Below are 40,387 nucleotides of genomic sequence, written 5' to 3'. Positions count from 1 at the left end.
ATCATCAAGACTCCGAACCAACCGATGTAAATGCGGTTGTCGGTGCTTGTGACCCACTCACAAAAGCGTTCCCAGACGTTGGCGCTTTCGCGCTGCTGTAAGGTTGTTGTCATGGTTTTATGATTGCTTTATTTGGTTTTCAATGTTCGTGACGGCTTTGTGTTCCGCCATGTAAATAAACATAAAGCTTTTATTTCTGTTTGTAAAGGCCTTCTAAGCACAGTTTTTCTTATAGGTGTCATGAATTATGCTTGTTAAAGGCTATAATACTTGCTATATAAGGATTTGAAAAGCAGAATGCGGAATTGGTGGACGATCGCCCACCAATGAAGAATACTCATAATCTACCTGGGCAAGGAGATTCCGGACTGGCGTCAGTGTTAAGATAGATGAAGGGTTGCGATCGTCAACCGCAAAACTCGCAATGCACAGATATATGTTGTTGCGTAAGTCCGATCGATAAAAGTCCCAAGGAATGTCCCGCAACGTCACCTACAGCCCTGCTTATACTCTGGTTCCCACTTACGAGTGTTATAACCGCTGCACCTATTGCAATTTTCGGGCCGAACCCCTGCAAAGTCCTTGGCTGTCACTACCAGAAGCCGAAAAACAGCTTTTGCTGCTGCAAACTCAAGGTGTAATTGAAATTCTCATCCTCAGTGGCGAGGTACACCCTCACAGTCAACGGCGAAAAGCTTGGTTGCAGCGGATTTACGATTTGTGCGAACTGGCACTAGATCTGGGATTTTTGCCACATACTAATGTGGGGCCGCTCAGCTTTGAGGAGATGGCACAGTTAAAACAGGTGAATGTGTCGATGGGGCTGATGTTAGAACAGCTTGCCCCACATTTGTTACAAACGGTTCACAGACACGCACCGAGTAAAGTGCCGGCGCTGCGGCTGCAACAGTTAGAATGGGCTGGGGAATTGAAGATCCCTTTTACAACTGGTTTGCTGCTGGGAATTGGGGAAAGTGAGGCCGATTGGGTGGAGACATTAGAGGCGATCGCCCGCATTCATTCGCGTTACAATCACATTCAAGAAGTTATCCTCCAGCCACACAGTCCGGGAAATCAGCAAAGTTGGGAGGGTGAAGTTTTTGATGCTACAAAAATGCCCCAAGTAATTGCGATCGCCCGCAGCATTTTACCATCCCCAATCAGGCTACAAATTCCCCCCAATTTAGTTGCACAGCCAGACATATTACTTGCTTGTTTAGAAGCAGGTGCTAGAGATTTAGGAGGAATTGGACCACGGGATGAAGTTAATCCCGATTATCCTCACCTGCAACACCAAACTTTAACAGAAATTTTAGCAGCATCGGGATGGCAACTCGTGCAGCGTTTGCCTGTTTATCCTCAGTACGATAACTGGCTGCCGCAGACATTGCAAACGGCTGTAAAAAACTGGAGAGTTATATCAATTCCGGTAGCATCGGAATTGTAAAATCCCGTCAACAGTCAACAATCACAGATGGTGCAACCGAAGTCTATCTAATTCATCTGCGTTAATCGGTGTTAATCTGCCTGTATCTGGGGTCAAAAAAAGAGAACTTCTTCACCGCAGATGACAAGGGATTGACACTGATTCACGCAGAGGTCTAGAATAGAGATAGGAATAATGCCGATGCTAACAGATTGGCGATTAGTCATGAGACACTATCAGGAGAAGGCAGTGACGTGTTCAGAGTTGCTATCATTCCGGTGCAACGGTAATTGATATAATATATTGAGATTTTAAATCAAAGAACCGCCCCCATCAATCCAGACTTCAGTACCTGTGATGAAGCTGGAGGAATGTGATACAAGAAATAACACTAATTGGGCGACTTCTTCGCTAGAACCCGCCGTATTATCCGTCAAAGGAATCATGTCTTGAATGGAATCAGGGGCGACTGGAATGCGATCGAGATGGCGCTTAACAGTGCTTTCCTCAATGGCAGTCAGCACCCCGCCCGGACAGATCACATTGACTCTGATTTGGCAGGCTGCGAGTTCTAGCGCCAGCATTTTTGCAAAGGCTACTTGGGCAGCTTTTGAACAAGCGTAGGCCGTGGCACCAACTTTCCTGAAACTTCTGGTGCCATTAATCGATGATGTAATTACAATTGAACCTCCTTGTTTTTTCAGATGAGGAACAGCATACTTAACAGCCAAAAATGTTCCTCTGAGGTTGGTGTTAATTGTCCGATCCCACTCATCGGGTTCTATCTCTTCTATCGGCGACCATACACCGTTAATACCCGCATTTGCAAACAAAATATCAATTCTTTGATATTCGTCAAAAATTGTTTGAAACGCTTTTTGCATTTGCTGAGAATCTCCAACATCTGCGGCAATAGCCAGCCCGCAGCCTCCTTCATTGACCAACTGGCGGACGGTTTCTTGCCCCGTTTCCAAAATGTGATCGATAATAGCAACTTTTGCGCCTTCCTTGGCCATTAAAATTGCTGCTGCATGACCAATTCCCGACCCACCGCCGGTAATAACTGCAACTTTTTCTGAAAGTTTCATATTTTTTTAGATAAATATTTTTTTGGGCGATCGCATAGCATAAAAATAATACTATAGAGAGGACTAAAGTCCTCACTACAAACAAGTTTTCATCATCAAAATCCTGAAAGTTAAAAGTGGTTTAAGGTACTAACTATAGCGGTAAGGTGTGCAGTGCACACCCTACTTTAGGCAGAGGAGTACGTCAATTTTAACGCAGTTCTTACTGCTGCGGCACCCATACCGAAACTGAACCGGCGTTACACCTAAAATCACCCCAACCATCGTCATTTGTTGTGATTGGTTCTTGAATGTGTTCGGTGATATCAATATAAGTTCGATTTGGCTGTCCAACTTCCATAAACTTGGTGCCATCGCCTCCGTTGCTGAGTACCACAGCCATCCCGCCCGGATGTTCTTCATTTCCGAGTCGCGTCCAGCCAATGGTATTGGCGTGGTCGAAGTAATCGTACTGATTGCCGTAGGAATAAGTTTGGCGCGCTAACAAGAATTTATCTAAAATAAACTGATGTTTGTCTAACCAAATCTCGTATTCATTGCCATCATTTGCTTTATCCTTATAGTTAGCGCCGTAATAATCCGGGTAAAAAATGCACGGATATCCTTCGCGCCGCAGCAGAATTAAAGCGTAGGCAAGGGGTTTAAACCAAGCCTCGACAACTGATTCTAGGGATTGTAAGGGTTGGGAATCATGGTTGTCAACCAAGGTAACGGCGAGGGCGGGTTGCTGTTGGACGAGGGTGTTATCAAAAATTGTTCGTAAGTCGTAGCTATTGCCGGCTTTGCTAGCAGCGTGGAAGTTGTAGTGGAGGGGCGCGTCAAATAAGGAGACTTTACCGTCCGTTGCTTGGATGAAAGAATGCAAAGCTTCCACTTCATAAGACCAATATTCGCCGACGGCAAATAGGTCGCGTTGGGCATAGTGGCGGACGTGTTCCAACCATTCTTGGAAAAATTCTGCTGATACGTGTTTGACGGCATCGAAGCGAAAGCCGTCAACGTTTGTTGTATCGACATACCACTCACCCCAGTATTTTAATTCCCCGGTGACTTCTGGGTTGTCCATATCTAAATCGCAGCCCATCAGGTAGTCAAAGTTGCCTTTTTCTAAGTCTACTCCTCGATCGAATTCTTTACCTTTGAGCAGGTAAATGGCATGGGTTTCTGTGTTGTAAACGTTATAATCAATGGCGTCAAAATGCCACCAATGCCACTCCATGCTGGAATATTTTTGGTCGCGTCCGGGGAAGGTAAAATGCGTCCAAGCTTTGATTTTTTGATATTCGCCTACTGTGGCATTGCGGTCATCGGGATGAAAGGGTGTGGCTTCGGCTTCTTCTTCTGCATCTGCACCTAATTTGTGGTTGAAGACTACATCGGCATAAATCCGAATTCCTGCATCTTGGGCAGCTTTTATCGCGGCCAAATACTCATCTTTTGTTCCGTATTTCGTGCGTACCGACCCTTTTTGGTCGAACTCGCCTAAATCGAATAAGTCGTAGACGCCATAACCTACATCCATGCCGCCGCCAGTTCCTTTATAGGCGGGTGGCAACCAAAGGGATGTAACGCCTATTTTGGCTAAATCTTTTGCAGATTTCGCTAGCTGATTCCACAGGCTGCCGTCGTCGGGGCTGTACCAGTGGAAATACTGCATCATGACACCATTGAGTTCAGACATATATTTAGTTTTTCCTATTTTGTAATATTGCCAGATAGATTTTTGTTCGTAGCTTGCTAGTTTACGTAGGTCTGCCATCTATCGTTAATAAATATCATAATAGATGGGGCTGCTAAAAAGAATCTATCTGTTGATGTATTGACAACAAAATGTAAATTTGATAGTAATTATTTTAGGTCTACTAAAAAATATTAAGTTAGTGGCGAGTTTGCAGCAACTCGCTCAACTCTGGTGTTCCAAGTACCGTCGATCGCCAATTCAAGCAATCTAAATCCCGGGGGGATTTCGTCAAGGATAATCGGATAACTTTTCGGTAAAAGTTGGATGCAGGTGCTGGGTGTCCCCAAGTAGGTAACTGAGCCCCGCTGTTGTTGAAATTCTTGGTGAATATGGCCACAAAGAACGATTTTGATTTGAGGATATCGATCGACAATTGCTAAAAATTCATCGGCATTGTGCAGCATCATTCCATCCATTATTTCAGAGTCGATCGGCAAAGGATGATGGTGCAAGGCAATGATAACAGGTCGATCGCCCGTTTGTTGCAGTTGAGAGTCGAGCCAATGCAAGCTTTCTGGGGAAAGTCGCCCGCCGTCGCATCCGGCTTCCACACTCGAAAGTAATAGAAATTGCCAGTTTCCTAACATCCATGATTTTTCTAGGGAAAGAGGCGACTGATTTAAGATTTCTGCCATGACTGGGATGTTGTCGTGGTTCCCAGGTATCCAGTAGGCGGGAATTCCTAGGGGGGCGATGAGGGAGACTAGGCGCTGGTAGGATTCAGGTGTTTTGTCTTGGGACAAGTCGCCTGTGAGTAGGAGTAAGTCGGGCGGTGGCTGTATGTGTTGCAGGCGATCGAGAACTGCTTCGAGGGTGCGGGTTGTTGAGAGGCCTTTCCATTCTCGATCGAGCTCTGCAAACAAGTGAGTGTCGGTGATTTGGGCGACGAGTAGGGGAGAAACTGGTGTCATGGCTGGTGTTGCGGGTCGTTGCTATAGTTCTAGAGTACCTTCCCACAAGGGTTTTGGGGATATGGGAAAAAAAGGCGATTCCCTACCCTTGGGGAACCCACGCGCGATCGGGATAGCTGCGCTTTACGAAATTTTTGACAGGTATGTTAAAATTTTCGAGATTTGGTGTACTATAATAAAACGTCAAATTTCAGACGTGACGGCGGCATAGCCAAGTGGTAAGGCAGAGGTCTGCAAAACCTCCACCCCCAGTTCAAATCTGGGTGCCGCCTTAATTTTTAGTATTTTTAATAAGTCTTAAATGCTTGTGTGACAAGGTTTTTGGGTTTATTATAGACTGTAAATTGTATTTAAATGTGCATAATTGATTGCGGAAAGTAATGCAAATTTAATGCAATGCAAAAAGTGCTGACCATTAAGACCAGAGTGGGCAGAATAGTGGGAGCTAGCGGACATTAAGAGACCACCTGTTACGGGTGAATGCCATGCTGATCTTGGCGATCGCGTTTGTAAGTTTTTGCCCGATCGCCCTTCGACTTTTGCGCTTACGATTTGCGCCACGCTTGGGCAATTCGGGCGATGAGTTTTGGACTAGATGCAACGCTGGCCGCTAAGCAGATGGGGCATAGCCTCGCGACTCACACGCAGACTTATCATTTGGCTCTTAACGAGCGAGAGCAGCAAGCAGCTTACGATGTGTTATTAGCTCATTACATACAAACCTGAAAGTTAAGTGTTGTGAGTAACCCAAATCTAGTGTTCTATTTATTCTTGATTAAACAAGCGTACTTCCCTTTGATTGCTAGTCCTAATAATTTTGCCAGTTTCTCTGATTGAGGATGTATCAATTCCCCTATTAAAGAAATAGGGAATTCATTCAACTTTGCTTTCGCCTTTTTGTAGTCAGACAATGGAATTTTCATGTTTTCTGAGGATGGATAATGATTCCAACAACCGCTTGCGTGTTTACACGCAATCATTAAGTCCCCTCTATCTTTCAAGGAAGTACCACTGTCAACTCCTTTGTAAACAATTAAGGATTCTCCAGCATAAATAATATTTTTGTACCCAAAAGCCATCCCTAGTCCTATTGTTGTTTCTCCCAGCGAGTGCAACGATCTGTCTTCTGCGTAAAAAACGTGTTCAAACTCGGCTATCGCAGATTCATCAAGAGATTTTCTCAACGTGTCTAAAACGTGTGAGAATCCGCTACTTAAGACTAGAAGCCAAGGACAAAGTTGCGAGTTTGCAATATTTGCTGCGCCTAAAATAAGTGTTGAAACTGTCCAGCTATTGTCCCAGAAATGTATAGCCTCAGTCTTCTTGGCCGTACTTGCTACCTGAGCAAAAATAGCTATACCTAACAAGGGTATAAGTAGCCATTGAGACTCCTTTAAAGCGTCTAACAATCTTTGATTGTGAATTTTTGATCCACATTGCCTGTATAATTCGACTGCTTCAACGCCAGACATATCGTAATTAGTTATTAGTCGATTTGTTGCTCGAACCACTTCATGGTCGGTTAAAAAATAGGTCAAATCTTTTTGTATCTTAAGCGCCCCCATCTTTATGCTGTCTAAGCGTTTTTGTGAGTCCTGGAAAACCTGACCAAAACTTGAATCTCGTTGTTCTCTACGTTTTGCTTCGCCCATAATTACTCCTTGCGTGAAATATGCAGAATCAAAGTGTCCACAGTTTTAGACACTTTTTGTTTACTGCTATTTTAGTCTGTTTTTACCTGTTAACTCTTTATTCTCACGGTAAAACTTAGCTCTCGAACGTCATAAATTTCAGACAGTCTTAGCTATGCTCATTTTTGCGTTTCCTCTTCCCGGTTAAAACTTCAAAGCTTTGTGGGGCTTTGGCATTGAGTTTTAGGCTTTAACTTCTTTGAAACTCTTAAAAAGTAAAATTTAATAAGTAAAACTTATGCTCTAAAACCCCCCGCAAAAAATTTTAAACCTATAAATTTCCCTTATCTATTTTGCGCCTGGATTCGGCTCCTTCGCCGACGGGCTGAGACTAGGCGATGCTCCAGTAAGTAAATATTGGGGTGAGGTTTCCACCAGTTTTGGTGCAAGAATAGCAAGCCATCCTCGCCAAAGCCTTTCGGGGTGAACTGGTTCCCCAAGACCCCAACGACGAGCCTGCCTCCGTATTATTAGAACGGATTCGCGCCGAAAGGGAAAACAGAGAAAACGTTGCCAAAACTGCTAAAAAGCCTGCGGCCAACAAAAAACCACGCAGCAAGAAAGCGCAACCGCAATTAGAACCAACACCGCAATTAGAACCAATTCAGCTAGAATTGCCACTGTTTGACTAGACCTCTCTAGAAAAGCAAGTCTGGAACAGGCATCCTGCGTGTTCCACAATAATTATTGTAGATGTCTATTGACTACGATCGCAAATCGTCGATCAGTTTTTCTATAGCCCTACTTTTTGTGGTTTCATCCGGTAGAAGATTAAACACTTTCTGTAAAAGTTCTGGAGACGCATTTTTAATCAACCAGTCTTCACCCGGATTATCCCCAAGATTTAAAAAATACTTTAAACGTTCCTCTATAGCTTCCTTATCTGCTTTATCCAGTTGTCCAACTCGCTTAAGCCAATCCCCTTGCGAATCTTTAAAACAGTTAGCATCAACAGTACATATTTGATGCACTAGAGCGAAGGAATTATTAGAAAGACCATTTGTGCTTGTAGAATTAATCGGATATACAGTTGGCAAACCTTTATAGGTTTCTTGTGAAGTCAACGGAATCAGCGTCAAAGTTTGGATGTATTTAGATTCATCTTGAAATTGGTCACTTGTCCAAACGATATAAGGATGCTCTCCCCGAAAAACCCGGCTCGAATTAATCACCTGAGTGCAATAAATTGTTTTGCACTCAATCTCCCCTGGTTCATTTATCTCATAAATATGATGATGACCGAGTTTACAACGAAGAGATACTCTATAGGGATTGATAAAATAAATCCAACCTTGACGCGGTTTTTGTCCAGCCACTCGCTCACCCCAATTCACTCATTAACTTTTCTCTTTCTTTGTACAGATTAAGTCTCACCTGTTCCTCTGGTGCGTGGCTATATTTAACCTCAAGCATGGGAGCAGTGCTATAGACATATTCTAGTAACTGATTCAGTTTATCCTCTCCTGCACCCGCCCATTCTCTCCTGATGTTGTCAAGCATGAGCTTCAGACCTAAAGGTAACTTTAAATCATCCACATTACCAGCTCCCTCACCAAGTCTGATGAATATACTCTCTCCCTGAGATTCTTGAACAATCTCTTTGCCATTCATTTGATTTAAAACAGCCTCTATGCCTTCATTCCAAGGCCCATAGTAATAATAACGCCAATCTAAATCAGTAAGCTGCTTGTCTGTCCATTTGACCGCATAAAGATCAGCTAAATACAAAAACTTGATTAACTGCGTTTTTGTAATATAGCCTTTTGTTGCGTAGACAAAGTATTTGATCAGGTTTTCTAGCATGGCTTTCCTTCTTTTGATTTCAAAAAGCTCCCTAATTAATCTTATAATTTGTTCGCTAAGTTTAACTTTAGTATATTATATCATCCAAAGGAAAGCTTGGCTCTTAAACCACTAAAAAAAATCACAATTTAATTGCTAATTACTAATCGCCCTCAAGCAATTAGCAATTAGCAATCTTACCCAAATCCTCACATTTTGCTGATAATTCTTTGCAGGATTTCCACCCCTGATACCGCTTGCCAGCCAAACAGCCCCAAGAGCACAACATTTAGAAAGATGTGAGTGTTTCTAGCCCAATCATTGCCTTTTTGCATCAAAGGAGTCAGCGAGGCTGCGATCGCAATTATGGCCATCATTCCCAACCCTGCTAGCAAGTGAGGCCCGACAAATAGCTTGCCATTGTTGATGTAGGTGACGGCCATCCCGATGATTGCCACCGTTACCATCAAGGCTAACAGCAAAGAACCCATCTGGTGGTGCTTGACGTTGAATTTGCCCTTAATTAACTCTTTTTTGAGTTCGCCTTCGGCACTTCTGGTACGTCGGATTTGAATGCCGAGATACAAAGCATACAATGAGATGGCCAGCAGTACCCACATTAAAATTGGGTGGATGAATTGGCTCCAAACTTTCACTGACTGAGGAATTTCGAGATTCATAGTGTTCTGAGGATTAGCAAACATACTTCATAAAACTTAGCATACCAGTCAGTCCGTCTCGTGCGACGGTACAAATATACGGTATGAGAGACTATTATGCCTGCCACTAAACAAGACGCTGTATTGATTCAAGCCGCCAAGACTGGCAACATTATTCACGTCCAAGCTTTACTCGCTAAGAATGTTAACGCTAACGCCAAAGACTCTGAGGGGACGACGGCTTTGATGTTTGCTGCCCAAAAGGGCTATACAGAAATCGTGCGTACTTTACTAAATAATGACGCTCATGTCAACCAGGTGAGCAGGCGTTTTGGCTTGACGGCTTTGATGCTGGCGGCGGCTCACAAGCAGGCTGACTCTGTGCGGCTGTTGCTGGCTGCAGGTGCTGATGTTAATGCTAAAAATGATGATGGAAGTACGGCTTTGATGGCGGCTTCTCTGAAGGGCGATATCAATGTTGTGCGGATGTTACTTGAGGCTAATGCTGATGTAAATGTGCGAGATAAAGATGGAGATTCGGCTTTGAAAATAGGTGCTTTATCGGGTCATCTAGCTGTTGTCAAAGCTTTAGTGGATGCGGGTGCTGTTGCTGACAATTCTATGCTGTTTTTAGCTGTCCGCCAAGGAAGCGCTGAAATTGTCAAAATTTTGCTCACTTGTGGGACGGATGCTAATGTTAAAAATCTAGAAAGCAAAACTGCTTTGATGCTGGCTGCGACGGCCGGAAATTTGGCTGTTGTCGAGGCGCTATTGGCTGCTGGCGCTGATGTCGAAATTCGCGACAAAGAGGGCGAAACTGCTTTAACTTTGGCTGCGGATGCCGGCAATACTGATGTGGTGCAAACTTTGCTTAGTGCGGGTGCTAATGCGAAGGTGAAAAATGGAGATGGGGGCACGGCTTTGATGGCCGCTGCTGCTGGCGGAAGTGCGGCGATCGCCCATATCTTACTCGATGCTGGCGCGGATATCAACGCTAAGGATAAAGATGATGAAACTGCTTTGAATTTTGCGGTGGTTGAAGGCTGCGAAGATGTAGTGGAATTGCTCTTAAACCGAGGTGCTAGTGTTGGTTCGAGAAATCGGTTGGGCGATACGCCTTTACTGGTGGCGGCTGTTCACGGCCATAGTGCGATCGTATCGGCTTTACTGCAAAAAGTAAACTCAAATCGGGATGAGTTTCTGAATGCGAAAAACTTTGGGGAAACGGCTTTGACGCTGGCGGCGTTTCACGGACATACCGAGACGGTGAAGGCTTTGCTTGACGGCGGTGCTGATGTGAATATCCCGGCGGATTTGGGGAAAACGGCTTTAATGAAAGCGTGCGATCGCGGTTATATTGCGATCGTCCAATTATTAGTCGAAAAAGGTGCGGATGTCAACTTGCTGGATGATTCGGGCGCAACCGCTTTAATGTGGGCTGCACATCGGGGTTATGCTGATGCAGTCAAAATTTTAATCGCTGCTGGTGCAGAAATAAACCACAAAAATCCGGGCAATTATACAGCTTTAATGCTGGCCGAGTTTAAAGGTTATTCGAGTGTGGTGAAATTGCTCAAAAGTGCGGGAGCATTGGAGTAAGAATGAAATAGTTTTGAGTAACGTAATTCTGTCATTCTGAGCCTAGGCTTTGGGAAGTGAAGAATCTCAGATATCGGGACTTACGCATTGTAACGGCGTGGCAATAATGGGAGATTCTTCGTTGCACTCAGAATGACATAATTAGGTTATTAGCGCATCAAGGACTATCAATTAACCTCAATTTGCTTTACGTACCCAGCCGTTAATAGTAAAGCGGCTATCAGCAAAAGCTTTTGAGGGACAGCTAACTCGCAAAACTTCGTGCATATAGCGGCTTAGAAAAAATACGATGCTGTTATTGCGAGGCTCAACGGTTCTGAATGTATCGGCTGCAACATAGAAATTGTTCTCGATTTTGCTGTCATAAATCTGCAACTCGCCACCTGAAAAAGCCTTGGGTTCTCGATAGAAATAGTAAACGTAAGTAAAAAATCGGCTGGCGGTATCTGGCGAGCCACTGTCGTTGTGAAGTTTATAAAAGTTGTTGTCATTGTGCATGGTTAGCTGAGCTTCTATCTCACCCAGCGGAAATGACAGAATATTTAAACTTTTCAGCACGTCAGGGAGAATTGCTTTGATGCGATTAACCATCAGTTCCGAAAATTCAGGGAACGAGTGGAGTACCATCGAACGGCGGTAATCTTCGGCATTTGTTGAGGTGCTGGTACTCACAAATTCTGATTCTTTTGCTAAGACATATTTAATGAGTTTGTTTTTTTCTGCGGGTGTCAAAAAGTTGTCAATTTGGGCGTAGCGAGATATTAAGTCGTCATTTACAGGCGGCGCAGGGGCGGGAATTTCTGTGTCGGGAATTTCTACGGGAGTTGCAGGCTGCGGCGGTTGCAGTTCCTGCAAGTAAATTGGGGGTTCTGTCACTAATCCGACTAGGTGTTCGCCGGGAAAAGAAAGGGCGGAACGGCCGTCGTCTATGGGGATTTGAAATAAGGTCGAAAAACCGAGTGTTTGTTGAGTGCGATCGACTAATGTTTTGATCAGGCTGTGCAATAAGGGTGTATCAGATTTGAGGATGACGGTACACTGATGTCCCCCGGTGAGCAGGATTTTGACTTTTACGTCTTGGGGTTTAATTTGCGGTTGAGTGTAATTCATAATTTGTGAAGGACGCAACTGGGAATTTGGTACGACATAACAGTGTTGATTGGTGTCATAGCCTTCCAGATCCCCCCTAACCCCCCTTAAAAAAGGGAGGAACAAGAGTGTCTAAATTCCCATTAAGAAGGGGGGGACAGGAGTTTTCTCAAAGTCCCCCTTCTTAAGGGGGATTTAGGGGGATCGAGATTTAGAGTAAAACCAGAGATACAAAGAATTTCCGACTTAAGTTAAGACCAATAAACACTATTGTATCCCTACAATATGGTACACAACTGAAAATTGCTTTAGGTCTTATTCCTAATGCAAAAAGTGCCGAATATCAGTGAAAACCATTGTGATTCCGAGTTGGTTGGCGGCTTCAATGGAATCTCGATCGCGCATACTTCCGCCGGGTTGGACGAGCGCAATTATTCCAGCCTCAGCCGCAGTTTTGACGGAATCATCGAAGGGGAAGAAACCGTCGCTGGCCAAAATAGCTCCTTTGCTCTTCTCTCCTGCTTGTTCCAATGCTAGTTTAACCGACCCGACGCGATTCATTTGTCCGGCGCCGACACCGATTGTAGTGCGATCGCGCGTCACAACGATCGCATTTGATTTGACGTGTTTCGCTACTTTCCAAGCAAACAGCAATTCTTCCAACTCTTCAGCAGTCGGCTGTTTCTCAGTAACAATCCGCCATTTGCTAGTTTCTTCTACTATATTATCTGAGTCTTGCACCAGCAAACCCCCTGCAATTACTTTAACAGTTTGTGGCGGCCCTTGAGTCAAATCGGGCAAAATTAATACTCGCACTTTCGCCTTTTTCTTGATAATTTCTTCTGCTTCTGGTTCGCACCCCGGCGCGACGATACATTCTAAAAATGTTTGAGTTAAGGCCGTGGCGGTAGCAGCATCAATCGGGCGATTGAGGGCGACTATTCCGCCGAAAGCTGAGACTGAATCGGTATCGAAGGCTTTTTGATACGCTTCGGAAATAGTTGTTCCCAAGGCTGTACCGCAAGGATTTGTATGCTTTAGAATAGCGGCAGCGGGTGTGTCGGGGAATTCTACGATCAGGCGCCTTGCTGCTTCTAAATCTACTAAATTATTGTAGCTTAACTCTTTCCCTTGCAGGATGGTGCTAGTCGTCCAACCTGTCGGTGTACTTCCGCTTTGATACCAGGTGGCGGCTTGATGGGGATTTTCGCCGTAGCGGAGAGTTTGCAACTCTTTTCCTGATAAATTAAACTGGTCTGGTAGCGAAGATTCTTCAGCGGATTGGCTGCTGCTGAGATAAGTTGCGATCGCGCGATCGTAGTTTGCTGTATGTTTGAAGGTTTCTAGCGCACATCTTTGCCGAAACTCTAAGGATGCTTCGCCGCCATTTTCCCGCAGTTCTTTTAAATAAGTATTGTACTGTTCTGGATCGCACAAAACTGTCAAATGAGCGTGGTTTTTGGCGGAAGCTCTCAACATTGCTGGCCCGCCGATATCTATCTGCTCAATTGCGTCGCCTAAAGTAACTCCAGGTTTAGAAATAGTCTCTTCAAATGGATACAGATTCACTACAACTAGATCGATCGCCCGAATTTGATTGGCTGTTAGATCGGCGAGGTCTTCAGGTACATCGCGGCGTGCTAAAATGCCACCGTGGATTCGTGGGTGAAGTGTTTTGACTCGCCCTCCCAAAATTTCGGGAGAACCAGTATATTCCGCAACTTTGGTGACGGGGATTCCAGCTTCTTTGAGGGCGCTTGCTGTCCCACCGCTACTAATTATGTCAAATTCAAATTCTTCTACTAGACTGCGCGCTAAGTCGATTAGTCCGGTTTTATTGGATGTGCTCAGAAGTGCTAGACGTGCCATTGGTTTGAAGTTGCGATCGCAAAAATAGATAGGTTATATTCTATATCACATCTGCCTGCAGGGAGATGATTTGGTAATGGCTAATTATGATTATTTTTAATGACTTAAGGATGAGTTCGCTCATTTAAAGTATATTATTTGTCAAATTTATATAATATTTTATACTGACCAGTGGCTTCTAAATATGTAGAACTTGCGCGTGGAAATGGTTATTTTGTGAGTGCGAGGGGGATTGAAGCCATATCCAGCTTGCACAGTTCATGTCGCTACGTAAGTGTCTATGTTGTTGAAATTACTTAATAAAACTTAATAGATAATTAGAGGGCGATCGCTGTTGAATTTTAACGATGTTTTATGATGAATTTTAAAAGTAATGTGCTAGCATCGGGTGTAAATTGCTCTCTCCCTAAAAATCCCGGAAAATTGGGCGATCGCAACACCTTAATCTAAACAATAATTTGGTAGGGTTGACATATGTTTTTTCAAGAAGCCGATCCAGAAAATAAGCTCAGTAATATTAACAGGAATCATAAAAAAACTCCTCACAATATGACCCATAGAACAGAGTACCAACAGATTCCCAAAAAAAGAGCCGAGAATTCGACCGAGGCCAACATTTCCGAAGCTTATAGTCTTAGTCTGTGCGAAATGCAGCAGATGGAGCGAGTAATGGAACAGCTAAAGCAGGATTTGAAAGCTAGCGAATCTCGGTTTCGGAATGTGATAGAAAAAAATGCCGACGGCATCGCAATCGTTAACAAGCGAGGACTTGTCTGTTTTGCCAACCAGTCAGCAGAAGCGCTGTTTAACTGCACCACAGAGGAACTTCTAGGTCAAGCATTTTTTGGCAATTTAGTAGTAGAAGTTTCAGCTTGCGACCTTGAGATGGCGACGGATATTATTCCCCAAGTTGGAAAAACCGAAGCACCAGGAACTCGCGTCGTGCAAACAGAAGTTGAAGCTATTCGCAAGCAAAAAGCAAATGCTGTAGTAGAAATGCGGGTAGTGGAAACGGAATGGGATGGAGAAATGGCTTATTTAGCTACGCTGCGGGACATTACCGATCGCAAGCGCGCAGAAGAAATGCTTTGGTTGTACGATCGAGCTATAGCAGCTACTAGCACTGGAGTTACGATTTCTGACGCCACTGACCCCGAACATCCAATTATTTATTGCAATCCCGCATTTGAAAGCATGACAGGTTATGGGCGACAAGAAATTATCGGGAAAAACGGTCGATTTTTGCACGGAAGCGATACCGATCCGGCGGCAGTAGAAATAATTCGCCAAGCCTTGCAAACAGAAAGCGAATGCAAAGTAATATTAAAGAATTACCGCAAAGACGGAACCGCTTTCTGGAATTGTTTCTCAATATCTCCTGTGCGCGATCGACTGGGCAAATTAACTCATTTTATTGGCGTACAGAGAGACATCACTGAGCGCAAACAAGCCGAAGAAGCCTTGCATACTTCCGAAGCACAAAGCAGAGAACAAGCCGCTCAACTAGCAGCCACACTTAACCAACTCAAAGCCACTAATTCCCAATTAGTTCAAAGCGAAAAAATGTCTAGTTTGGGATTGCTACTTGCCGGCGTGGCTCACGAAATTAACAACCCAGTCAGCTTCATTTATGGCAATCTCACTCATCTCACAAATTATACTCAAGACTTGTTTGACCACCTCGAACTTTACCAAAAGCATTATCCTGATCCAGTGGCGGAAATTCAACAGGAAAGAGAAGAAAATGAACTCGATTTTTTAGCTGAAGATTTACCTAAAATACTGTCTTCCATGAGCGTTGGTGTCGAGCGGATTTGCCAGATTGTGCAGTCGCTGCGGAACTTTTCGCGGCACGACGATTCACAGATGAAACCCATTAACCTCCACGAAGGTATTGACAGCACGCTGTTAATTCTCAATCACCGTTTGAAAGGAAACGGAGAAAAGCCGCCTATTCAAATTGTAAAACAATACGGAGAATTACCGCCTGTTGAGTGTTTTGCGGGGCCAATTAATCAAGTTTTTATGAATATTCTCAGCAATGCGATCGATGCTTTAGAAGATGCTAACAGTAGGCAAAATGGTCAACAAATGCCAGAAAATCCCAGCCAGATTAGGATTGCTACGGAAGTGGTGGGCAATTTGGTAGAAATTAAAATAGGCGACAACGGGCCGGGAATAACTGAGGAAGTCAAACAGCAGATATTCGATACATTTTTTACTACCAAACCCATTGGTAAAGGCACGGGAATGGGTTTGTCAATTAGCTACCAAATTATTGTAGAAAGACACAACGGCGAACTATATTGTACTTCCGAATTGGGCAAGGGCACAGAATTTACTATCAAAATTCCGATCGCACATTAGCACGCCGTCCCATTGCCGGCCTTATCAACTTGCTCTATAAGCAAGCGAGCCGGAAGCTCGCATTCCTAAAAAACGATGTTTCTCGTTTTTTCTCGTTCCCCGACTCTGGCTGATAACGCATACTTCGAGGCTCGGCATCCCCATTGTAGAGACAATTCTAGGGGGATTTTCGATTCACCTTACCCGCATAAATAGCGAATTAAAAAACCTCTGCACCCTCCAACTTCTTAAAAGTTTCAACCTTAGCCCTCGCCGCTTCCCCGCAAGTCTTCGGCGTCGGAAACATCTTCCCAGGATTCGCCAAACCTTTCGGATTAAACACTTGACGCACCCACTGCATCGTCTCCAAATCTACCTCCGAAAACATATCCGGCATAAAACACTTCTTGTCAGCGCCGATGCCGTGTTCCCCCGAAAGACTTCCCCCAACTTTCACGCAAAGCCTGAGAATTTCTCCGCCCAATTCTTCCACCTTTTCCAGCGCACCTTTTACCGAGTTATCGTACAGAATCAGCGGGTGTAAATTCCCGTCTCCCGCGTGAAAAACATTAGCAATCCGATAACCGTATTTCTCACTCAAACCCTCAATTTCTTTCAAAACATAAGCCATTTGCGTTCGCGGAATTACGCCGTCTTGCACATAATAATCAGGGCTGAGATGACCCGCAGCCGCAAAAGCAGCTTTCCGCCCTTTCCAAATTTTTAGGCGCGTTTCCGGGTCGGTTGCCGTGGTGATATTTCGCGCTCCGTTATGCTTGCAAATATCAGCAATTCGCTGTTTGTTTGTGGCAACTTCCACTTCTAAACCGTCGATTTCTACGAGGAGAATTGCGGCCGCATCGCGGGGATAACATCCAGTTGCCACCACATCTTCCACAGCATTGATGCTGATGTTGTCCATAATTTCCATGCCGCCGGGAATAATACCAGCGCTGATAATATCGGAAACTGATTCGCCCGCTGCTTCTATACTGGAAAAATCCGCTAGGAGAACGCAAATCGATTCCGGCGCTTTGAGAATTCGCAGAGTAACTTCTGTAGCGATTCCTAAAGTGCCTTCGGAACCGACAAATACACCAGTTAAATCGTAACCGGGCATTTCGGGAATTTCGCCACCGACATCGACAATAGAACCGTCGGGAAGTACCAATTTTAATCCTAAAACGTGATTCGTTGTGACTCCGTATTTGAGGCAGTGAACGCCGCCAGAATTTTCGGCAACGTTGCCGCCAATCGAACAAACAATTTGGCTGGAAGGATCGGGCGCGTAGTAGAAACCGGCGCCGCTAACTGCTTGCGTTACCCAGTTATTAATTACTCCCGGTTGCACGACTACTTGCTGATTTTCTAAGTCTACTTTCAGGATTTTTCGCATCAGGGCAGTGACAATCAGCACGCAGTTTTCTACAGGCAAAGCGCCGCCGGAAAGGCCGGTGCCTGCGCCTCTAGCCACCCAGGGAATTGAGTTGCGATCGCATATTTTGACCACTTGCGCCACTTCCTCGGTAGTTCGAGGCAATACCACCAGGGCGGGGCGCTGGCGGTAGCTGGCGAGTCCGTCGCACTCGTAGACAATCAATTCTTCGCGGCGCTGCACGACCCCTTTTTTGCCGACTACAGCCTCGAATTCTTTAATAACGGGTTTCCAGTTGCGTTCTGTTTCTACGGCTATCATTAGTGATTTTTATTAGGGAACTCTCAATAATATTGTTACAAATTTTACTAAGTTTAGCCAATTATTTTTCTAAGGGTTGCAATATTGACACAGGGAAGGATCGGCAGTCTCTCGACCGTCGGGAAATAGTTTTTCTTTAGTATAACCGCAGTTTTTGCAGTTATAGATTGCCGATCGCACTAGCTGAGTCGGCAAATAGCACAGTCCGCAGGGCAATCCAATTTTCGTCTCAGCAATATCGAACCCCGGCCAACTGCACTCCGGGCAGAATTGCTTGAATTTTTTAACTAAATCGAGAGTTGCATTTTCGATGTTTTTCATCCGAGTTGGATTGTACATCGCCCGCATATCTGTTTCGATGTGAACTCGGCCGGTTGACGATTTTTTTAAGCCTGCTGTCACAGCGTCAAAAAGTTGTTTTTCTGTCCTAATGCCCTTGATAATTTCCCCGTTACCGAGCGCAGCCTCGCCAACTATAACCACCAGTGCGTGCTCGGGAAATCCAGCTTTTTTCGCAAAATCATCTGCTTCTTTTATACTGGAAACTAACTGGTGACTGTAGTTAGTTTCAACGGAGAAAGAGTCGCCGATGAGTTCTAGATTGTTGGCTCGATCTAATAAAATTACTATTTCTCTGTTAGCTGGCAGATACGGCATCATTGGGTGAGGGCCGAAAGTACCTTCGCTAGCAAAGGCAAGAGTTTCGCCCGCAATTTCTAGGGCTTTATGTGCTTTATGGCGAGCCGCTTCTATTTGTGTTCCTAAGCGTTTAACTTCTCGGGTGAAGGTGCCAAAAGTGTCAGTGTCAAGCTCCGCAGGTACTAGGATATTTACACCCAATTCTCGTTCCAAAACGGGAGCCATCACCCGTTCTTTTTCGTGCATGGTAGCAAGAACTGCGGTGCGATCGCTCAATAATTGATGGGGATTCACAGGCTCAGAAATATTAGACATACAGCAGCATCATTTCATAACAGAAGGCTCAAATACACCCTTTGACCTAAGTTATCAATTCCGCACTCAAGCGTCAATCTTAAAAGTGGCTAGTTGCCCCCAGTTACTCCCCCAGCTTGACCTCTGAGTACAAAAATTACTCCTGTCATAATTAGCCCCACGCCTACCAACCGCAGCGGCGGCAAAGGCTCGTGAAATATAAGTTTGCCACCTAAAACAGTAAACAGGTAACTAATTGACAGTAAAGGCGAGACTATGCTAAGGTTTGCCCGCGACAGAACTACTATAAAGCCGATCGAAGAAATTGCATACAAAGAAAGACCACCTACTATCAACGGCTGAGTAGCCATTGCTATAATTTTTTCTATTAAATTAGCAGCGCCAATGGGCCCTAATATTTTAGCTCCTGCCTTCAGACTAAATTGACCTGCGACGCCGCACAATATTGCAGCAAGCAGTAACATAAAAACGCTTCTATTCATAAATTTACTAACCTATAGTACAATCAAAAATTGTCGTTCCCAAAAACCTGAAAAACTTTAATTAAGTTTGGCTAGGTTTTATTCACCACTAATATTTTAAGCAGAGATACGGGAAAATCAAGTATGGTCGATCGCGATCGAGAGTGGAACAAATATATGGCAGAGCAGACCAACCCAAGCGGAGAATATACTCTAGAACTATCGATACTCATGCCTTGTCTGAACGAAGCAGAAACTTTAGAAATCTGCATCGAGAAGGCACAGAAGTCCCTGCGCGAACTTGATATTGCAGGCGAGGTCATCATAGCAGACAACGGCAGCACTGACGGTTCTCAAGATATCGCTACCAGAATGGGAGCGAGAGTCGTACCCGTAGCAGCCAAAGGCTACGGCAGCGCCCTGATGGGAGGCATCATCGCAGCGCGCGGAGTTTATATTATCATGGGCGATGCTGACGACAGCTACAATTTTTCCAACCTCGGCTTTTTTGTCAACAAATTGCGAGAAGGTTTCGACTTAGTAATGGGAAACCGCTTTCAAGGGGGCATCAAACCGGGTGCAATGCCGCCGCTGCACAAATATTTAGGAAATCCGGTGCTGACATGGGTTGGGCGGCTATTTTTTGCAAGTCCCGTCGGCGATTTTCACTGCGGACTCAGGGCTTTTAGGAGAGACTCAATTTTGAAACTCGACTTGCAAACAACGGGGATGGAATTTGCTAGCGAAATGGTGGTCAAGGCCTCTGTATACAAGCTGCGGATAACTGAAATTCCAACCGTACTTTCTCCCGACGGCCGCAGCCGACGGCCACACTTGCGAACTTGGCGAGATGGCTGGCGACACCTCCGATTTTTGCTGCTTTACAGTCCTCGGTGGCTGTTTTTGTATCCGGGTGCTGCGCTGATGATTTGGGGTCTAATTGTTAGCATTTGGCTGTTGCCCGGTACTCAAAAGATTGGGAGTATCAGCTTTGATGTACACACGCTGCTGTATGGTGCGATCGCAATTATCATCGGTTTTCAAGCAGTAACTTTCGCTTTTTTTACCAAAATTTTCGCCATCAGCGAGAAATTCCTGCCCGAAGACCCCAAACTCAACAAAATATTTCGCTATGTCACGTTAGAGACAGGATTGATTGTCGGAGTCACGCTGATTTTAATCGGAATAGTTGGCTCGTTCTTGTCATTAACTATCTGGAGCAAAACGGCTTTCGGTTCTCTCGATCCTTCTAAAACTCTGCGTTTGGTTATTCCCTCGCTCACTTGCCTGACTGTTGGTTTGCAGATGGTTTTGTCGAGCTTTTTTCTCAGCGTGCTGAGCTTGAAGCGTAGGTGATAACATTAAAGTTACTGGCAACATTCCTCAAAACTAAATTGCCATGCAGGGGAAGCTGAGGGCGATCGTACTTTGGGGAAAGTCGGGGCATTTAGAAAAGGCAGAAACGATCGCCACTTTGATAGGTGCGATTTCCTTAAAATCCCAAGGCTAAAGCATCCCTCCTATATTTACTTTATTTAATTATTTATCTGACCTTAATGTATAAATGGCTTGAGTTTTTTTAGGAGGCTTTATAGCGTTTATTATGTCAATTTCCAAAGATATATCTTGCTCCTTTCTTATTCTAATAGTTGGTTTTGATTCTCCCCTTTCATTTTGTAATTCTCGGATTATAGCTGCTTTACAATAAGAGGAATTGTGGTTAACAATAAAAATTTTGTCTTGTATTGATAAAGTACCACAATTAACCGTTGCAATTATAACTTGTTTGTCTGACAGAAATTTTTGAATGATTCCAATTTTTTTTGTTTTGTTTGTCTTGACTGCTTTGATCAAAAAATGATAAATTAATAAGTCAGCCAATGCCTGACATATAGCATCGACAAAAAAACATAAGTTTAGTAAGGAATCATAACCTAAAAATTCATTTTCTTGAACTAAACTATGAGCACTTGCATTGCGGTATTGGATAAATTGGTCTAGTTCTTTTTCAAGTGTATTTGAGCCACCCAGTATATTATCGATATATTCTTTAATATTTTGGTGATTTTTAACCCAGAGCCACCCCGACTCAAAATCTTTAAGACCTACAGAGAAAAATAACTTTTGCAGTTCACCTTGGCGTAAATTATTTTGACAATTTATTAAAAAAGACTCTGGTATTAATTCATATTTACTGTTCTTGTTAATTCCATCAGATAAGCCTTGAATGATTTGAGCTAACCTCAAATCATATCTATTCTCTCCCCATTTAGAAATTAAATGGCCTACACCAATTCTATGAGTTTTACGGATTACTTCCTCTAGCTGATCGTATTTAGTAACTAACTGTGGTAAAGCCTCTAGCCATTTACTAATTAATTTCTCAACAAAGTTCTCATAAGTTGCATAAAGTTGAGCAACAACTGCACTATGTTCATAAATCTCCCATTCTGTTATAGAAATTGAATTTTCTGAGAAATGTAGTTTTAATTCTGCCGCTTTTTTTCTCACCTCTTTATCATCGGTAAATAAAATATCCCTTAATGACTGGTTTTGCTTCAATATAAAACGAATAGCTTGAGTTTTTTTTCTAACTTGTTCTAGTGAAATTTCAATTGTTTCAATCAACATAAATATTTACTTGGACATAATCACCTGAGACAACATTCCCTCAAATAAAGTTAATCGCTTTTGTATATCAGCTTTTGTATTTTTACCTTTACCTCTAAATAACTCAGATTTATCTGATTTCAGTAATTCTTGAGTAGCTTCAATTACCTGATTTTTTCTCTGTTTCAAAATTTGAGCATTAGGTAAATTTTTACTAAAGGCTACCATAACAGCATCATAATATGCTTTTAATGGTTTATCAGCCCAATCCCAATTTTTAGATTGGTTAAGTATATAAGGTCTAAATAAATGTCCTCCATAAATATCATAAGCAATATTTATTGTTTGCTTAAAAATACTCTTTAAAAACGCAGTGTCTTCTTGAGAAAAATCTAAACTTTTAATCATATATAAATTCATGAAATTTTCTAAATTACCTTTAAAATTTTCGTAATGACGCAATGCAAAAAAACGTAATATCAGCTCAACATCTTCCATTTTCATATAATAATTATTTTTTTCGTCTTCTTTTTCTTGGGCAGGATCATTTCGATCGGAGTCAGGAATACCCCAAGCATTTTTAAAAGTGGGATCGTCAGCTAACTCAATTAGACTATCATTAAATTGACCATGATATAAACAGTTGCGAATCTCTTGGTTACTCAACTTAACTCCACCTGTATTCAGACGCTCAAAGGTAAGCCTCTTTATATACATTGCGTCTTCAACTGTTTTAGCTGATTCTGTAATAACCACTATAGAGGACAAAGTACGACGATCTATTCCAGCTTTGATTTCCGTTGGTAAATTACTATATTTTCGACCATTTAATTCTGGCCAAAGTTGTAATCCCGTTAAAATAAGCCGATCTTCATAGAAGTCCTTGAGAGCACTAATTCTTTGTTGACCATCTATAACTTCATACGAATTGTATGTTTTCTCATACAAAATCACTGGCGGTACTGGCAAATTAATAATGAAAGATTCAATCAAAAGAGATTGTTGTTCAGGTTTCCATCGAGGACGACGTTGAAAAAAAGGACGTAAATCCATATAGTCTGGTTTTGTCAGTGCCTCCACAAAAAGTGGTAGCTTTTCCCGATTAAACTCCATTAAAATTCTGCTATTTCCTGATTCATATTTAGTATTTATTTCGTCATCAGACATTTTTTTATCATGGGATTTATCCTTCTTCGACTTCTCCCACATATTTAATTCAGAAGGTGAAAAATATTTATTTATTTCTTTTTCTTGAGGGTGTTTGTAATGCCTGGTCATATTTTTAACATCCGGAAAATATAAATGAATAAATATGGGAAAAGTAGAGGTAGGTGATAACTAATTATAACAACTCTTCGGGCTGTTTTTGATTGCCAACCGTATAATCAGGGTTGGAGGGCGATTGGCCAATGGATATACCACAGGAAAATCAAGGGTTTCAGACTACGACCTAAAAACTGTCCGGACTGATGTTATAAATTAAGAGGCTAAAATCAGCCTCTTAATTTATATGGGATTTTTACTCTACTCCCTCAATCCGGTCTTCCACCTCCTGATAAAGTTCACGCAGACGATCCAAATTGTTCTCCGAAGTTTCCCAATAACCCCGACCATTCACCTCAAGCAAAGTGCTGACAATCTTGCGGAACGAATGAGGATTTAAGTTAAGCAAACGCTTCTGCATCTCCTCATCTTGGATAAACGTCGTGTTGACATCCTCATACACCCAATTATCCACAGCGCCCGCCGTCGCACTCCATCCAGTCGTATTAACCAGACGCTTAGAAATCTCCCGCACACCTTCATAACCGTGCGACAACATCCCCTCGTACCACTTCGGATTCAGCAGCTTAGTCCGCGAATCTAAACGCACGGTTTCTGATAGCGTCCGCACCTGCGCGTTGGCTGTAGTTGTATCAGCAACAAAGGATGCTGGTTTCTTCCCATCTGCACGCAAACTGCCGATCAATTTAGTCGGATCGGAGTCGAAATAGTGCGACACGTCGGTTAGGGAAATCTCGGCAGAATCCAAATTTTGGAAAGTGACTTCCGCAGTTTTCAAGGATGATTCAAAAATCTGCCTGTCTTGTTCCATTGTTCCGGGATTGTCGGAAGAAAAGGCGAAGGATTTGCGAGTTAAATACATTTCCTGCAACTCGGCTTCGCTTTCCCAAGTGCTATTTTCTACCGCCAAGTTGATGTTAGATGAATAGGAACCTGAGGCATTGGAAAATACGCGGGTTGCTGCTTGTCGCAGGTTGATTCCCATTTCTTCGGCTTGCTTCAGGGCGTGTTTGCGGACGAAGTTCATCTCTAACGGTTCGTCGGCTTCCGCTGCCATTTTCACGGCTTTATCTAACAAATTCATTTGGTTGATGAACAAGTCGCGGAATACGCCGGAACAGTTAATTACTACGTCGATCCGAGGGCGTCCCAACTCTTCTAAAGAAAGCAATTCGAGTTTGTTTACCCGGCCCAAAGCGTCGGGAACTGGCTTCACTCCCACCATCCACATTACTTGGGCGAGGGATTCGCCGTATGTCTTGATGTTGTCGGTTCCCCACAACACAACGGCGATCGTCTCTGGGTAATTTCCGCCGTTATCAACGCGCTGTCTTTCTAACAGCCGATCGACTACAAGCTTAGCAGACTTAACCGCCCCCGTTGTAGGGATTGACTGCGGGTCCAAAGCGTGCATATTCTTGCCAGTCGGCAAAACATCCGGGTTGCGAATCGGATCGCCACCGGGGCCAGGCAGAATATACTCGCCTTCTAACGCGCGCAACAAAGCGCCTAATTCGTTGTCGGCACAAACTTGCTGCAAGCAGAATTCCAGATACTCAAACAGCGGTTTAATCGGTTCTGGATCGATTTTTTTGTAACCTGCGGCGTGCAAAGCTTCAACCCAAGGTGTTTTCTTGCCCATGTTGAAGAAATTCAACTTAGAAACAAGGGAAACTCGGCCCTCAGCATCGGTTTGTTCCTTTACCAAAGCGCCAACGGCATCCCGACAGGCCAAGGTGATGTTTTGCAGCAATTCAACATCAGTTAAAATGCCTTTGTCGCTGTTAGTGTAAATTTCGCCGATATCGCGTCCGAGACTGTTAGCGATAATTCGCGGCAAGCTGATCAGTCCGTCTTCTTCGCGGTCTAAATTGGCGATATTCACCAAAGTTGCGATCGCCTCTTCCGCAGTCGGTGGCTTACCGATAACGTGCAAACCGCAAGGTAACAACCGCGACTCAATCTCCATCAACTTGCGGTAAACCAAGCCAACTAAATTGTCGCGTTCCTCCGAAGTCATTCCCGCAGCTACCCCTCTTTCTTGTTCCGGAGGCAGGGCGATATCCTTGTCCAAATTCACCAAACGGCATTTTTCGACGATCGCATCAACAATCGGCACACCCCGCCCAGTCTCTTTCAAAGTTTGATAAGAAGCAATTAACTCGCTTAGTTCCTGCAAACCTTTGTACAAACCAGCATTTTCAGCCGGAGGAGTCAGATAGCTGATTGTTTCAGCATAACTGCGGCGCTTAGCAATTGTTGCCTCGCTCGGATTGTTGGCGGCGTAATAATAGAGGTTAGGAATTTTGCCGATCAAACTGTCTGGATAACAATCCCCAGACATTCCCATCTGCTTACCGGGCATGAATTCTAGGGAACCGTGAGTGCCAAAGTGCAGCACCGCATCCGCACCCCAAATGCGCTCCAAATATGTATAGTAAGCAGCAAAACCGTGGTGCGGGCTGGCAGAACGAGAGAATAACAACCGCATCGGATCGCCTTCGTATCCAAAAGTAGGTTGCACTCCGATAAACACATTGCCGAAATGTTTGCCGAAAATCAGCAAATTTTGTCCGTCGCTGTTCAAATGTCCCGGAGGCGGGCCCCAATTTTCTTGCAAGCGTTCCGAGTAAGGAGTGAATTCTTCGTATTCAGCTACCGACATCCGGTAAGCAACATTTAATTCCGGGCTTTGGTATTGGGCTGTTGCGTCGTGGATGACTTCTTGCATCAGTTTTTCGGCGGAATCCGGCAATTCTGGCAAGTCGTAACCGTTGCCTTTTAAGGCTTTCAATACTTGGTAAATCGAGCCGAAAACGTCCAAATACGCGGCAGTTCCGACGTTGCCTTTGTCCGGCGGGAAACTGAAAACTGTGATCGCAACTTTTTTATCTAATTTTGGTTTGCGGCGCAGCATTGCCCATTTCATGGCGCGCTGGGAAATTGCTTCGATCCGGTCTTGTAGGGCGATCGCCTTGCCAGTTGCGCCATCACGTCCCGACAAAATAATCGGTTCGATCGCGCCATCCAACTCAGGAATGGCAATTTGCAAAGCAACTTGAATCGGGTGCAAGCCTAAATCGCTATTTTCCCACTCTTCCGTCGTTTGGAAAACCAGCGGCAAAGCCACCATGTAAGGGCAGTTTAGCTTTTTCAAAGTCTCGATCGCCTTCGGGTGATCTTGTTTCGCTGGGCCGCCCACCAGCGCAAAACCAGTCAGAGAAACCACCGCATCAACTATCGGCAGGGGTGCCACACCTTTGGTCCCAACTTCCAAGAAAAAAGTTTCGACTGGTTTCGAGAAGTCCAAACCGCCCGCAAAAATCGGCACCACCCGCGCCCCCATTGCCTCCAATTCCTGCACCATTGCTACGTAGTGCGCGTCATCTCCGGTGACTAAGTGAGTCCGCTGCAACACCAAGCCGATGCAAGGTGCCAGGGGGTCTTTGAGGTCTGCCGAAATATCTCTGCGGGCGTTGTACCAGGTGAGGTATCCTTTTACATCCTCAAACATCGACGGTGCCAAGGGATGCCAAATTCCCATATCCGGGTAGACAACGGGCTCTTGAAAAGTTAGCTGTTCCTGGCCTTTGAATACATATTTATGTGACAGCATCAGCAGGAAGTTTTCCAAGTTTTCTTGGGAACCTCCCAGCCAATACTGAAAACTCAGCATGAAGTTGCGCGCATCTTGGGCTTTGTCGATGGGCAAATATTTCAGCACTTTCGGCAAAGTTTGCAGCAGTTTCAGCATTCCGTCTTGGAAGGAACTCCCGGATTTTTCCTTCCGTTTTTTCATGAATTCGCCGATCGCACTTTTGCTTTGTCCCAACTGTGCCATCGAGAAACTGCCCATTTTATTGAGTCGCATCACCCCAGGCATCGACGGGAAGACGACGGCGACATCCAAGCTGTCGCGCAGCGGTTCAACTGCCGCTACCACTTTTTCGGCCAAATCTTCGATGAAAATTAGAGAAGCAATAAATACATTGGCATCCGCCACATCCCGCTTGAAGGCCTCGTAATTTTCCGGGCTGCGGAGTTCCTCGATCAGGTAGCCGCTGATTTCTATTGCCAAATTCGGATTTTTCTTGTTTATCGATCGAACCGCTGCCGACAGGGCGCTTTGATACTGCGGTTCCAGTACGACATAGACCACCTTCATGAGCGATCGCCCCTGCAAGTTTTCCGGCACGACGTGGCGAATGGTGGGCTTGACGTGAGTGAACATCCGGTTAGGCTCCTTTAAGATGCTGTTTTCGGGAATCGGGAATTTTTTTATCCCATAAGCATTTTTACCAGAAAACGCTTGCCATTAGGCGATTTGAGCCTGCACATGACACAATTCGACAAATTTATGCCAACTTTTCGTTACATTTTTTGATAAATTCCTTGAGCAAATACTCCAATTTTTATTTACAAAAATTTACTTGACATAACATTGATTATGTGTATAGGATTAATAAGTTGGATAAAAATAATTAAAAATTAACCAACGATTGAGAAAGAAATCCTGAAAAAACTTCCAAGTTTTGTAGAATAGCTCAAACTGGCGATCGAGCAATTAACAGAGGGGAAAAAGGCATAATTGCTGAAAGCAGAATGTAGCCTTGGGATAATTGCTGCGTCATCAAGATTTACATTTTACCAGGAATTTAAAACCCTTTCATAACGTGTGTTTTCTGTAAATTCCTGATCGGCGATCAAGTTCATGGAAAGCTAATTGCTATAAACTCTCAAACTCATCAAAACCTTAAGGGGATAACATGGCTAACTACGCAATTTTCGACGAACAATTCTACCTCGCCTCATATCCTTGGGTCAAACCAGCCATTGACGCAGGAGTCATCCAATCCGGTAGAGAACACTTTGAAAAATTTGGTGAAGCCGCCGGCCTAACTAAAGTATCGCGTTATTTTGACGAAGCTACTTACCTTGAGAAAAATCCAGACCTCGCACCCTTTGTCCGTACAGTCAATCCAAACGCACCTTTTGCGAGTGGCCTCGATCACTTTATCCAGTTCGGTTACGATGAAGGACAGCGCCGCACCCAAGTATCGCCTGAGTACAACGAAGATTTTTATTTAAAAAATAACTCAGAGCTGCGATCGTTTATCGGCCCGAATGGACCTTTCAAATCCGGATACCAGCATTTCATTCAATTCGGCTCAAAAGAAGGCCGTTTTGGAACTTCATTTTTTGAACCGGAATACTTAAAAGAAAACCCCGACATTGTGCCGTTTGTAAACTCTGGAGCCTTAAACACTGGTCGGGAACACTACTTCAATTTCGGCAAAAACGAGCCAAGCCGCGACGCAACTTTTGTTGGCAGCAGCAGCAACGATATCCTCACTGGTGTTGGTGTGGGGAATACCGAACTGATTGGAGTGGAAGTAGGTATTGATCCCCAACGCAACCGGCAGTACGAAAGCTTTGGCACCAATGAGTTCGATGTCCTGATTGGCAGTCCGGGAGCTGATACATTCGTACTCGGAGTTCCTGCTACAGCCGGGAATGTCACCCCGACACCACTGTATTTGGGTAACGGTCAAGCTACCATTCGCAACTTCGACATACAAAGCGATTTTATCCAACTGCAAGGAAATTCTTTAAGCGACGGCTACAGCCTGACTCCTGTTGGCAACAATTTGTCAATCCAACGTTTTGGAGATGTGATCGGCGTGATTGAAGGAGGAGCAACCTTGGGTTTGACTTTCCAAGAATCTAACGGTAACGGTACTTTCTTGATTGGATAGTCATTGGTCATTGGTCATTAGTCATTAGTCATTGGTCATTGGTCATTAGGTAATGCTGATGATTAATGACTTTTTTGTTTGTTGTAGGCTAATGTGCTATGAAAAAGTACGATCGCACTTTACGTTTTTAAAGGAGCAACAATGAATTACGATATCTTTGACGAACAATACTACCTTGCCTCATATCCGTGGCTGAAACCAGCCATTGATGCAGGAATCATCAAATCTGGAAGAGAACACTTTGAAAAATTTGGTCAAGCCGCGGGCCTCACAAAAATATCGCGGTATTTTGACGAAGATACTTACCTTGAGGGAAATCCTGACCTTAAACCCTTTGTCCGCACAGTCAACCCAAATGCGCCTTTTGCTACAGGCTTAGATCACTTTATCCAATACGGTTACGAAGAGGGTCGTACTCGCGTATCGGCTGAGTATGACGAAGCGTTTTATGTAGCAACTAACCGAGATTTACAGCCGTTTATTCAGAATGGAACTTTTAAAAATGGCTACCAGCACTTCATTCAATTCGGGGCAAAAGACGGTCGGTTGCCTACTTCTTTCTTTGAACCGCAATTCTTCAATAACGAGGCCGCTGGGCTTATCGTATCTGGAACCTTGAAAACCCCTCGCGAATACTATTTCAAGGTTGGGCAATTCGATCCAAATGGTCGGCCGGTGACTTTTGTCGGAACTCCCGGCAATGACATCCTCACTGGTGTAGGGGTGGGGAAGGTCGAATTAATTGGAGTTGAAGTAGAAGCCCCTAGGGGCCTGCGACGGTATGAAAGTGACGGCAGCAATGAATTCGATACTCTCATTGGCGGTAGCGGCCGCGATACATTCGTGCTCGGCGACTTGTCAGAGTTCCCAGTAGGCACTAGGGGGGGGTTGTCGAGCCTCCAACAGTTCTACATCGGGCCGGGTTTTGCGACAATTCGGAACTTTACCCAAGGTCAGGATAACATTCAGCTAGTAATGACTTCCTTAGAGCAATTATTGGTGTTTCCCATCAACAATAATCGAGATTTAGCTATTCAAACGAACGGCTTGCCCGTCGTTAAAAATGGAGTTACCGAAATTAGTCGCTTTGACACGCTGGCTGTTATTGAAGGTGGCGGAAATCTCAAGTTGAATCAATTACCCGAATCTATTGGTTTGACGAGAGTTTTTATTGGATAGAAATATCGAAGCTATTCAGGGTTTGCCTTAGTCCATCATGGGGAGACTTATTAATTCACAAATATGGAGAGACACTTGGCATAATTCATAGCCTAGCCAATCTAAATCTGCAAGATATTGGTATGAGAAATTCCTTTAATTTTCCCGAATTTTCCACTTCTCTTGGTTATAAACCATAGAACTTAAGTGAGATTTGACTGTTGGGTAAAATTGCCCGCTCAGGTAATTGCCTCAGTTCGGGATTATTGATAAATTGGATAAATACCTCATTAAAGCCGCAGGAGGAAAACATGGCTAGTTACGCAATTTTTGACGAACAATACTACCTTGCTCAATATCCTTGGGTCAAACCAGCTATTGATGCAGGAGTCATCAAATCGGGACTCGAACACTTTCAAAAATTCGGTGAAGCAGGCGGCTTAACCAAAGTATCGCGGTACTTTGATGAAGCTACTTACCTCGCTGGCAACCCAGACATCGCTGCCTTAGTCCGCACCCCCAACAACCCCAATGCGCCTTTTGCTACAGGCTTAGATCACTTTATCCAATACGGTTATGAAGAGGGTCGCACTCGCGTATCGCCTGAGTATGACGAAGCGTTTTACATAGCCAATAACCGAGATTTGCAGCCGTTTATTCAGAATGGAACTTTTAAAAATGGCTACCAGCATTTCATTCAATTCGGCATCAAAGACGGTCAGTTTGGGACTTCTTTTTTTGAAACAGAATACTTAAACAAATACTCCGATGTTCAGTCGTTTGTCGAATCGGGAGCGTTGAAAACTGGTCGGGAACACTACTTCAATTTCGGCAAAAACGATCCAAGCCGCTCTGCGACTTTTATCGGAAGTTCCGGGAATGACATCATTGCTGGTGCTGGGGTGGGAAATACCGAATTAATTGGAGTTGAAGTAGGTTTAGGTAAAGGTGGTGCCTTTTCCATCCCCGGCCGAAATTATGAAAGTGACGGCAGTAATGAATTCGATACTCTCACTGGCGGTAGCGGCCGCGATAAATTCGTACTCGGAGACGTTATGCAAGGTAGTGGTGGTAAGGGATACAGTCCCCCAACAAAGTTATATATCGGGCCGGGTTTTGCTACAATTCGGAACTTTACCCAAGGTCAGGATAGCATTCAGCTAGCAACAAGCGATATCCAACCTTCCTTAGATAACTTCTTGATATTTCCTATCAACAACAATCGAGATTTAGCTATCCAAACGAACGGCTTGTTCGTCTTGCGTCCAGATGGAAGTTCGGGAATTAGTAGCTTTGACACGATCGCTGTTATTGAAGGTGGCGGAAATCTCAAGTTGAATCTATTACCAGAAACTAGAGCTAATCTACCTTTACTTGGCTAGAAATCTCGAACCTATTGGGGATTGGCCTGATTGCTGCTGGGGAGTGCGATCGCACATTCGCAAAAAGGGCGATCGTACTGTTGTGTTTGTCATAAAAATCATAAAACAGGATTAACAATAATTAACTTGACATACTTACTTAGTAGAGTTAGGTATAGTGGGTCAAGTTTAACCGACAAGTAAGTAGACTAAGCTTGGAGAAATAATTATGACAAATTATGACATTTTTGACGAACCATACTACCTGGCGCAATATCCTTGGGTGAAACCGGCTATTGATGCAGGAGTTATCAAATCTGGAAGAGAACACTTTGAAAAGTTCGGTCAAGCCGGCGGCCTGACCAAAGTATCGCGTTACTTTGACGAAGAAACCTATCTAGCTCAAAATCCAGATATTGCTCCCTTTGTTCGCACCCCAAACAATCCAAACGCGCCTTTTGCGTCAGGTTTAGACCAATTTATTCAGTTTGGCTACGAAGAAGGCCGCACCCGCGTATCGCCTGAGTACAACGAAGATTTTTATTTAGCAAATAACCAAGACCTGCTACCATTTGTTCAGAACGGAACTTTCAAAAATGGCTACCAGCACTTCATCAAATTCGGAAATGAAGAGGGCAGATTTGCGACTTCTTTGTGGGAACGTTTATATTTAATCGAGAACCCCGACCTCGAGCCTTTTGTCAACTCAGGAGCCTTGAAAACGGGTCGAGAACATTATTTCAAATTTGGGCAATTTGAGGGGCGCTCCGCTACTTTTTTCGGAACCCCCGGCAATGATATCCTCACAGGTGTTGGTGTGGGGAATGTCAGATTAATTGGAGTTGGAGCAGGCTACGGGCTGAGTAAAAGTGACGGCAGCAACGAATTCGATACTCTGATTGGCGGTCCCGGTCGCGATTCATTCGTGTTAGGGGAAACAATACTAAGCCGTAGACTGAGTATTGTTGGATCTAACAATTTCTACATTGGGCCGGGTTTTGCTACTATTCGGAACTTTACCCAAGGTCAGGATAGAATCGAGTTCAGTGGATCTTCAGATAGCTTCATTCTGGTTCCCACCAACAATAATCGAGATTTAGCAATCCAAACGAACGGCTTGACCTTCTATCGAAATGGAGTTAGCCAAATCAGCCGCGGTGACACGATCGCGGTTATTGAAGGTGGCGGAAATCTCAAGTTGAATCTATTACCCGAATGGTCTGAGCCGACACTTGTACTTGGATAAAAATCTCGCAGCTATTCGGGATTTGCCTGATTGCTGCTTTCGGTGGGATAATTAATTGTACCCTCCAGAAACCGGGTTTCTCCAATAAACCCGGTTTATAAGTTTTTAATGGCGATCGCGCGCTAGCTTCAAAACCTCAACCGCATCTTTGTGACCCTCCGAAGACGCCCAAATTAACGCAGTCCAAGTATTATTATCATACGCTTTGATATCAGCTCCTTTATCGATTAAAAATTCGACAACTTGAGTGCGCCCGCTACCTGCTGCACTCATCAAAGCCGTCAAACCAAAATTAGTTTTAGCATTCACATCCGCTCCCGCCTCTAGCAAAAGCTGTACAATCTCGGTATGTCCGGCAGCAGCGGCACTCATTAACGCCGTCCAACCGTCATTGTCGTGACTGTGGGCATCCGCACCAGCAGCGAGCAATTTTTTGACGATCGCCGAATTGCCAGCCTCAGCCGCAGTTGTCAAAGCCGTCGCACCTTCCTCATCCTTGACATTGATATCTGCACGCTGTTCGATCGCACTTTCTACAGCCGCAATATCACCCGTCTTGACGGCATTAATTAAATCTGTCATAAAATCTCCCTTGCATCCTTTCAAATCTTAAATCCTATGGCAGTAGATATTTTAATCCTCTCCAACGGCCCTGGAGAATTGGCAACTTGGGTGCGTCCCGCCGTGCAAGCTTTGCGCGAGCAACTGGGAAATGCGGGCACTCAAGCGCGAATCTCTGTGGTGCTGTCCCCCTGTCCGCACGCCACCGGGAAAGAAGCACAAATCGCATCTTCCTACCCAGAAGTGGACAGAGTGCAAGCACCGGAGCATTTTTTTCCATTCTTATTGTCGGGCAAAACTGCTGAAAATTGGGATTGGCACGAAACAGGAGTTGTTTTATTTTTAGGTGGCGATCAATTTTTTACGGTTGTTATTGGCAAAAGACTCAAATATCGCACTGTTATTTATGCTGAATGGGACGCGCGGTGGTATCGCTGGATTGATAAATTTGCGGCGATGAAACCACAAGTTTTTGCTAAAATTCCCCAAAAATATGCTAAGAAATTTACAGTTGTCGGAGATTTGATTTCCGAAGTAGGGAACGGGAAATCGGGCAGGGCGGGCACGGGGACACCGCCCCTACGGAAAATAGAATTAATTGGATTGTTGCCCGGTTCTAAAGCCGCCAAATTAGCTTTAGGTGTACCGTTATGTTTGTCGATCGCCCAATCCATCCACCGCATCCGCCCTGAAACTCGCTTTGTAATTCCCGTTGCTCCTACCATAGATGTGCAAACTCTAGCAGGTTTTGCCGACCCTAAACAAAATCCTTGCCTGCATTTATTTGAAAACGCCAGCGCCGAACTTCATTTAACAGAAACGCCGTTTTTGCAGACAGCAAATAACTTGCAAGTAGAACTTTGGACGCAGACGCCAGCCTACGATTTGCTATCAGAATGCAGCCTGTGTTTAACTACTGTGGGAGCGAATACTGCGGAATTGGGTTCGTTAGCCGTACCGATGATTGTTTTGATTCCGACGCAGCAATTGGATGCGATGAAAGCTTGGGACGGATTGCCGGGATTGCTGGCAAATTTGCCGTTAGTCGGTTCAGTTTTTGCGACTGCGATTAATTGGCTAATCTGGCAATTGGGAAAGGGAAAGCTTTATGCTTGGCCGAATATTTGGGCACAGGAAGAGATTGTGCCGGAGTTAATTGGGAAGCTGGAACCCGATGCTGTTGCCGGGTTGGCGATCGACTATTTGAGCCATCCTGAAAAATTAGCACAAATGGGCGATCGTTTGCGTGCGGTTCGAGGAGAATCAGGGGCGGCAAAAAAAATTGCTGAATTGGTTTGTGAAGAAATTGAGGTGCAATCTAATTGTCATAAAAATTAGATTTTTTTATTTTTAACCGCAGAGGAACGCGGATGAACGCAGATTTAATCCAGATTAATTGGTGAAAACAGGCAAAAGAAAGTTTATTTTCTCTTGCCTGTTTATTATCCCAAAACTCGATTTGCTTTCAAGTTAAGCTCGATCGTGCTTAGCAATCACCCAAACAGCGTGAATGATGCCGGGAATAAAGCCCAAAAACGTGAGAACCAGGTTAATCCAAAAATCCGTACCGATGCCGACAGTCAAAAATACGCCCAGCGGGGGAAGAAAAATTGCAGCGACTATGCGAATTAAATTGTCCATCTCAGTTACTCCAAACGATTTTTCTCTTTCAATTTAACTTCACTGACTGACAGAACCTTTCCCGAAAAACTTAGGCGGTGCTGCCATAGTGTAAACTTCGGTTTCAGCAGCGATTACCTGCCGCAAGTGACCGGGAACTTGCATCAACCCCAAGAGTGTAATTCCGTCGAACATCCGCAACCCGCCAGTTGTTTTCTCGGCGAGTAATTTGTCAGTAACTGCGGGTTCGGGTCGCGTATTTATTTCTTGATTAGAAGCTATCGCAAAACCCCAAGGAGCTCCGTAAGTAGAAATAAAGCTGGTGCAGGATTGAACATTGGAGAAAACAGATTTCAGGGTATTTACAATGCGCGCGTGCATTTTCATTTCTGCCGGAGAAACTGGGCCCGCTTGCACTACGAAATATCCGTTAGGCGACATTACGCTGCGAACTTTCTCAAAATACTCTTTGGTAAACAACTGGAAAGATGGGCCTTCTTCAATGGGATCGGACAAGTCAGAAATGACAATATCCCAATCATTGTCAGTTTTATCTAAATAGTCCAAAGCATCGCCGATTACTACTTCGCAGCGGGGGTCATCAAAGGCATTTTGGTGCATTTCTGGCAGGTGTTCGCGGCAAGCTTCTACTACTTCGCCGTCAATGTCGATCATCACGACTTTTTCAACTGTTTTCCAGCGCAGCACTTCTCTAATTGTAGCTCCTTCTCCGCCGCCGAGAACGAGAACTTTTTTGGGTGAGCCGTGACAAATCATGGCTGGGTGTACCAGGGGTTCGTGGTACAGAAACTCGTCGCCTGTACAAGATTGCCATTTGCCGTCCAAAACTAAGCCTTTGCCGTAGGTACCGGTCTGAACTACGTACATTTCTTGATAGGCTGTTTTCTTGTAAGCGAGCACCGCGATGACGCCGTGAACGTAAATATCCCAAGGGGTAATGTACTCGCTCATCCAAAAATCTGCACGAACTTCGCTACCTGACATCAATTACTCTCCAAATATAAACTGCTGTGCCGATGTTGTCACAAGTAGTAGTTATTAGCACAAAATGGTGCGGGTGTGTGAGTACGATCGACACATTGCAGTGAGATTTGGGAGGAATGGTATAGTGTGATTGCGTTCTGGGATAGAGGTATTGCCTTGTTAGTTGAGATTGCTTGTGGGCGATCGGGCTATCGCACTCACATTTTATATTTTCGCTTGGCATCGGCGGTCGGTTTGGTAAAAATGTGGTCTAAATCGGGAAATTTTTCGCGCTGGGCCCGCCTTTATCAGTTTGCGATCGCCCTACTGATTTATCAACAATCGCATGAGAACCCGACAAATGCGAGTGCGGGGAATAAAAGTGGCGAGCGGTTTTAACCCTATTTTTTATTAAAATCTTGACATTTTGAATGTATTTTAGATAAAATTTTTAGATCGAGCAAAATAAAGTATGTGGTTAATTATTAGGACAAAAATGCAGAGGCAATGTGCGAGGTCATTCTAAGTAGATAAAGGGTGCAAATAAATTTACTAATAAAACTGTTATAACACTATTTTTAGGTTAAAAATAATAGCACATGGAACCCACAAACTGGGAAAACAGAATCAAAAAGCTGGAAAAAGAAAATCGAATCCTGCGAGAAAAACTCGAAAATTCGGAAACCAAACGCAGCCAATTAGAAGCCCTTCATCAAAAAAAAGACTCTTTGCTACAGACAGTCACTGAGGAATTTATAGATGCCGAAAAGATTTTAAAAGCCAAAATATCTACACTAGAAAAAGCTCTAGAAAACCAGCAAACAATGCAGCTCAAATTGATCGAAGCCGAAAAAATGTCGGCTTTGGGAATTTTGGTCGCTGGTATCGCCCACGAAATCAACAATCCCGTGAACTTCATCTACGGCAATATTACTTATGTCAATGACTACGCTGCCGATATTTTAAAATTGCTCGCAATGTACCAGGATCGGTATCCCGAAACAGATGCAGATATTGAAGCTTTTCTGGAAAAAATTGACCTCGACTTTCTGCGCGAAGATTTGTTGAAAACTCTTTCGTCAATGAAAGTTGGCTCCGAGCGCATCCGCGAAATTGTGCTGACTTTACGAAACTTTGCGCGGGTAGATGAAGCCGAAAAGAAACCAGTTAACATTCACGAAGGAATTGACAGCACCTTGTTAATTGTGCAGCATTTAACTAAAGAAAAACCAGGGAATCCGGCAATAAGGGTTGTTAAAAACTATGGAAGTTTACCGAAAATAGAATGTTATGCGGGGCAAATAAATCAGGTATTTATGAACATCATTAATAATGCTATTGATGTGCTGCGAGAGCGAGAAAACAAGTGCTCTGTAGGGGAGATAGAAGCCAAGCCCAGTCATATTGTAATTAATACTTCTATTGTTTCTGAAAATTGGGCAAGAATTAGCATCAAAGATAATGGTCTGGGAATGAATGAAGCTGTAAAAGGGAAAATTTTCGATCCGTTTTTCACCACCAAACAAGTTGGTCACGGGACGGGTTTGGGATTGTCAATTAGCTATCAGATTGTTGTGGACAAACATGGCGGGAGGTTGGAGTGCATATCCGCAATTGGAGAAGGGACTGAATTCGTGATCGAGATTCCGATCGCCAATTCCGGCCGCTAAGATCGATCGATCGAGCTAAACTGAGGGATAATGAAAACTCCCTTTGACCGCGGCTCCTCCTAGTTTGATGTGCAACCCTATGTCTACTGTCACTTTTGGTTTGTCAACCCCTATAGCGGCAGAAGCCGGGGCATCCTACGGCAGCAGCGAACCGCCACAGCGCCCCACCGTGCGGGCAGAGTGGATCGAGGTATTGGTGGACTCTCCTTTCAGGGTTGCGGGGGACTCCCCTGGGGAGGAAAATAAGTTATTTACCTATCGTTTACCTGCGGAACTTACCGTGCAACCAGGGGATATCTTGAGTGTACCCTTTGGCAGTCAACAGGTAGGGGCGATCGCCATTCGGTTCATTTCTCAACTGCCGCCAGACTTAGATCCGGCGCGGGTAAAAGATGTCGAAGATGTTGTCAGTACGGGCTTTTTCCCAGCGACTTACTGGGAATTACTCGATCGCACTGCCACCTATTATTGCACACCATTAATTCAAGTAATTAGAGCCTCGCTGCCGCCCGGTTTGTTAAGCCGTTCCGTGCGCCGAATTCGCTTAATTAAGGACGCAATTTCTCCGAATGCCGAAACATTTCTCAATCCCGCCGCCAGTCAAATTTTACAATTGCTGCAATCTCAAAAAAACGGCGATTACACTTGGCAATACCTCCAGCGCCAAGTTAAGGGAAGTTATCGGGGATTGAAAGATTTATTGAAACGCGGTTGGGTAGAAAGTTATTTAGAACCGCCCAATCCTCCCAAACCACAACTCAAACCGGCAGTGACATTAATTGCTAGTGCATTTGTCACAGATTTAACCAAGCGACAACAAGAAGTATTGGAAGTTTTGCGCCGGGGTGGCGGTGAAATGTGGATGAATGATTTGTTGAGAATTTGCAGTGCGAGTTCTTCTGTTGTCAAAAATTTGGAGCAAAAAGGTACCGTTGTTATAGATCAAAGGGAAGTGCTCAGGGGCGATCGCGGAATTGCTCAATTGCCCGATGCACCGAAAAATTTAACTAATTTTCAAGCTGAAGCTTTAGCGTTTATTAACTCTTTTTCGGGATTTCGTCAAGTGCTGCTGCACGGCGTTACAGGTTCCGGGAAAACCGAAGTGTATTTGCAGGCGATCGCCCCCATCTTAGCCAGCGGCAAATCCGCCCTCGTACTCGTTCCCGAAATCGGCCTCACACCGCAACTTACCGATCGATTCCGAGCCCGTTTTGGCGAGCAAATTTGCGTATACCACAGCGCCCTATCCGACGGAGAACGTTACGATACATGGCGTCAGATGCTGACTGGAACCCCGCAAATAGTCATCGGCACGCGATCGGCTATTTTTGCGCCTTTACCTAACCTTGGCTTAATTATCCTCGATGAAGAACACGACAGCAGCTTCAAACAAGACCAACCAGCCCCCTGCTACCACGCCCGCACCGTTGCCAAATGGCGGGCAGAATTAGAAAATTGTCCCTTAATTTTAGGTTCCGCAACCCCAGCTTTAGAGACTTTGGTGGGGACGCGCCGAGATTATTACTCGTTACCAACTATCCATTATTTATCATTGCCCGATCGCATTTATTCCCGCCCGATGCCGCCTGTGGAAATAGTGGATATGCGCCAAGAATTGCGGCAAGGAAACCGATCAATTTTCAGTGCTTCCCTGCAAAACGCGCTGGAACAATTACAAGCAAGACAACAGCAAGGTATTCTATTTATTCACAGAAGAGGGCACAGTACCTTTGTCTCTTGTCGGAGTTGCGGCTATGTGATGGAATGCCCGAACTGCGATGTTTCGCTGTCTTATCACCACGTCGGCGAAGCAACCGCAGAAGTGTTGCGGTGTCACTACTGCAACCACACGGAACGACACCCCCAAAACTGCCCGGAATGCAGTTCTCCTTACTTCAAAAACTTTGGTAGCGGCACTCAGCGAGTCGAACAGGAATTAACGAGATTATTTCCCGAATTGCGGGCAATTCGGTTTGACAGCGATACGACTAGAAATAAGGGCGACCACCGCAGATTGTTAACGCAATTTGCCAATGGGGAAGCTGACATTTTGTTGGGTACGCAAATGCTGACGAAAGGGTTAGATTTAGCTGGAGTAACCTTGGTGGGAGTTGTGTCTGCTGACGGGTTGCTAAACTTATCAGATTATCGGGCAAGCGAACGAGCTTTTCAAACATTAACTCAAGTCGCGGGACGTGCGGGCAGAGGCGACGATCCGGGGCGGGTAATTATTCAAACTTACACTCCCGAACACCGGGTTATTCAAGCAGTTAGGCGGCACGAATATACAGATTTTGTGGAAACCGAATTAGCAGAAAGAGCAGCGCTAAATTATCCACCTTCGGGGCGGCTGATTTTGTTGCGGTTGAGCAGTGTAGATGCGGCGGAAGTTGCGGTGACTGCGGTACAATTGGCGTCTATTTGTCAGGAGTATATTGAGCGATTGTCTGTACCGGGGTGTGAGTTGTTGGGGCCTGCACCTGCGGCGATTATGCGGGTGGCAAATCGCTATCGGTGGCAGATTTTGCTGAAGTTGCCTTTGGATGAGTCGGTGGATTTGTCGGATTTGATCGGATTGCGCGATCGTACGCCGCGTTCTGTTAGTTTAACTATTGATGTCGATCCGTTGAATTTTGGTTGAGGGTTATTGGTTGGGTGGGGGCGGGTTTTTGTAGATTGTTTGTGAGCCTCAAATATTGTTGGTAAAACCCGCCCCTACAGGCTATCCTCGGGGCGGGTTTCACCAACTATAGTTATTTCAAATAAAGATGAGACACTAAGTTGCACAATAAGCGCGAATAATCTCATCAAGAGATGTGGCAGAA

32 protein-coding genes, 1 tRNA gene and 1 pseudogene are annotated in these 40,387 nt (G+C 44.4%); 15 read left to right on the top strand and 19 right to left on the bottom strand.

The window, feature by feature from the left end; all coding sequences use genetic code 11:
* Positions 1–113, bottom strand: a pseudogene (locus QT994_RS22230) (photosystem II q(b) protein); the annotation flags it as partial.
* A gap of 362 nt (positions 114–475) precedes the next feature.
* Here QT994_RS22230 and cofG point away from each other — a divergent pair.
* Positions 476–1,447 carry a 7,8-didemethyl-8-hydroxy-5-deazariboflavin synthase subunit CofG gene (cofG, locus tag QT994_RS22225; protein WP_333178233.1) on the top strand — a complete coding sequence of 324 codons (972 nt, stop codon included), beginning with the start codon at positions 476–478 and terminating at the stop codon, positions 1,445–1,447.
* A gap of 290 nt (positions 1,448–1,737) precedes the next feature.
* On the opposite strand, the gene QT994_RS22220 is transcribed toward cofG, so the two are convergent.
* The 3 genes from QT994_RS22220 to cpdA all read right to left on the bottom strand — a co-directional run bounded on the left by QT994_RS22220 (position 1,738) and on the right by cpdA (position 5,166).
* Positions 1,738–2,514 (bottom strand): SDR family NAD(P)-dependent oxidoreductase, encoded by a 777-nt coding sequence (locus tag QT994_RS22220; protein ID WP_333049622.1) that lies wholly within the window; start codon positions 2,512–2,514, stop codon positions 1,738–1,740.
* A 202-nt stretch (positions 2,515–2,716) separates the two neighbouring features.
* A complete protein-coding gene (locus QT994_RS22215; protein ID WP_333178235.1) occupies positions 2,717–4,195 on the bottom strand; it encodes an alpha-amylase in 1,479 nt (492 codons plus the stop codon).
* 191 nt (positions 4,196–4,386) lie between these two features.
* A complete protein-coding gene (cpdA, locus tag QT994_RS22210; protein ID WP_333178230.1) occupies positions 4,387–5,166 on the bottom strand; it encodes a 3',5'-cyclic-AMP phosphodiesterase in 780 nt (259 codons plus the stop codon).
* On the opposite strand from cpdA, the gene QT994_RS22205 reads away from it, so the two are divergent.
* The 3 genes from QT994_RS22205 to QT994_RS22195 all read left to right on the top strand — a co-directional run bounded on the left by QT994_RS22205 (position 5,165) and on the right by QT994_RS22195 (position 5,892).
* Positions 5,165–5,377: a hypothetical protein gene (locus QT994_RS22205; RefSeq protein WP_333178228.1), complete on the top strand. Its 213-nt coding sequence runs from the start codon at positions 5,165–5,167 to the stop codon at positions 5,375–5,377. The two genes, cpdA and QT994_RS22205, sit on opposite strands and share 2 nt — an antisense overlap.
* A tRNA-Cys gene (locus QT994_RS22200) sits at positions 5,368–5,438 on the top strand. The genes QT994_RS22205 and QT994_RS22200 overlap by 10 nt, the downstream gene beginning before the upstream one ends.
* Positions 5,439–5,745: 307 nt before the next feature.
* The gene (locus tag QT994_RS22195) at positions 5,746–5,892 is read left to right on the top strand and encodes a hypothetical protein (RefSeq protein WP_333178226.1); all 147 of its coding nucleotides are present in this window, start codon (positions 5,746–5,748) and stop codon (positions 5,890–5,892) included.
* Between the two features lie 35 nt (positions 5,893–5,927).
* On the opposite strand, the gene QT994_RS22190 is transcribed toward QT994_RS22195, so the two are convergent.
* The 4 genes from QT994_RS22190 to QT994_RS22175 form a co-directional block, all read right to left on the bottom strand.
* A complete protein-coding gene (locus tag QT994_RS22190) occupies positions 5,928–6,818 on the bottom strand; it encodes a hypothetical protein (RefSeq protein ID WP_333178223.1) in 891 nt (296 codons plus the stop codon).
* Positions 6,819–7,561: 743 nt separating this feature from the next.
* On the bottom strand, positions 7,562–8,191 hold the full coding sequence (locus QT994_RS22185; protein WP_333178220.1) for a type II toxin-antitoxin system PemK/MazF family toxin: 630 nt from the start codon (positions 8,189–8,191) through the stop codon (positions 7,562–7,564).
* Positions 8,178–8,660: a type II toxin-antitoxin system antitoxin SocA domain-containing protein gene (locus QT994_RS22180; RefSeq protein WP_333178217.1), complete on the bottom strand. Its 483-nt coding sequence runs from the start codon at positions 8,658–8,660 to the stop codon at positions 8,178–8,180. The genes QT994_RS22185 and QT994_RS22180 overlap by 14 nt, the downstream gene beginning before the upstream one ends.
* Positions 8,661–8,848: 188 nt before the next feature.
* Positions 8,849–9,319 carry a DUF4079 domain-containing protein gene (locus QT994_RS22175; RefSeq protein WP_333178214.1) on the bottom strand — a complete coding sequence of 157 codons (471 nt, stop codon included), beginning with the start codon at positions 9,317–9,319 and terminating at the stop codon, positions 8,849–8,851.
* A 96-nt stretch (positions 9,320–9,415) separates the two neighbouring features.
* Here QT994_RS22175 and QT994_RS22170 point away from each other — a divergent pair, with 96 nt between their 5' ends.
* Positions 9,416–10,897, top strand: a complete 1,482-nt coding sequence (locus tag QT994_RS22170) for an ankyrin repeat domain-containing protein (RefSeq protein WP_333178211.1) — start codon at positions 9,416–9,418, stop codon at positions 10,895–10,897.
* Between the two features lie 177 nt (positions 10,898–11,074).
* Here the strand turns inward: QT994_RS22170 and QT994_RS22165 are convergent, their stop codons facing one another.
* Both QT994_RS22165 and purH read right to left on the bottom strand, forming a co-directional pair.
* Positions 11,075–12,007, bottom strand: coding sequence for a 2OG-Fe(II) oxygenase (locus tag QT994_RS22165; RefSeq protein ID WP_333178208.1), 933 nt, complete (start codon positions 12,005–12,007; stop codon positions 11,075–11,077).
* A gap of 300 nt (positions 12,008–12,307) precedes the next feature.
* A complete protein-coding gene (gene purH / locus QT994_RS22160) occupies positions 12,308–13,855 on the bottom strand; it encodes a bifunctional phosphoribosylaminoimidazolecarboxamide formyltransferase/IMP cyclohydrolase (protein WP_333178205.1) in 1,548 nt (515 codons plus the stop codon).
* Positions 13,856–14,404: 549 nt separating this feature from the next.
* Between purH and QT994_RS22155 the strand changes: the two genes are divergently transcribed.
* Positions 14,405–16,222 carry a PAS domain S-box protein gene (locus QT994_RS22155; protein ID WP_333178202.1) on the top strand — a complete coding sequence of 606 codons (1,818 nt, stop codon included), beginning with the start codon at positions 14,405–14,407 and terminating at the stop codon, positions 16,220–16,222.
* A gap of 199 nt (positions 16,223–16,421) precedes the next feature.
* On the opposite strand, the gene glcD is transcribed toward QT994_RS22155, so the two are convergent.
* The 3 genes from glcD to QT994_RS22140 all read right to left on the bottom strand — a co-directional run bounded on the left by glcD (position 16,422) and on the right by QT994_RS22140 (position 19,333).
* A complete protein-coding gene (glcD, locus tag QT994_RS22150) occupies positions 16,422–17,897 on the bottom strand; it encodes a glycolate oxidase subunit GlcD (RefSeq protein ID WP_333178200.1) in 1,476 nt (491 codons plus the stop codon).
* Between the two features lie 69 nt (positions 17,898–17,966).
* On the bottom strand, positions 17,967–18,851 hold the full coding sequence (locus QT994_RS22145) for a DUF6671 family protein (RefSeq protein WP_333178197.1): 885 nt from the start codon (positions 18,849–18,851) through the stop codon (positions 17,967–17,969).
* Between the two features lie 89 nt (positions 18,852–18,940).
* Positions 18,941–19,333 (bottom strand): transporter, encoded by a 393-nt coding sequence (locus tag QT994_RS22140; protein WP_333178195.1) that lies wholly within the window; start codon positions 19,331–19,333, stop codon positions 18,941–18,943.
* A gap of 123 nt (positions 19,334–19,456) precedes the next feature.
* On the opposite strand from QT994_RS22140, the gene QT994_RS22135 reads away from it, so the two are divergent.
* The gene (locus tag QT994_RS22135; RefSeq protein ID WP_333178194.1) at positions 19,457–20,668 is read left to right on the top strand and encodes a glycosyltransferase family 2 protein; all 1,212 of its coding nucleotides are present in this window, start codon (positions 19,457–19,459) and stop codon (positions 20,666–20,668) included.
* A gap of 183 nt (positions 20,669–20,851) precedes the next feature.
* Here the strand turns inward: QT994_RS22135 and QT994_RS22130 are convergent, their stop codons facing one another.
* The 3 genes from QT994_RS22130 to QT994_RS22120 form a co-directional block, all read right to left on the bottom strand.
* On the bottom strand, positions 20,852–21,943 hold the full coding sequence (locus QT994_RS22130; RefSeq protein WP_333178192.1) for an MAE_28990/MAE_18760 family HEPN-like nuclease: 1,092 nt from the start codon (positions 21,941–21,943) through the stop codon (positions 20,852–20,854).
* Between the two features lie 6 nt (positions 21,944–21,949).
* Positions 21,950–23,200: a DUF262 domain-containing protein gene (locus QT994_RS22125; protein ID WP_333178190.1), complete on the bottom strand. Its 1,251-nt coding sequence runs from the start codon at positions 23,198–23,200 to the stop codon at positions 21,950–21,952.
* Between the two features lie 241 nt (positions 23,201–23,441).
* Entirely contained in the window at positions 23,442–27,437 is a 3,996-nt protein-coding gene (locus tag QT994_RS22120) for a magnesium chelatase subunit H (RefSeq protein WP_333178188.1), read from the bottom strand.
* Between the two features lie 535 nt (positions 27,438–27,972).
* On the opposite strand from QT994_RS22120, the gene QT994_RS22115 reads away from it, so the two are divergent.
* The 4 genes from QT994_RS22115 (at position 27,973) to QT994_RS22100 (ending at position 32,727) form a co-directional block, all read left to right on the top strand.
* Positions 27,973–28,962, top strand: a complete 990-nt coding sequence (locus tag QT994_RS22115) for a calcium-binding protein (protein ID WP_333178185.1) — start codon at positions 27,973–27,975, stop codon at positions 28,960–28,962.
* A 141-nt stretch (positions 28,963–29,103) separates the two neighbouring features.
* Positions 29,104–30,141: a calcium-binding protein gene (locus QT994_RS22110; RefSeq protein ID WP_333178182.1), complete on the top strand. Its 1,038-nt coding sequence runs from the start codon at positions 29,104–29,106 to the stop codon at positions 30,139–30,141.
* A gap of 290 nt (positions 30,142–30,431) precedes the next feature.
* Positions 30,432–31,502, top strand: a complete 1,071-nt coding sequence (locus QT994_RS22105) for a calcium-binding protein (RefSeq protein WP_333178179.1) — start codon at positions 30,432–30,434, stop codon at positions 31,500–31,502.
* 208 nt (positions 31,503–31,710) lie between these two features.
* Positions 31,711–32,727: a calcium-binding protein gene (locus QT994_RS22100; RefSeq protein WP_333178176.1), complete on the top strand. Its 1,017-nt coding sequence runs from the start codon at positions 31,711–31,713 to the stop codon at positions 32,725–32,727.
* 105 nt (positions 32,728–32,832) lie between these two features.
* Here QT994_RS22100 and QT994_RS22095 read toward each other — a convergent pair whose 3' ends face one another.
* Positions 32,833–33,309: an ankyrin repeat domain-containing protein gene (locus tag QT994_RS22095; RefSeq protein ID WP_333178172.1), complete on the bottom strand. Its 477-nt coding sequence runs from the start codon at positions 33,307–33,309 to the stop codon at positions 32,833–32,835.
* 36 nt (positions 33,310–33,345) lie between these two features.
* Here QT994_RS22095 and QT994_RS22090 point away from each other — a divergent pair, with 36 nt between their 5' ends.
* Positions 33,346–34,626, top strand: coding sequence for a lipid-A-disaccharide synthase (locus QT994_RS22090; RefSeq protein ID WP_333178168.1), 1,281 nt, complete (start codon positions 33,346–33,348; stop codon positions 34,624–34,626).
* A gap of 132 nt (positions 34,627–34,758) precedes the next feature.
* On the opposite strand, the gene QT994_RS22085 is transcribed toward QT994_RS22090, so the two are convergent.
* Both QT994_RS22085 and QT994_RS22080 read right to left on the bottom strand, forming a co-directional pair.
* The gene (locus tag QT994_RS22085; RefSeq protein ID WP_333041499.1) at positions 34,759–34,929 is read right to left on the bottom strand and encodes a YqaE/Pmp3 family membrane protein; all 171 of its coding nucleotides are present in this window, start codon (positions 34,927–34,929) and stop codon (positions 34,759–34,761) included.
* Positions 34,930–34,968: 39 nt separating this feature from the next.
* Positions 34,969–35,913: a fused MFS/spermidine synthase gene (locus tag QT994_RS22080; protein ID WP_190737955.1), complete on the bottom strand. Its 945-nt coding sequence runs from the start codon at positions 35,911–35,913 to the stop codon at positions 34,969–34,971.
* Positions 35,914–36,039: 126 nt separating this feature from the next.
* On the opposite strand from QT994_RS22080, the gene QT994_RS22075 reads away from it, so the two are divergent.
* The 3 genes from QT994_RS22075 to priA all read left to right on the top strand — a co-directional run bounded on the left by QT994_RS22075 (position 36,040) and on the right by priA (position 40,203).
* Entirely contained in the window at positions 36,040–36,291 is a 252-nt protein-coding gene (locus QT994_RS22075; protein ID WP_333178164.1) for a hypothetical protein, read from the top strand.
* Between the two features lie 200 nt (positions 36,292–36,491).
* Positions 36,492–37,562 carry an ATP-binding protein gene (locus QT994_RS22070; protein ID WP_333178161.1) on the top strand — a complete coding sequence of 357 codons (1,071 nt, stop codon included), beginning with the start codon at positions 36,492–36,494 and terminating at the stop codon, positions 37,560–37,562.
* A gap of 79 nt (positions 37,563–37,641) precedes the next feature.
* A complete protein-coding gene (gene priA, locus QT994_RS22065; protein WP_333178159.1) occupies positions 37,642–40,203 on the top strand; it encodes a primosomal protein N' in 2,562 nt (853 codons plus the stop codon).
* Positions 40,204–40,387 lie beyond the last annotated feature (184 nt).

Source organism: Microcoleus sp. S13_B4, from assembly GCF_036700885.1.
In the GTDB taxonomy this organism is placed as follows: Bacteria; Cyanobacteriota; Cyanobacteriia; order Cyanobacteriales; family Microcoleaceae; genus Microcoleus.
Note: the sequence above shows the minus strand (reverse complement) of the source record. Positions and strands in the feature narration are given on the sequence as shown.

Coding starts and splice junctions, on each gene's coding strand:
- cofG (WP_333178233.1), top strand. CDS start 476: ATGTCCCGCAACGTCACCTACAGCCCTGCTTATACTCTGGTTCCCACT.
- QT994_RS22220 (WP_333049622.1), bottom strand. CDS start 2,514: ATGAAACTTTCAGAAAAAGTTGCAGTTATTACCGGCGGTGGGTCGGGA.
- QT994_RS22215 (WP_333178235.1), bottom strand. CDS start 4,195: ATGTCTGAACTCAATGGTGTCATGATGCAGTATTTCCACTGGTACAGC.
- QT994_RS22205 (WP_333178228.1), top strand. CDS start 5,165: ATGGCTGGTGTTGCGGGTCGTTGCTATAGTTCTAGAGTACCTTCCCAC.
- cpdA (WP_333178230.1), bottom strand. CDS start 5,166: ATGACACCAGTTTCTCCCCTACTCGTCGCCCAAATCACCGACACTCAC.
- QT994_RS22195 (WP_333178226.1), top strand. CDS start 5,746: ATGAGTTTTGGACTAGATGCAACGCTGGCCGCTAAGCAGATGGGGCAT.
- QT994_RS22190 (WP_333178223.1), bottom strand. CDS start 6,818: ATGGGCGAAGCAAAACGTAGAGAACAACGAGATTCAAGTTTTGGTCAG.
- QT994_RS22180 (WP_333178217.1), bottom strand. CDS start 8,660: ATGCTAGAAAACCTGATCAAATACTTTGTCTACGCAACAAAAGGCTAT.
- QT994_RS22175 (WP_333178214.1), bottom strand. CDS start 9,319: ATGAATCTCGAAATTCCTCAGTCAGTGAAAGTTTGGAGCCAATTCATC.
- QT994_RS22170 (WP_333178211.1), top strand. CDS start 9,416: ATGCCTGCCACTAAACAAGACGCTGTATTGATTCAAGCCGCCAAGACT.
- QT994_RS22165 (WP_333178208.1), bottom strand. CDS start 12,007: ATGAATTACACTCAACCGCAAATTAAACCCCAAGACGTAAAAGTCAAA.
- purH (WP_333178205.1), bottom strand. CDS start 13,855: ATGGCACGTCTAGCACTTCTGAGCACATCCAATAAAACCGGACTAATC.
- QT994_RS22155 (WP_333178202.1), top strand. CDS start 14,405: ATGACCCATAGAACAGAGTACCAACAGATTCCCAAAAAAAGAGCCGAG.
- glcD (WP_333178200.1), bottom strand. CDS start 17,897: ATGATAGCCGTAGAAACAGAACGCAACTGGAAACCCGTTATTAAAGAA.
- QT994_RS22145 (WP_333178197.1), bottom strand. CDS start 18,851: ATGTCTAATATTTCTGAGCCTGTGAATCCCCATCAATTATTGAGCGAT.
- QT994_RS22140 (WP_333178195.1), bottom strand. CDS start 19,333: ATGAATAGAAGCGTTTTTATGTTACTGCTTGCTGCAATATTGTGCGGC.
- QT994_RS22135 (WP_333178194.1), top strand. CDS start 19,457: ATGGTCGATCGCGATCGAGAGTGGAACAAATATATGGCAGAGCAGACC.
- QT994_RS22130 (WP_333178192.1), bottom strand. CDS start 21,943: ATGTTGATTGAAACAATTGAAATTTCACTAGAACAAGTTAGAAAAAAA.
- QT994_RS22125 (WP_333178190.1), bottom strand. CDS start 23,200: ATGACCAGGCATTACAAACACCCTCAAGAAAAAGAAATAAATAAATAT.
- QT994_RS22120 (WP_333178188.1), bottom strand. CDS start 27,437: ATGTTCACTCACGTCAAGCCCACCATTCGCCACGTCGTGCCGGAAAAC.
- QT994_RS22115 (WP_333178185.1), top strand. CDS start 27,973: ATGGCTAACTACGCAATTTTCGACGAACAATTCTACCTCGCCTCATAT.
- QT994_RS22110 (WP_333178182.1), top strand. CDS start 29,104: ATGAATTACGATATCTTTGACGAACAATACTACCTTGCCTCATATCCG.
- QT994_RS22105 (WP_333178179.1), top strand. CDS start 30,432: ATGGCTAGTTACGCAATTTTTGACGAACAATACTACCTTGCTCAATAT.
- QT994_RS22100 (WP_333178176.1), top strand. CDS start 31,711: ATGACAAATTATGACATTTTTGACGAACCATACTACCTGGCGCAATAT.
- QT994_RS22095 (WP_333178172.1), bottom strand. CDS start 33,309: ATGACAGATTTAATTAATGCCGTCAAGACGGGTGATATTGCGGCTGTA.
- QT994_RS22090 (WP_333178168.1), top strand. CDS start 33,346: ATGGCAGTAGATATTTTAATCCTCTCCAACGGCCCTGGAGAATTGGCA.
- QT994_RS22085 (WP_333041499.1), bottom strand. CDS start 34,929: ATGGACAATTTAATTCGCATAGTCGCTGCAATTTTTCTTCCCCCGCTG.
- QT994_RS22080 (WP_190737955.1), bottom strand. CDS start 35,913: ATGTCAGGTAGCGAAGTTCGTGCAGATTTTTGGATGAGCGAGTACATT.
- QT994_RS22070 (WP_333178161.1), top strand. CDS start 36,492: ATGGAACCCACAAACTGGGAAAACAGAATCAAAAAGCTGGAAAAAGAA.
- priA (WP_333178159.1), top strand. CDS start 37,642: ATGTCTACTGTCACTTTTGGTTTGTCAACCCCTATAGCGGCAGAAGCC.